The organism is Sphingomonas sp. NIC1 (assembly GCF_001638925.1).
Taxonomy (GTDB): domain Bacteria; phylum Pseudomonadota; class Alphaproteobacteria; order Sphingomonadales; family Sphingomonadaceae; genus Sphingomonas; species Sphingomonas aquatilis.
This window is the reverse complement of record NZ_CP015521.1, coordinates 1,695,001-1,751,731: the sequence shown is the minus strand read 5'-3', so window position 1 is coordinate 1,751,731 and position 56,731 is coordinate 1,695,001. Positions and strand designations below refer to the sequence as shown.

Genomic DNA, 56,731 nt, shown 5'->3' with positions numbered 1-56,731 from the left:
CGCGGTGCGCGGCCCCAACAACTATCGCCTCGATACCAGCGACGCGACGATCGATCTGAAATCCAAGACAATGCAGAGCGACGGCAAGGTCACCGGCACCGTCACGCAGGGGAATTTCAGCGCCGATCGCCTGAACGCGAACCTCGACGATCGCACCGTGCGGCTCACCGGCAATGCCCGCTTGCGGATCGTGCCGGGAAGGACGAAATAGCCGCCCATGCGCGCGCTCCCTTTCCTCATCCCTGCCGTCCTCGCTGTGGCCGCCCCTCTGGCCGCGCAGACCGCGCACAATTCGAACGCGCCGATCGATTTCGGCGCGGACACGATCGAATTGCAGGACAAGGCGAATCGCGCGGTCCTGTCGGGCAACGTCAACGTCCGCCAGGCGGAAATGACGCTTACCGCGGCGCGCATGACGGTCTTCTACACGGGCCAGGTGATCGGCGGGAACCCGCAGGTGTCGCGCCTCGACGCGAGTGGCGGCGTCACGGTCAAGCGCCCGGACCAGACCGCCAAGGCGCAATATGCCATCTACGATCTCAACCGCCGCGTCATCACGATGCTCGGCGCGGTCACGCTGACGCAGGGCGGCAACACCGTGAACGGCGGCCGCCTGACGATCAACCTCGACACCGGCCGCGCCGTGATCGACGGCTCCTCGGTCCGCGGCTCCGCCGGCGCCCCTGGCGCGACGACCAGCGCCGCCCCCAACGGCCGGGTGACGGGCACCTTCTCGGTCCCGAAGCGGAACTGACCCCCCAAAAGTCCTCCCCCGCCAGGGGGAGGGGGCACCGCCGAAGGCGGTGACGGAGGGGGAGGTCAACGGCGAACGTCCCGTATGCGGCAACGCCCCCTCCACCACTCGGCTCGCGCCGAGCGGTCCCCCTCCCCGCTACGCGAGGGAGGACTTGGCACCGACCCGCCCCCACCCATCGCAAGGGGGCTTCCCTCCGCGCGCTCCCCGCGCCATGACGTGCCCCGCATGCACGAACCTTGCCAACGCGCAACGCTCTACTAACCCTTTGATGCGAGGCATCAGCCGATGGACGCCGTGACCGACCTTCAGACTGCCGAAGCGATCCACGAAGCGCCCGCCAACCGCGGCCTGCAAGCGATCTCGATCGCCAAGTCCTACGACAAGCGCGTCGTCCTCACCGACGTCTCCGTCTCGGTCGACCGCGGCGAGGTGGTCGGCCTGCTCGGCCCCAATGGCGCGGGCAAGACGACCTGCTTCTATTCGGTGATGGGGCTGGTGAAGCCCGATTCGGGCCGCATCATGCTCGATGGCGAGGATATCACCCGCCTGCCGATGTACCGCCGCGCGATCCTGGGCCTGGGCTATCTGCCGCAGGAAACCAGCATCTTCCGCGGCCTGTCGATCGAAAAGAACATCGGCGCGGTCCTCGAACTTTCCGAACCCGACAAATCCAAGCGCCCCGCCAAGCTCGACAAACTGCTCGACGAATTCGGCCTCACCCGCCTGCGCACCAGCCCCGCCATGGCGCTGTCGGGTGGCGAGCGCCGCCGCGCCGAAATCGCCCGCGCGCTTGCCGCCGATCCGTCGATCATGCTGCTCGACGAACCCTTCGCCGGCATCGACCCCATTTCGATCGCCGACATCCGCGATCTGGTGAAGGACCTGAAGCGCCGCGACATCGGCGTGCTCATCACCGACCACAACGTCCGCGAAACGCTCGACATCGTCGACCGCGCCTATATCATCTACGACGGCCGCGTGCTGTTCGCCGGCAGCCCGGAAGAACTGGTCGCCGACGCCAACGTCCGCCGCCTGTACCTGGGCGAGGGCTTCTCGCTGTAGGGATATGGGGGGAGCATCTGCTTCAGTCCTCCCCCGCCAGGGGGAGGTGGCGCGCCGAAGGCGTGACGGAGGGGGAGGTACACGACGCCCCCTCCAACGAAGTGCATTGCTCACCTCCCCCTCCGTCAGCCTGACGGCTGCCACCTCCCCCTGGCGGGGGAGGAATATGGGCGTGTCATGAGTCTCGCCCCGCGCCTCGACATCCGCCAGTCGCAATCGCTGGTGATGACGCCGCAGCTGCAGCAGGCGATCAAGCTGCTCGCGCTGTCCAACCTCGAAATCGAAGGCTTCATCGCCGAAGAGATCGAGAAGAACCCGCTGCTCGAAGCCGCACAGACCGAAGAGGTCGTCCGCCCCGAACGCATCGAGCGGGACGAACCCGCCGGCGCCGACGATCTCGTCACCGGTGCCGCCAAGGCCGATCCGCTCGACGTCGATTACGCCACCGAAAGCCACCAGCAGGACAGCGTCGCCGACGGCGGCGGCGGCTTCGACGGGGCATTGGGCCTCAACGGCGGATCGGGCGGCGGCGGCATCGGCGGCGAAGACGGCATCGACTTCGATTCGTTCGCGGAAGGCGACAAGAGCCTCGCCGACCATTTGCTCGCCCAGGCCGGTGCGGTCATCGACGGCCCCGACTGGTTCATCGCCCAGCATCTGATCGATCAGATCGACGAAGCGGGCTACCTCACCGTCCCCCTGCTCGACATCGCCAATCGCCTCGGCACCGCGCTCGCTCGCGTCGAACGCGTCCTTGCGCAAATCCAGACGCTCGACCCCACCGGCGTCGGCGCGCGCGACCTCGCCGAGTGCATCGCGCTCCAGGCGAAGGAGGCGGACCGCTACGATCCCTGCATGGCGCGGCTGATCGACAATCTCGATCTGCTCGCGCGAGGCGAGCTCACCCGCCTCAAGCGCATGTGCGGCGTCGACGACGAGGACATGGCGGACATGATCCGCGAGCTGCGCAGCTACGATCCCAAGCCCGGCTGCCGCTACGGCGGCGAACCCGCGCCCGCCGTCACCCCCGACCTGTTCGTGATGAAGACCAAGGCGGGCTGGGGCATCGAACTCAACGCCGCGACGCTGCCGCGCGTCCTCGTCAACCGCCGCTATTATCACGAACTCAGCCACGGCCCGCAGGACAAGAGCGCCAAGGCCTGGCTGTCCGACGCGCTCGCCTCCGCCAACTGGCTCATCAAGGCGCTGGACCAGCGCCAGCGCACGATCATCAAGGTCGCGACGGAGATCGTGAAGCAACAGGAAGCCTTCTTCCTGCAAGGCGTCGCGCACCTCAAGCCGATGACGCTCGCCAAGGTCGCCGAAGCGATCGAAATGCACGAATCGACCGTCAGCCGCGTGACGAGCAACAAATATCTGAGCTGCGCGCGCGGCGTCTTCGAGCTGAAATACTTCTTCACCAGCGCGATCCAGGCCGCCGACGGCGGTGACGCGGTATCGGCCGAAGCGGTCAAAAGCGCGATCCGCGCGCTCATTGCCGCTGAGGGCGCCAAGATCCTGTCCGACGACACGCTCGTCGAACTGCTCCAGGCCAAAGGCTTCGACATCGCCCGCCGCACCGTCGCCAAATACCGCGAAGCGATGGGCATCGGCAGCTCAGTACAACGCCGCCGCGCGCGGGCGTTGGGGGGATGATCTGCCTCCCGTTGTCCCGCACCTGACCTTCGGCCCCTCGCGCTGCTAGGCTTGGTCAAAAAGAAGCGGGACCCCGGCTCAAGGCCGGGGTGACGGAGGTGGATGCGTACGCCCTGCGCGAAGCGAACCGCTGCCCCTCGTCGTCACCCCGGGCTTGACCCGGGGTCCCGCTTCTTACGCCGCCAAGAGAAAAGCGGGATGCCGGATCACGTCCGGCATGACGACCTGGAGAATGCACCCGCTCGCCGTGCAAGCGGTGACGTAGTATCGGGGGCACTACGCGTCCGATCACTTGCCGGTAGTGGCGAAACTCCGCTTGGAATGAAATCGCACGAAGACGCGACGACGCCGCGCCGGCGCGCGTTGGTCGGCACCCCGCAGTCCGTTTCCCGGCCACGATCCCCGTGATACGATTAGCCCCCTTCCATCAGGAGCCGTTGGCAATGCGCGTCGCATTCGTCCATCTGGCGGCACTCGCCGCCTGCCTGCCCTCACAGGCGACCGCTGCCGACCGGCATTCGATGGGGGCGATCTGGCAGCGTAGCGGGGATGCGATCGTCGTGGTGCCGTGCCCGCCGGGCGGTTACACGGACGAACACTGCCGCGCGCTCGCCGCACGGCATGACGGCCGGCTGACGCCGATCGGAAGCGGTTATATGAGCGAAAAGCTCCTCTGGGCGGGGCGTGACGGCGCGACGGCTCCCGACGCTGTCGTCCTCGGCGATAGCGGTGGGTCGGGAGGATTTGGTGACATATTCGCCGTCACCTTTGGCAATCCGATCGCCGTCAGCCGCCTGCAAGGCGAGCGAATGGACTGGGCTACCGCGCGCAAGGGAGCCAGGGACCTGCACCTCACCCTTCCCTTCAACATCGAATTTTTCCACGGCGCGCCGCATGCCGGCGTTTCCATCTCCCCCCTGCCGGTCATTTGGTCGCACGGCAATTTCGCGGTCGACTTTGCTTGGCTGCGGAAACGCCCAACGGTCAGCACCGCTGATCGTGCAGCGATGCGACGCGACCTGCGTCACTGGGTCCGCGAGGGACACTCGGCCCGACCCTACGGCCTAGACGCGGTGAACGTGCTGACCCCACTCCTCTTGAGTGGCCGGGCGGGGGAAGCCCGGCAACTGCTCCATCACGCCTGGTCGACCAGCCCCCAGGACGAGCAGGCGTTCTGGACGGAATTATGCTCGGCGGTGGTCCGTCATCCATGGTGGACGCGCTTCGATCTCAAGCGCATTCCCGACGCAGCGCGCATCCTGGCCGCCGCCCGGCGGGCGAAGCCTCAGGCCTGACACCCTCAATCGTCCTCATCCTCGAACCCCACCAGCGCCAGCGCGCGCGCCTTCATCTGGCGTTGTTCGCACCAATGGACCAGCGCCTCCTCCCGGCCATGCGTTACCCATACCTCGCGCGGCGCGATCTCGGTCAGCGTCTCCGTCAGTTCGTCCCAATCGGCATGGTCGGACAGGATCAGCGGCAGCTCGACATTCTTCTGCCGCGCGCGCTGGCGCACCCGCATCCAGCCACTCGCCATCGCGGTGATCGGATCGGGCAGCCGCCGCGACCAGCGGTCGTTGAGCGCGCCGGGCGGGCACATCACGACATGCCCCGCCATGTCCGCCTTCTTCGCGTCGGCGACCGGCAACAGTTCGCCCAGCCGCACGCCGTGTTCGGCATACAGGTCGCACAACCGCTGCAGCGCGCCATGGATGTAGATCGGCGCGCCATGCCCGCGCTCGCGCAATTCGGCGATCACCCGCTGCGCCTTGCCCAACGCATAGGCCCCCACCAGCACGCAGCGATCGGGGTTCGCGTGCAGCCGCGCGATCAGCTTGTCGATCTCGTCGCCGGTATCGGGATGGCGGAACACCGGCAGCGCGAAGGTCGCCTCGGTGACGAACACGTCGCACTGCACCGGCTCGAACGCCGCGCAGGTCGGGTCGGGCCGCCGCTTATAGTCGCCCGACACCACCACCCGCTCACCGCGATAATCGAGCACGATCTGCGCCGACCCCAGCACATGGCCGGCGGGGACATAGCCGATCTCGACCTCCCCCATTCGGATACTCTCGCCATAGGCAACCGCATGCCCCGCCTGCGGCCCATAGCGCGCGTCCATGATCGCCAGCGTCTCCGGCGTCGCCCACACCGCCTGATGCCCGCCGCGCGCGTGATCGGCATGGCCATGCGTCACCAGCGCCTTGGCCACGGGCTCCGACGGATCGATCCACGCATCCGCGGGCCTCACGTAGATTCCGTGCGGGTGCGGTTCCAGCCAGTCGCCCAATCGTGCCATCGCGCTACTACGCGCCAGATGGCGTGGAGTGCCCGGCCGCCCCACCCACACCGTCACCCCGGACTGGTTCCGGGGTGACGGAGGGATATGGCGTCACGCCCCCGCCACCCTACATACACCATGATGGACCTCCCCCAGCCGCTGACCGACTGGTTCGCCTCCCGCGGCTGGCACCCCCGCCGCCACCAGCTCGACATGCTGCGCGAGGCCCGCGCCGGCCGCCACGCGCTGCTCGTCGCCACCACCGGCGCCGGCAAGACGCTTGCCGGCTTCCTCCCCACGCTCGCCGAGCTGATCGAGCAGCCGACGGAAGGCCTCCACACCCTCTACGTCTCGCCGCTGAAAGCGCTCGCGGTCGACATCCAGCGCAACCTCGTCACGCCGCTCGACGAAATGGGCGTCGATATCCGCGTCGAAACCCGCACCGGCGACACCCCCAGCGACCGCAAGGCGCGCCAGCGGGTGAAGCCGCCGCAGATCCTGCTCACCACGCCCGAATCGCTGTCGCTGCTGCTCAGCTACCCGGACAGCATGACGATGTTCGCCGGCCTGAAGACGATCGTGGTCGACGAAGTCCACGCCTTCGCGACGGGCAAGCGCGGCGACCTCCTCGCGCTCTGCATGGCGCGCCTCCAACGGATCAGCCCTGCCTTACGCCGCGTCGCCCTCTCTGCCACGATCGCCGACCCCGACGGCTATCGCGCCTGGCTCGCCCCCGACGGCGACATCGGTGAGGTAGCGCTAGTCCAAGGCGAGGCCGGCGCCGATCCCGACATCACCATCCTGCTCCCCGAAGACCGCGTCCCCTGGTCCGGCCACTCGGGCCGCTATGCCGCGCAACAGGTGATGGCGGAGATCGAGACGCACGACACCTCGATCATCTTCTGCAACACGCGCAGCCTCGCCGAACTGATCTTCCAGGATCTGTGGAAGGTGAACACCGACAGCCTGCCGATCGGCGTCCACCACGGCAGCCTCGCACTCGAAGCGCGCCGCAAGGTCGAAGGTGCGATGGCATCGGGCCGCCTCCGCGCATTGGTCGCCACCGCCAGCCTCGACCTCGGCGTCGACTGGGGCAATGTCGATTGCGTCATCCAGATGGGCGCGCCGAAGGGCTCCAGCCGCCTGCTCCAGCGCCTCGGCCGCTCCAACCACCGCCTCGACGAAGCCTCGCAAGGCATCCTCGTCCCCGGCAACCGCTTCGAATATCTCGAAGCCCGCGCCGCGCTCGACGCGGTGGAGGCGGGCGAACTCGACCCCGACATCTTCCGCCCCGGCGCGCTCGACGTCCTCGCCCAGCATGTCATGGCGCTCGCCTGCGCCGCGCCATTCGACCAGGCCGCGCTGCTCGACGAAATCCGCTCCGCCCTCCCCTATTCGGCGCTCGACGACGCAACGTTCGACCGCGTGCTCCACTTCATCAGCGACGGCGGCTACAGCCTGAAAGCCTACGATCGCTTCAAGCGGCTGACGCAGGACCCCGACGGCCTGTGGCGCGTAAGCCACCCCAGGTTCGTGACCCAACACCGCCTCAACGCCGGCATCATCGTCGAGGCGACGATGCTCAACGTCCGCTTCAAGAACGGCCGCCACCTCGGCAAGGTCGAGGAAGGCTTCGCCGCGCAGCTCAGCCCCGGCGACACCTTCTTCTTCGCCGGCCTCAGCTGCGAAGTGCAGAGCATCGACACCGAAGACCTCATCGTCCGCGCCTCCAGCAAGCCAGCGCGTATCCCCACCTACGGCGGCAGCCGCATGCCGCTGTCGACCAACCTCGCCACCCGCGTCCGCCACTTCCTCGCCGAACCGGAGCAATGGCATCGCTTCCCGCCCGACGTACGCGACTGGCTGGAATTCCAGGCGAAACGCTCCGCCCTCCCCCGCCCCGGCCAGCTGCTCGTCGAAACCTTCCCGCGTGAAGGCCGGCATTACATGGTCGCCTACAGCTTCGAAGGGTGGAACGCACACCAGTCCTTGGGCATGCTCGTCACCCGCCGCATGGAGGCGGAGGGGCTGAAACCCTTGGGCTTCGTCGCCAACGACTATGCGCTGGCCTGCTACGGCCTCGAGAAGATCACCGACCCCGCCGCGCTGTTCAGCCCCGACATCCTCGAACACGAATTCGTCGACTGGGTGCAGCAGAGCCACCTGCTCAAACGCGCCTTCCGCGAGGTCGCGGTCATCGGCGGCCTCGTCGAGCGCCAGCACCCCGGCAAGCGCAAGACCGGCCGCCAGGTGACGTTCTCGACGGACCTCATCTACGACGTGCTGCGTAAATACGAACCCACGCACCTGCTCCTGCAAGCCGCCTGGGACGACGCCCGCGCCCGCATGACCGACGTCGGCCGCCTGGCGCACCTGCTCGACCGCGCCGCCGACACGATGCTCCACGTCGACCTCGACCGCATCACCCCGCTCGCCGTGCCGGTCCTCACCCTAATCGGCCGCGAAAAGATCTCGACCGGCGCCGCCGACGACGCGCTGCTGATCGAGGCGGAAGCCCTGGCGGCGGAAGCGATGCGGATCGATTGAGGGGGCGGGGACACGGGAATGTCTTCTTCGCCCCATAGCAGACAGCGTGTCGGCATGGCATCACGCTAAAAAGGGGGGCGAATGGCTCTGACGTGGGGCACTTTGATCGTCGGTGCGGCAGTAATTTTTGGGCTGCCGCTCGCGACTTTTTGGCTGAATGTGCGCAGGCGAAACGCAGGATGGTGGCTGCTTACAGCGGTAATTAGCTTGCTGATCGTCGGAAACGCTGCCGAGAAGGTGATGACGGGCAGTTCGCCGTTTTTCTGATAATGTCCGCTTCCCCCCAATCTCGGACATTCCACTGCCGCTCACGTCTTGCCGAGCAGCCGCAAAACCTTCCGTCATTCCCGCGAAGGCGGGAATCCAGACTGGCAAGCCCATCGGTTCCATCGATACGTCAGAGGTTATGGATTCCCGCCTTCGCGGGAATGACGAGGGTGCATAGCCCCCTCTGTCCTACACGCCACAAATCTGGCAAAGGGCCCGCATGACCCATGCCCGCCGCACCCCGCCCCTCACCCGGCGGGCCCGTCGCGGAGGGCGTTTTCGACACTTACGTACCGTCCACTTCGTCCACTTCCGCGGTGCCGAATCGGCCCGCGCAGCTGCCCGAGACTGCCTGTGACCTCCCCCCGCCGCACCTTCGCGATCATCTCCCACCCCGACGCGGGCAAGACGACGCTCACCGAAAAACTGCTCTATTTCGGCGGCGCCATCCACTTGGCCGGCGAAGTGAAGGCTCGTGGCCAGAACCGCCGCGCGCGGTCGGACTGGATGAAGATCGAGCAGCAGCGTGGCATCTCGGTAACGTCATCCGTGATGACCTTCGAACGCGACGGCATCACCTTCAACCTGCTCGACACGCCGGGCCACGAAGACTTCAGCGAAGACACCTATCGCACGCTGACCGCGGTCGATTCCGCCGTCATGGTCATCGACGCCGCCAAGGGCATCGAGCCGCAGACGCGCAAATTGTTCGAGGTGTGCCGCCTGCGCTCGGTGCCGATCATCACCTTCGTCAACAAGGTCGATCGCGAAGGCCGCCCGGTCTTCGAACTGCTCGACGAGATCGCCGACATGCTGGCATTGGACGTGTGCCCGATGAGCTGGCCGGTCGGCATGGGCGGCGAGTTCGAGGGCGTGCTCGACCTCACCACCAACACGATCAGCCGCCCCGAAGGCGACAGCCGCGCCTTCCTCGGCAAGACCGAAGCCGACCCCACGCTGTCCGACCGCTGGGCGGAAGAGATCGAACTCGCCCAGGCCGGCTATGCCGAATTCGACGGCGAGGCGTATCGCAACGGCGACCTGACGCCGGTTTATTTCGGCTCCGCGCTCAAGGACTTCGGCGTCGCCGAACTGATCGGCGCGCTCGCCGAACACGCGCCCCCGCCGCGCGCACAGCCTGCCGAACCTGCGCCCGTCGCACCGGACAACGACGAAGTCACCGGCTTCGTCTTCAAGGTGCAGGCGAACATGGACCCCAACCACCGCGACCGCATCGCCTTCATGCGGCTGTGTTCGGGCACCTTCAAACGCGGCATGAAGCTGACCCCCACCGGCCACGGCAAGCCGATCGCGGTCCATTCGCCGATCCTGTTCTTCGCACAGAATCGCGAAGTCGCCGACGAGGCCTTCCCCGGCGACATCATCGGCATCCCCAACCACGGCACGCTGCGCGTGGGCGATACCTTGTCCGAACGCGCCGACGTCCGCTTCACCGGCCTGCCCAATTTCGCGCCCGAAATCCTGCGCCGCGTCCAGCTGAAGGACCCGACCAAGACCAAGCAGCTCCGCAAGGCATTGGACGACATGGCCGAAGAGGGCGTGACGCAGGTCTTCTACCCCGAAATCGGCAGCAACTGGATCATCGGCGTCGTCGGCCAGCTCCAGCTGGAAGTGCTGCTCAGCCGCCTGGAGGTGGAATACAAGGTCGCCGCGGGCCTGGAACCCGCCCCCTTCGAAACCGCGCGCTGGGTATCGGCGCAGGACCCCGCCGACCTCAAGGCGTTCACCGACCTCAACCGATCGGCGATGGCCAAGGACCGCGACGGCAACCCCGTCTTCCTCGCCAAAAGCGCCTGGGAAGTCGGCTACATCGCCGACCGCTATTCCAAGGTAAGATTCGCGGCAACGCGCGAACGCTAACCTCCCTCTCCGTCATCCCGGCGAACGCCGGGATGACGAAAGGGGTGTTGGACCGGCGCCGCGCTAAACCACTGGCACAGCAGGACGATTCGGCTGTGCCTGTCCTACAAGGCGCACATGCGCCACACCCCTCCCCGTCATTCCCGCGAAGGCAGGAATCCAGACGCGCTGACGGCGGCGATGGAGCCGCGACGTCAGAGGTTATGGCTTCCCGCCTTCGCGGGAATGACGGACATGGCTCTTTCTCACCCCACCCAGTCACGCCGCAGCGGCTTCACCGCACACAGCATCAACCCCGCCGCGACGACATAAAACCCCAGCGCATAGACCGTCGCATAGCGTAGCGCGTCCGCTCCGTACGCCGCGGTCATCGCGTCCGACACGCGCCCCATGATCGTCGATCCCAGCCCCAGCCCGATCAGATTGTTGATCAGCAGGAAGCTGGCCGAGGCGGTCGCGCGCATCGGCGGCGGCACCAGATGCTGGACCGCGGTCGTCACCGGCCCCAGCCACAGGATGTTGAGCCCGTTGGGGATCAGGAACAGGAACCAGGACAGCGCCGGCGATCCGCTCATCAGCCCTGCGGCATAGAGCGGCACGGTGATCGCCCAAGCCACCGCGGGCAGCTTGGCATAGACGCCGCGATCGCGCCCGCCCATCCGATCGGCCAGCCACCCGCCTGCGAACACTCCGATCGTGCCGCCGATCAGCAGCAGCGACCCGATATATTGCGACGCGGTCAGCAGGCTGAACCCGAATGACCGGATCAGGACGGACGGCACCCAGAAGGCGAGGCCATAGCCGCACAGCGAACTGAACGCCGCGGCAAAGCTCAGCAGCCAGAAACTCGGCTTGGCGGCCAGGATGCCGAACACCGTCCACACCGACGTACGCTCGGTCGCCGCGACGGGATCGAACGCCCCGCGCGCAGGCTCGCGCACCACCAGGCGGAAGATCGGCGCGATGACGACGCCCGCCAGCCCGACGACGATGAACGCCCAGCGCCAATCGACATGCGCCGCCAATATCCCGCCCAGCAGCGCCCCCGCGGCCAGCCCGATCGGGATGCCCAACGAATAGATCGACAGCGCCCGCCCGCGCTGATGCGGCGGGAAATAATCCGAAATCATCGCGTAGGACGGCGCGACGCCCCCCGCCTCCCCCACGCCGACGCCGAGGCGGAACGCGAAGAACTGCCAGAAACCGGTCGCGAACCCGCACAGCGCGGTAAAGCCGCTCCACACCGCCAGGCTGATCGTGATCACCCAGCTGCGGCTCGTCCGGTCGGCGACCAGCGCCAGCGGGATGGCGAGCGTCGAATAGAGCAACGCGAACGCCGCCCCACCCAGCAGCCCCAGCTGCGTGTCGGTCAGCTTCAGGTCCGCCTTGATCGGCGCCGCCAGGATGCCGAGGATCTGCCGGTCGAGGAAGTTGAACGTGTAGACGACCAGCAGCATCGCCAGCACGAGCGCACGGTAGCGGGGGGTGGGTGTCATGGCATACATAGGTATTCCCGCGCGCTAGCCCCGCCCAGCCGTCACCCCGGACTCGTTCCGGGGTCCACTCTGCGGCGAGGGGGGAGGCCGGAGCCTCTTGCCGTCCCCATGCGGCCCGGTGGACCCCGGAACAAGTCCGGGGTGACGGAGGGACAGGGCAAACCTTAGAACTTCGCCCCGACGCTCACGAACACCTGCCGCGGATTGCCGTAGAAGGCCGTCGCGACGCCCTCCTTGCCCAGCGTCGGGAAGGGCTTGCCGGCCGCATCCGGGATCGGCGTCCCCGCAATGTCCGACCGGATATACTGATACCCGCTGGTCTTATAGCGCACGTCGGTCAGGTTCTTGCCGTACACGCCGATCGTGTACCGCCGCCCCTCGCCGAACGCATAGGTCAGCCCCGCATCCAGCAACGTATAGCCCGGCTGGTCGAGGAACGGGCTCGCCGTCTCGAACTGGTGCGTCAGGCTGCGATACGACACGGTCGAATTGGCGGTGAGGAGGCCATCGCCAAGCGGCACATTGCCGGTCAGCGTGCCGCTCGCCGTCCAGTCGGGCGTGTTCTGGAACACGCGGACATTGGCGACATCGACTCCGGTCGGGCCGATGAAGGTGCGGTAGCGGGCGTGGATATACCCCACCGCCCCGTTGAGCGCCACGGACGACCCGATCCCGGCGAAGTCGCGCGCCAGCACCGCAGTGCTTTCCAGCTCGATGCCCTTGATCCGCGCCTTGGCCGCGTTGGTGGTGATGCCGCAGAAGCTCTGCACCCCGTTCTGCAAACAGCCGACCGAACCGGGCACCTGCACATCGGTGTAATCGGCATAGAAGCCCGCCAGCGCCCAGGTCAGCCGTCGGTCGAACGCCGCGCCCTTGTATCCCGCCTCGTAACTCGTGACGCTTTCCGGCTTGAACAACAGGTAGTTGTAGATGTCCTGATACGTCCGCCCCGCCGCCGGATTGCTGATCGGCGCCGACGTGCCCGACCCGCGTGGATCAAAACCGCCGCCCTTGAAGCCTTCCGAATAGGAGGCATAGAGCAGGTGATCGGGCGCCGGCTTGAAGCTCAGCGACACGCGCGGCGTGAAGCGTTTGAAATTGGCGATGCCGCGAAAATTCGTCGCCGGAGCGCCGAATGGGGTTGGCGTGCCGCCGAACTCGCTGGTCAGGCCGATGTAATTGGCCTTGAAGACAAAGGCGTTGCGCTGGTCCCACGTGTAGCGGCCGCCGACCGACAGGCTGAACTGCGGCGTGAAATCATAGGTGAAGTCGCCATAAATCGACGACGTCTCGGTCCGCACGTCGCCCGCGGTATAGGCGTCGAACCCCGGCAGCGTCGTCGACAGCAGCACCCCGAACCCGGTCGCCGCTTTCGCGCCGAGGTAATAATAGCCGACCAGACCGTTCAGCTTTTCGGACGCATAGAGCAGCTGGAATTCCTGGCTGGTCTGCTCGTTGCGATAGACCGCGGGCACGTCGACGTCAGTCGCGGGCAACGAATCGAAGTCGATCGGCGTGAAGCTCGTGTCCTTGCGCCACGCGCTGATGCTCCGCAGCGTCAGGTGATCGGTCAGCTGCGCATTCGCGGTCATCGACAGGCCGCCCGCCTGAATGTCCTGCTTGGGAAAGTTCAGCCCGGCGCGCGTGTCGAACACGTTGGCCAGCACCGGCGCACCCGACAGAAGGCCCGGGATCAACCGGTGGCCGTTGCGCGGATTGCTCAGGTCGTGGGTGTAGTCGCCGGTGATCCGCACGAACAGCCGCGTATCCGGGCTTTCGAACTCGATCGTACCGCGACCCGCCCAGATGTCCTTATTGTAATTGTCGATATTCAGGTTGGTGTTGCGTCCGAAGCCACCCCGGCTCAGCCGTGCACCGGCCACGCCGACCTTGAACATGTCGCCAATCGGCGTCGACAGCGCGACGATGCCATCCGCCTGATCGAACGACCCGTAATTCGCCTTCACGCGCAGCTCAGTCTCGTTCGGCAGCCGCTTGGTGACATATTTCACTGCGCCACCAATTGTGTTGCGGCCATAAAGCGTCCCCTGGGGGCCGCGTAGCACCTCGATCCGGTCGACGTCGTAGATATCGAGCACCGCCGCCTGCGGCCGGTTGAGATAGACGTCGTCCAGATAGATGCCGATGCCCGCCTCGAACCCCGGCACCGGATCCTGCTGGCCGACACCGCGGATGAAGGCCGCAAGCGTCGAGTTGGAGCCGCGTGCCGTCTTCAGCGTGGTGTTGGGGGTGACATTCTGGATGTCGGTCAGGTCGACCGCACCGATCTTGTCGAGCTTGTCCGCGCTGAACGCGGTGACAGCGATCGGTACGCTTTGCAGCGTTTCGGACCGGCGGCGCGCGGTGACGACGATGTCCCCATTGTCTTGCGGAGGCGTCGCACTGGTATCGGGCGAGGTTTCGGCGGCGGCGCTCTGCGGGGCGTCGGCCGGGGCCGTTTGCGCCATCGCGGGCGTCGCCAGCAGCGCCGCGGCACTCGCGCCGAGCTTGAGGATCGTGGATGCACGCCGGTTCATAGCTTTCCCCTCCTGATCGGCGCCTGCCCGGTAGACCCGGCTTGTACGCCCTCTTGCACCCGCTATACTGAAACCTGAACCGGGTTTCAACTTCGGTCTTTGGGGGAGGAACGATTATGACCGAAGCAGCGGCAGCAGCGGCCGACAGCGCCGACTCACCCACCACGGCCAAGACGCCGCGGACGGCGCGTGGACGACGGACGCTGCGCGCGCTGCTCGATGCGGCGGCGGTGGAGTTTGGCGAGCGCGGGTTTCACGATGCGTCGATCAGCGGCATCACGCGTCGCGCCGGCATCGCACTCGGCAGCTTCTACACCTATTTCGATTCGAAGGACGCGGTGTTCCGTGCGCTCGTCACCGACATGTCGGCGCAGGTCCGCGATCATGTCGCTCCTGCGGTTCGCGCCGCGCCGGACGGACTGGCGGCGGAACGAGCAGGGCTTGCCGAATTCATCGGCTTCGTCCGCGACCACAAGGAAATCTATCGCATCATCGACGAAGCCGAATTCGTCGACTCGGATAGTTTCCGCGCCCACTACGCCTCCACGGCGGAACGAATCGAAGCGCGGTTACGCGCCGCGGCGGCGCGGGGGGAGGTGCGGGGGGATGTGGATGATGTTCACGCCTGGGCGATCATGGGAATGAACGTCTTTTTAGGCTTGCGGTACGGCGTGTGGAGCGAGGATCGCGACATTGCCGCGGTGGCGGACCAGGCCGCATCGCTGCTGCGCGATGGCCTGTTCCCCAAACGCCCAGCCATCACCGAGGTTTGAGCACATCGTCCTGCCGCAACGCATCGGCGATGCGGTTGCGGATCGCGAGCAGCATGGCGGTCAGGTCCGCCTGTTCGTCGGCGGGCGCTGGCGGCGGCGCGCGATCCGCATCGGCGAGGAGTTGCTGGACGCCGCGGATCGTATAGCCCTGCCGGTTGAGCAGCGTATCGATGCGGCGGACCAGCGCGACGTCCTCTGGCCGGTAATAGCGCCGGTTGCCCGCGCGCGTGACGGGCCTGAGCTGGGGAAAGCGCGTTTCCCAATAGCGCAGGATATGGTGGGCGAGGCCGGTTTCCGCCGATACCTCGCCGATCGTTCGAAACGCTCCACGCGCCTTGTCGGTGCGGGAGACCATCCGGGTCAGCTGGCCGCGACGATGCGGTCGCGCATCATCTGGCTGGCGCGGAAGGTGAGAACCCGCCGCGGTGCGATCGGCACCTCGACCCCCGTCTTGGGGTTGCGGCCGATCCGTTCGCCCTTGTCACGCAGCACGAAGGTGCCGAACCCCGAAATCTTGACGTTCTCGCCGCGCGACAGCGCCTCGCACATCTCGCCGAGAACCTGTTCCACCAAGCGCGCCGAGTCCGATCGCGCCAGTCCCACCTGACGATGCAGGGCTTCGGCCAGATCCGCTCGCGTCAACGTGCCCACCGGTGTCATCAACACGTTTCCCACTCCACTCTGTCAAAACAGCCCCTTGGAGGGAGCTACACCAGCACAGACATGTCCGAAAGTGACTTTGTTACACGGCGTGGAAACGCTTGCACGAAAAACTACTCAAAATGGCGGATTACATCCGCAGGACCGCGGCCCCCCACGTGAAGCCGCCGCCCATGGCCTCCAATACCACAATCTGGCCCGGTTGGATGCGCCCATCGCGCGTCGCCGTGTCGAGCGCCAGCGGCACCGACGCGGCGGAGGTGTTGGCGTGGCGATCGACGGTCACGACGACCTTCTCCGCCGGGAGGCCGAGCTTGCGGCTGGTCGCCTCCAGAATGCGGGCATTGGCCTGATGCGGCACGACCCAATCGACCGCCGACGGCGTCAGGCCGGCGATGTCCAGCGACTCCTGCAGCACCGACGCCAGATTGACGACGGCATGGCGGAACACCTCGCGGCCCTTCATGCGCAGCTTGCCGACGGTGCCCGTGGTCGACGGACCGCCATCGACATAGAGCAATTCGTTGTGGCGCCCATCGGCGTGCAGACGCGTGGCGAGGATGCCGCGACCGCCCTCGGCCTCGCTCTCCTGCCCCTCGAGCACGATCGCGCCGGCGCCGTCGCCGAACAGCACGGCGGTGGTGCGATCTTCCCAGTCGAGGATGCGGCTGAACGTTTCGGCCCCGATCACCAGCGCGCGGCGATGGACGCCGGTGCGCAGCATCGAATCGGCGACCTGCACCGCATAGAGGAAGCCCGAACACACCGCCGCAACGTCGAAGGCGACGCAATCGTCGATGCCGAGCATCGCCTGCACCTTGGTCGCGGTCGCCGGGAAGGTCTGGTCGGGGGTCGCGGTAGCGAGGACGATCAGGTCGATATCCTGCGCGGTGATCCCCGCCGATTCGAGCGCGGCGCGGCAGGCCGCTGCGGCGAGTGTCGAGGTCGTTTCGTGCGGGCCGGCGATGTGGCGGAAGCGGATGCCGGTCCGCTCGACGATCCATTCGTCGCTGGTGTCGAGTCGCTCCGCCAGATCGGCGTTCGACACACGCTGTTCCGGAAGGGCCGAACCCGTACCGAGAACGACCGAGCGGATCATGCGTGGACTGCCTTTTTCTCGAAATTGCCGAGGTCGTCGGCGATGCGGCGCGTGAGGTCGGCGCGCACCATCTTGGCGGCATTACCGATCGCGGTGGCGACGCCGCGTTCGTTGGCGCTGCCGTGGCTCTTCACGACGATGCCGTTGAGCCCGAGGAAGACCGCGCCATTGTGATTGTTGGGATCGAGGTGGTCGCGCAGCAGCTCGGTCGCCGGACGCGAGATCAGGAAGCCGACCTTCGAGCGGACCGAGCTACGGAACGCGCGCTTGAGCAGATCGGCGACGAAGCGCGCCGTCCCTTCGGCGGTCTTGAGCGCAATATTGCCGGCGAAACCGTCGCAGACGATGACGTCGTGGTTGCCGCGGGCGAGCTGGTTGCCTTCGACGAAGCCGGTGAAGGTCAGCGGCAAATGCGTCTGGCCGCGCAGCACGGCGGCGGCGTCGCGAATCTCGTCGGTGCCCTTCTGGTCTTCGCTGCCGATGTTGAGCAGCGCGACGCGGGGGCTGTCGAGATCGAGGATGGTGCGCGCATAGGCGGCACCCATCACCGCGAACTGGACGAGATTGCGCGCATCCACCTCGGTATTCGCACCGAGATCGAGCATCACGACGTCATTGTCGCCCAGCGTCGGCAGCGGCGCGGCGAGCGCGGGGCGATCGATGCCCGGCAGCGTGCGCAGCGCAAGCTTCGCCATCGCCATCAGCGCGCCGGTGTTGCCCGACGACACGGCGGCGCCGGCGCGACCCTGTTTCACCAGATCGATGGCGATGCCCATCGACGTGGTCTTGGACCGGCGGATCGCCTGGCTCGGCTTGTCGCTCGACCCCACGGTTTCGGGGGCGTGGACGATCTCGCTGGCATGGGCGAGGTTGGGATGGGCCTTCAGCCCCTCCGCCACCTTCGCCTCGTCACCCACCAGGAAGAAGCGCATGCCCTCGAACCGGCGGCGTGCCGCGGCGACGCCAGCCAGCATGACCGCCAGCCCCTCGTCGCCGCCCATCGCATCGACGGCGATCCAGGAAGTGTCGGGCATGGTTGCGCGTGTATCCAGTGGGTAAAGAGGGCGTTAGCCCTCGACCGAGACGATCTCGCGACCGTTATAATGGCCGCAGGCGGTGCACAGGTTGTGCGGACGCTTCAGTTCGCCGCAGTTCGGGCACTCCTGGAACGCCGCGACGCTGAGCGAGTCGTGGCCACGGCGCATGCCGCGCTTCGAGGGAGAGGTCTTTCGCTTGGGGACGGCCATTTCGGCACCTTGTTCTAAAATCGACGTACGAAATCAGATGCCCCGTACGGCACGATCCAGCCATCGGCAAGGCGCCGACCGCCGGACGCCACCGAGAACCGGACGCATCGCGAAGCGCGGGCCTATAGCGAATTTCCGCGCTGTTGCAAGCTTGGCGGGCGCAAGGCATCACGGCGCGGCCCGCCCGAGGAGACTTACGCCGATGCTGCTGCCCGTCACGCTCACCGTCGCCGCCGCCGCCGGAATCGGCAATGTCGTGCTGGCGATGCGAATCGTGCAGCTGCGGCTGAAGGGCAAAGTGCTGATCGGCGATGGCGGCAACGAGCGGCTGCTCGCCCGCACCCGCGCCCAGGCCAATTTCGTCGAATATACGCCGTTCGTGCTGATCCTGATGGCGTTGATCGAGGCGGCAGGCGGATCGCCGCGCTGGCTGGCGATCACCGGCGGCCTGTTCGTCGCGGGCCGCATCGCCCACGCCCTCGGCATGGACCGCCCCGCCCCCAACCCCTGGCGGGCGGGCGGCGCATTGCTGACCTGGGTGATCCTGGTCGGCCTCGCGCTGTGGGGCATGACGATCGCCTACACCTACGAGGCCGCGCCGGTGATGGAGGTCGTGCCGGTCGACGGTGCGCCGACCGTCTGATTCGCAAGGGCGCCGGGGCGATTCGGGGCCGCGGAAGTGGACGAAGTGGACGGTACGTAATCGTCGGAAACGCACCCCCGCGAACCGCCCGGAGGGGCGGGTGGCGAGCGGGCGGGGATTGCGCATGGCGTGGGTATACACGAGCCGGGGCGTGTAGGACAGCGGCGGCATGACGCTTGCGGTGCGGCGCCGTTCGCAAGAGCGTTGGCGGTCAGGAGGGTGCAGTTCGCCTCATGACGGGATGATTGGGCCTGAGCGCGCAAGGCGCGGCGCCTGCTTTCCTGAAAACGATGGTGTTCTGAGAATGCTGGTGCTTGAGGTATCTCAGATTAAAGATTGCCATGGCCCACGCGCTCGGGACATAGGGTGACGATGAGGTTGTTGAAGGAGGCAGCGTCGTTGATCGTTCGTCAGGCTACTATCAATGATCTAGACGCATTGGTTCCGTTGTTCGACGCCTACCGACAGTTCTATAAACAAGCTTCCGATCCTGATGGCGCACGAGCATTTCTGAAAGATCGTTTTGAGCACCAACAATCGGTAGTCTTCGTTGCTTGCGATGTAGATCAAGCAGTCGGCTTCACTCAGCTATTCCCATCATTCTCGTCGACGAGAATGGCGCGGACGTTCATTCTTAATGACCTATTTGTGTCCCCCGCTGCTCGCCGCACCGGGGCAGGTCGAGCGCTGCTGAATGCAGCTTGCGAATATGGCCGAGCGGTCGGGGCGTCGCGGATGTCGCTTTCGACTGCTGTGGCTAATGTTGTTGCACAATCAGTGTATGAAGAAGCAGGCTGGACCCGCGATACGGAATTCCAAGCCTATGCCATCAGCCTGATTTAGAGACTAATCGACACTCTTGCCGCGTTCCCGAAAACGAACCTCCAACGGGAAGCAGACTACGCCCATCGCGCTGACGGAGACCTGCAGGGTCTGCATTCCCGAAATCCGTACCCGATTGCGCTTTCCCGAAACGTCTGATCGGAGACGGAAAAACGGGGACGATCACGCTTCGGGAACGACCGATATGTAGGAAGGCTCCCTCCAGGGCGAAAAGTGGCGAGAAGCCGACGTTCAGTCGCGCCGAGCGATCTCGGCTTCCAGCCAATGGACTCGTTTTTCCCACAGCTTTTTCATTTTAGCGGACGGGGCGATGCTCCCACGGACGCGCGACCGCTCAAGCTCCGCCTGAAGCCCCCCGAGACTGAGGCGCTCCAGTTCGTCGTCGCGGTGAGGAACGGCTGATCGCTTTCCCATTGCCTCCCTCTTTCGTCATTCGCGAATGACCCCAAGTGAGGGACCTCAGCGAAATCAACGTCTTACGCCCTTGTGGCACGGTGGATGCCGGAACACGTCCAGCATGACGAAGGGACTTTCGCAGAGGTCACGCACGTGCGGAAGCGAACGATGCCCTCAGTGCCGACAGCCTCGCCGCTCCCCTACGCCGCCAGTGCCCGATCGCTGACGAACATGTTGTTCGCCCGCTCATGGGCGAACGTACTCGGGTTGCCGTGGCCGGGGATGAAGGTGGTGTCGTCGCCCAGGGGCCAGAGCTTGGTGACGATCGTTTCGATCAATTGCTTGTGGTTGCCGCCGGGCATGTCGCTGCGGCCGACCGAGCCTTGGAACAGCACGTCGCCGACCTGCGCGAATTTCGAGGGCGCGTGGTGGAAGATCACATGGCCCTGGGTGTGGCCGGGGGTTTCGTAGACGTCCAGCTGCAAGTTGCCGACGCTCACCGTGTCGCCTTCGACCAGCCAGCGGTCGGGTTCGAAGGTGACGCCGGCCATGCCGTAATTCTTGCCGTCGTCGTCGAGGCGGGCGAGCCAGAAGCGATCGGCCTCGTGCGGGCCTTCGATCGGCACGTTCAGCTCGTCGGCGAGCGGCTTGGCCTCGCCTGCGTGGTCGATATGGCCGTGGGTGAGCAGGATCTTTTCGACCGTGACGCCCGCCTGCGCGACCGCGGCCTTGATGCGGGGCAGGTCGCCACCCGGATCGACGATCGCCGCCTTCATCGTCTGGGTACACCAGATCAGCGTGCAATTCTGCTGGAAGGGCGTCACCTGAATGATCGCGGCGCGTAGGGGGGGCGTATCGGTCATGCCCAAAGAGATAGGCGCGTGGGGCTGGGGCGGCAATCGTCGCTTGCACCCGGCGGCATCGCCTGTGCATTTGGACCGGGATGATCGCTGCGCCCTTCGTATTGCTGGATGATGCCCGGGACGGGGGGGCAGGTGCGCGGCTCTATACCGATCCGGTCGAGATCGTCGCCGCGGCGACGCAGGCGGAGGTGCTGCCGGCGCTGGCGCGGCTGCGTGGCGCGCGACGGCGGGGGCTGCATGCGGCGGGCTATCTGACCTATGAGGCGGGGGCGGCGCTGGCGTCGCGCGCGGTGCCGGTACGCGAGGGCGACGGGCCGTTGCTGTGGTTCGGGCTGTTCGAGGGGTATCGTGCGCTCGACGCGGATGCGGTCGCGGAACTGTTGCCCGATCCGGCCGGCGCCTGGGCGAGCGCGCCGCAGCCGCGGGGTGACCGCGAGGCCTATGATGCCGCCTTTGCCGCGGTGACGGCGTTGATCCGGGCGGGCGATATCTATCAGGCGAACCTGACGATCCGTACCGACGTGGCGATCGCGGGCGATCCGGCGGCGCTGTATGCGCGGCTGCGGCGCGAGGCGGCGGCGGGTCATGGTGCGCTGGTGGCGACCGGCGAGCGCCACCTGCTGTCGCTGTCGCCCGAATTGTTCTTCACGCTGGAGGGCGATGCGCTCACGTGCCGGCCGATGAAGGGGACGGCGGTGCGGGGGGAGACGCCGGGCGAGGATGCGGCGCTGGCGGATGCGCTTGCCGGCGATCCCAAGCAGCGCGCTGAAAATCTGATGATCGTCGACCTGATGCGCAACGACCTTTCGCGCGTGGCGCAGGCGGGCAGCGTCGCGGTGCCGGAACTGTTCCGGGTGGAGCATTATCCGACGGTGCATCAGATGACGTCGACCGTCACCGCGACGCTGGCGGACGGGGCGGATGCGGTGGACGTGCTGACGGCGCTGTTCCCGTGCGGGTCGATCACCGGCGCGCCCAAGCAGCGCAGTATGGAGGTGATCGCCGCGGTCGAGCCCGAGGCGCGCGGCATCTATACCGGTGCGATCGGGCGGATCGATCCGCACGGCGATGCGGCGTTCAACGTGGCGATCCGCACGTTGGCGGTGCCGGCGGGGGCCGAGATGGCGACGCTGGGTCTGGGATCGGGCGTGGTCGCCGACAGCCGGGTGGACGAGGAATATGCGGAATGCCTCGCCAAGGGCGCGTTCGTGACGCGCGGGCAGGCGCCGCTCGACCTGATCGAGACCATGGCGTTCGATCCCGATGAGGGTTTGCCGCTGCTGGAGGCGCATCTTGCCCGGCTGACCGCGAGCGCCAGGGCGCTGGGCTTCCGCTTCGACCGGCATGGGACGCGCAACGATCTGCAGGCGGCGACCTTTCGGTTGCGGACCCCTGCGCGGGTGCGGCTGCTGCTGGCGCAGAGCGGGGCGACCGCGATCGAGGTGGCGGCGATGCCTGCGCCCTTCGCGGCGCCGCTGCGGGTGGCGGTGGTGCTGCTGCCGGTCAATCCGAGCGATTTCCGCTTGCGGCACAAGACGAGCGATCGCGGCTTCTACGACGCGGCGCGGGCCGCGGCGGGCACGGACGAGGTGGTGTTCGTGCGCCCCGACGGGCTGCTGACCGAAGGCAGCTTCACCTCGCTGTTCATCGGCGACGGCGACGGACCGCTGCGCACGCCGCCCTTGGCGCTCGGCCTGCTGCCGGGCGTGCTGCGGTCAGGATTGATCGATTCGGGGCGGGCGGTGGAGGCGAATGTGTCGCCAGAAGACCTCAGCGGGCAATTTTTCGTCGGAAACGCGCTGCGCGGGCTGATGCCGGCGGTTGTTGCGATTGCGAAAAGCGAGGCCTTGCGTCTATAGGCGCGCGCAGTCCTTCCGCCATCCAAGGCCCGTCCCATGAAGCCCTCCGCCGCACTCGGCCGCATCAGCCCCTCGCCCACGCTCGCCATCACCAGCCGCGTGCTCGAGCTGAAGCGCGCGGGCGTCGACGTGATCGGCCTGGGCGCGGGCGAACCGGATTTCGACACGCCGGAGTTCGTCAAGGACGCGGCGATCCAGGCGATCCGCGACGGCAAGACGAAATACACCAACGTCGACGGCACGATCGAGCTGAAGCAGGCGATCGTCGCCAAGTTCGCACGCGACAATAACCTCACCTACACGCCCGATCAGGTGACGGTGAACGTCGGCGGCAAGCACACGCTGTTCAACGCGATCGTCGCCAGCGTCGATCCGGGCGACGAGGTGGTGATCCCCGCGCCATACTGGGTGAGCTATCCCGACGTCGTCCAGTTCGCTGGCGGTACGCCGGTGTTCGCGGTCGCCGGGCCGGAACAGGATTACAAGCTGTCGCCGGAGGCGCTGGAAGCGGCGATCACGCCCCGGACCAAGTGGGTCATCCTCAATTCGCCGTCCAACCCGACGGGCGCGGCGTACACCGTCGACGAACTGAAGGCGCTGGGCGCGGTGCTGGCCCGGCACCCGCATGTGTGGATCTTCGCCGACGATATGTACGAGCATATCGTCTATGACGGCTTCCGCTTCGCGACGATCGCCGAAGTGTGCCCGGAGCTGTACGAGCGCACGCTGACCGTTAACGGCTGTTCGAAGGCCTATGCGATGACCGGCTGGCGGATCGGCTTTGCGGCGGGCGCGCCGTGGCTGATCAAGGCGATGGCGAAGCTGCAATCGCAATCGACCAGCAACCCCTGTTCGATCGCGCAGGCGGCGGCGGTGGCGGCACTGACCGGCCCGCAGGATTTCCTCAAGGAGCGCGCTGCGGCGTTCCAGACGCGGCGCGACCTGGTGGTCGGCATGCTCAACCAGATCGAGGGCATGACCTGCCCGACGCCGGAAGGCGCATTCTACGTCTATCCGTCGTTCGCGCCGCTGATCGGCAAGACCACGCCGAACGGCCGCAAGATCGAGACGGACGAGGATTTCGTCGGCTATCTGCTCGACGATGCAAAGGTCGCGGCGGTGCAGGGCGCGGCGTTCGGTCTGTCGCCGGCGATGCGGATCAGCTACGCGACGTCGGACGATCTGCTGCGTGAGGCGTGCACCCGCATCCAGCAGGCGTGCGCGGATCTGCGCTGAGGGGCGGCTCGTTCCAACATTCACCGTCACCCCGGCCTTGAGCCGGGGTCCCGCTTCATTGGCTGTGGCAAGTAAGAAGCGGGACCCCGGATCAAGTCCGGGGTGACGGGTGGCTTTTGGCGGATAACTCCATCCGTATCGGCCGCAAATCCTGACGGGTGATGAACGGAGCGGCCACGCCGCGTTAATCCAGCGTTTCTATAAACGCGCTTGAGAGTGGCGGTCCGGACGACCATCTGGGCCGCTGAAACCGGGCAAGACGACGCACGTCGTCGCCCCAACGAACGACAAGACAAAGGTGCGTTATGCGCAACATGTTCAACAGCCGCTTCTTCTGGAAGTTCCTCGGCGGGTTCGCGATCGGCGCGATCGGCGTCGTGACGCTGCAGCCGGCGAGCGCGCAGCATGCGCAGCCGATCCCGGCCGCGTCGCCGATCGTGCAGGCGCAGTAAGCCTCACCGGGCGATACGAATGCGCCGGACCGCTCAAGCCCCTGGCTCTGGACGGACGCGGTTTCCTCACCATATCAGCGTCATGCTGAAAGTTCTGCTGCCCGGCGCCGCTCTGGCGGGCGCCCTGTTCGCCTCCACCGGCTTTGCCGCCGCTGAACGCGCGGTGCCGCTGCCCGCCGCCAAGATCGATGTCCCCGCCACCACGGCCACGCAGACCGCTGTGTTCGCGGGCGGCTGTTTCTGGGGCATGGAGGCGGTGTTCGAGCGGGTGAAGGGCGTCAAGAGCGTCACCGCCGGCTATGCGGGCGGCAGCCGCGCGACCGCCACCTACGATCAGGTCTCGACCGAGCGCACCGGCCATGCCGAGGCGATTCGCGTGACCTATGATCCGCGTGTCGTCAGCTATGCGACTTTGCTGCGCGTCTATTTCTCCATCGCGCATGATCCGACCGAGTTGAACCGGCAGGGTCCGGATACGGGGCCGAGCTATCGCTCTGCCATCTTCCCGCAGGACGCGCGGCAGGCCGCGGTGGCGCGCGCCTATATCGCGCAGCTGGGGGCGGCGAAGAGCTTCCCCAAGCCGATCGTGACACGGATCGAACAGGGCGCGTTCTTCCCGGCGGAGGACTATCACCAGCGCTTCTACGACCGGAACCCGATGCATCCTTATATCGTGCGCTGGGACAAGCCGAAGGTCGCGGCGTTCAAGGCGGGGTTTCCGGCGCTGGCGCGATAGGGGGTAGCGCGACGTTTCCGCCTCCCCCTCCCGTCATTCCCGCGGAGGCCGGGATCCATGGTTTTGGCGTGGCTGGTGATGTGCGCCACGTTGCCCGCATCGTGTCCGTGGATCCCGGCGTTCGCCGGGATGACGGGGCGTGTGCGTCAAGCCGCGATGGGGAAGCGGAGGAGGCGTTGTTCGACGGGCACCAGTGCCTCGGCGCCCTGCCCCACGGCCTTGACCAGCGCGGGGTGATCGACGTCGAGGCCGCCGGTCAGCGCGCCGAAGGCGGGGAGCACGATCTTGCGCGGCGTCGCGACGAAGCAGCGGCGCGCGACCTGCTTGCCGCGGACGTGGAGGCGCAGCTTGGGGTGAAAATGGCCCGACAGTTCCGGGCGAGTGTCGTGCGGATCGGCTTCGTGGCGCAGGACCAGGCCGTCGACCGTCGATTCGTCCAGCACCGTGCCGCCGCAGCGATCCTTCAGCCCGGAATCGTGATTGCCGGTGATCCACGTCCAGCGCAGCCCCTCGGTCAGCGCGCGCAGGCGTAACTGCGCCTCGGCGGGGAGCCGGTCGCAGCCATCGCTGTCGTGGAAGCTGTCACCCAGGCACCAGAGTTCCTTCGCCCCCGTCGCCGTCACGATCCGCGCGAGATCGGCCAGCGTCGCGAGCGAATCATAGGGCGGCAGCATCTGGCCGCGGGCGGCGAACCAGCTCGCCTTTTCGAAATGCAGGTCCGCAACGAGCAGCGCGGAACGTGCCGGCCACCACAAGGCGCCATCCGGCAACGCGCACAGGGTCTGACCGCCGAACGAAAAGGGAACCATGGCCCGCCCATGCCTGCAAACCCCTACCCGATCAAGCCGTTACCCTGCCCTTACCCAAAGCCTCTTGCGCGGCAGACAAATCGGCGTAAAGCGCGCCGTCCTCCCGCGCCGGGGGATTGAACAGGGGTAAAAGCGCGCCATGTCGGCTGCCGTCGAAGCACCCGCTTCCGAATCCACGGGCGCGCATTCCGCGTCGGCCCATCCCGCGCTGATCGGCCTGACCGTCGGTGCGCTGGGCGTCGTGTTCGGCGATATCGGCACCAGTCCGCTCTACGCCTTTCGCGAGGCGCTGCAGCAATCGGCGGGCGACGGGATCGATCCGTCCGAAATCCTCGGCGTGCTCAGCCTGGCGCTGTGGACGCTGACGCTGATCGTCACGGTCAAATACGTCTTGTTCCTGATGCGTGCCGACAATCACGGCGAAGGCGGCGTGCTGGCGCTGGCGGCGCTGGCGCGCAAGTCGATCGGCGTGCGCAGCCGCATCGCGCTGGTGCTGGGCGCGGCGGGCGCGTCGCTGTTCTACGGCGATGCGATCATCACGCCGTCGCTGTCGGTGCTGTCGGCGATGGAGGGGCTGCGCACCATCCCCAGCGCGGCCACATTCTTCGACGAAGGCACGATCCGCGCGCTGACGATCGTGATCCTGATCGCGCTGTTCTTCCTGCAATCGAAGGGCACGGCGCGGGTCGCGTCGCTGTTCGGGCCGGTGTGCATCGTCTGGTTCCTGACGATCGGCGGGCTGGGCGCGTGGCATATCGCCGACGAGCTGTCGATCTTTCGCGTGCTGCTGCCGACCTATGGCATCCAGTTCCTCAGCACCCACGGCACGGTGGGGTTGTTCGTGCTGGGCGCGGTGTTCCTGACGGTGACGGGCGCCGAAGCGCTGACCGCGGACATGGGGCATTTCGGCAAGAAGCCGATCCGCATCGCGTGGCTGCTGCTCGTCTTCCCGGCGCTGACGCTCAACTATCTGGGCCAGGGTGCCTTTGCCCTCTCGCGCCTCGAGGCCGCCGCCGCTGCGGGCAAGCCGTTCACCAATCAGGACTGGTTCTTCCTGATGGCGCCCGAATCGATGCGCGGGCCGCTGATCGTGCTGGCGGGCTTCGCCACGGTGATCGCGAGCCAGGCGGTGATCACCGGCGCCTTTTCGCTGACGCAGCAGGCGGTGCAGCTGGGGCTGTTGCCGCGGATGAAGCTGCGGCAGACGTCGGCGTCGTTCGTCGGGCAGATCTACGTCCCCGCGATCAACTGGCTGCTGATGATCGGCGTGCTGGTGCTGATCATCCAGTTCAAGACATCCTCGGCGATGGCGGCAGCATACGGCATTGCGGTGACGGGGACGATGGTGGTGACGACGCTGCTCGGCTACCTCGTCGCGCGGCACGTGTGGCACTGGAACCGGGTGTGGGCGCTGGCGGCGGTGCTGCCGTTCCTGTGCCTGGACCTCATCTTCTTCGGCGCGAACATCCTGCGCGTGATCGAGGGCGGCTGGGTGCCGCTGGTCATCGCGGCATCGATCGGCCTGCTGATCTACACCTGGGTGCGCGGCAAGGGCATCGTGCGCGCGTTCGAGGCGCGGCAGAGCATCCCGCTCGCCGACCTGGCCGCCGCGCTCGCCAAGCGGCCGCCCGAACGCGTGCCGGGCACGGCGGTGTTCCTCACCGCCAATCCGCGATCGGCGCCGGGCGCGCTGCTTCACAATCTCAAGCACAACAAGGTGCTGCACGAGCGCAACCTGGTGGTCAGCATCCGTACGACGGACCGCCCGGTCGTGGAGCCGGAGATGCGCGCGACCGTCGAGCGGCTGGACGACAATTTCGAGATCGTCGTGCTCAATTACGGCTTCATGGAATCGCCGAACGTGCCCGCCGACCTGGGCGTCGGCGGCAAGACCGAGATGCGCAGCCTGGATGCGATGAAGACCAGCTTCTTCATCGGCCGCAACACGCTAAAGCCCGAAGCGGACGTCGGCATGCCGCTGTGGCAGGATCGCATCTTCATGTTCATGCAGCGCAATGCGAGCGATCCGACCGACTTCCTGAAGATTCCGCCGGGCAAGGTGCTGGAGCTGGGCGAACAGGTGACGGTGTAGGGGCGCGGGACGTTACGACACCATCGTCGTCCGTCAGTGCGAGCGAAGATGACCTGCGACGTCACTCGCCTCAGGCGAGCAGCGTCACCTGCATCGCGATGCGTTTGTCGCCGCCGGCCGGCACGTCGAACACGCCGGGCTTGTCACGGAAGTCGCCGGTGAAGCCTTCGGGATCGGCGATGCCGTGCCAGGGCTCGACGCAGACATAGGCGGCGCCGGGCTTGGTCCAGATGCCGAGCATCGGCGTGTCGGGGAAGGCGATGCGCAATTGCGGGCCTTGCGGAGCGCCATAGGTCACCGCGTCGGAGCGGACATTATCCCACACGAGCGCGTCGTCGGTGAACAGGTCGTCGCGCAACGTCAGCGTACGGCCGTCGAGCGGTGACGGGCGCGTGCCCGCGGCGATCGTGCCGTCGGCGGCGATGACGCGCAGGACGTCGGGCTCGTCGGCGTCGAAGACGATGCGATGGGCGGCGCGGTCCTGCCCATAGGGTAGCGGCCAGGCGAAGGCGGGGTGGAAGCCGAAGCTTGCCGGCATGGGCTCGGTTGCGGGGTTGTGGATGCGTGCCTCGACGTGGAGCGTCGCATCCCGAAGCGTGAAGGTGATTTCGAGCCGGAAGGCGAAGGGATAAGAGGCACGCGTCTCGGCACTGTCGGTCAGCGCGAAGGTGACGCTGGCGTCGGACTGCGCGACCGTGTCGAAGAGGGCGTGGCGGGCGAAGCCATGCTTGGCCATCGGATAGGATGTGCCGTCGAGCCGGATCGCCTTTTCGTACGTCATGCCGATCACCGGGAACAGGATCGGCGCGTGGCCGGTCCAGAAGGCCGGGTCCGCGTTGGTCATCAGCTCGCGGCCCTCGGCGTCGCGCAGGTGCGTCAGCTCGGCGCCGAACGGGTTGATCGCGGCGGTCAATGCGCCGGAGCGGATGGTGACGAGGTCGGTCATGGGCTCCAGCTGTGCGTCAGGTGTGGGGCGGCGGCAAGGGTCGTGGACATTCCTGGTAGTGCGTCATTGCGAGCGCAGCGACGCAATCCAGGGCGCCCTGGTCCGGCTCTGGATTGCTTCGCTGCGCTCGCAATGACGGATTCCAGGTTGGCAGCCTCTGCTCACCGTGACGCGGTTTGCAACCACGCCTCGTTGGCGGTCGCCGTTTCGCTTTGCATCGCGGCGGCGTCGGCGTTGGTGGGCAGCGTCCAGCCCTCTGCGGCCGACGCGTCCGTCACCAGCACTGGCGTGCCGCGGCTGGTGATCGCGAACAGCTTCTTGGCGAAATCGGTCGGCACGCGGATGCAGCCGTGCGAGGCGGGGAAGCCCGGGTTCATACCGGCGTGGATCGCGACGCCGTCCCAGGTCAGGCGCTGCATGAACGGCATCGGCGCGCTGTCGTACAGGTTGCTCTTATGCTTTTCCGACTTCTGCAGGATCGGGAAGACGCCGACCGGCGTCTCCTTGCCATCCTTGCCCGTCGAGACGGTGGATGCGCCGATCAGCATCGTGCCGCGATAGACATAGGCCTTCTGATCCGGAATCGAGACGACGATGCTGACCGGTTCGCTGCTGCCGCTGTCGTTCCACAGGAAGCGATTGGGGGCGAGCGACGTGACTTCCGGGGCCAGGGCATCGCTGGCCGCCGCCGCAAATGCGGGGGTTGGAAGCGCCATTACCAGCGCCGCCGCGGTCATTGCCGAAAACCATCGTGTCGATCGCTGTGCCATATCGATTCGCCCTTGACTTTCGTTTGCCTTTCGCGGGTCTCAACGCGCGATATCGCGGCTGGTGCCATGGCCAAATCGGATCAATCGAGCCCAACCCGCGCCGAAGCGTGCAACCGCAACGCCGACTTGGGGCTGGGACCCGCAGAATATTAAGTCCGAAGCTGCTATATGATGTTTCGCGGGCAAGAACCGGGGCATTACGGAAATTCGATGCAAAATCAGAATGATGGCGCGCGCGATCGTCGTGCGCTGCTGAAGAACGGATTGGTGCTGGCAACGACGCTGGCGATGCCGGGAACGGTCTCCGCCGCGACCCGCCGCCTGAGCCAGGCCGATTTGCGGCCGGTCAGCGAACCGCCGTTGCCGGCCCCGCGCCCGCGCATGTTCGCGCAAGCCATCACCTCGCCGCGCGTCGTGCGCCCCGATCTGATGCGCCAGGCGATGGCCGCGCTGAACCAGCATGGCCGCCGCATCCCGCGCCGCGACCGGATCGCGATCGCCGACATGGCGGCGTCCTCGTCGGAGCCGCGCTTCCACCTCGTCGACCTGGTGTCGGGCAAGAGCCAGTCGTTCCTGGTCGCGCACGGCAGCGGATCGGACCCGGCGCACACCGGCTATCTGAAGCGCTTTTCGAACGAGCCCAATTCCAACGCTACTTCGCAGGGCGCGTTCGTGACCGACGATTATTATGTCGGCAAGCATGGCCGCTCGCAGCGGCTGATCGGGCTCGACGCCACCAACGACAATGCGCTGGCGCGCGCGATCGTGGTGCATTCGGCCTGGTATGCGAACAAGGACATGCTGCGCACGCACGGCATGCTCGGCCGCAGCCAGGGCTGTTTCGCGGTCGGCGAAAGCGACCTGTCGCAGGTGTTCGCGCAATTGGGCCAGGGCCGGATGATCTTTTCGGCGAAGGTATAACGCCGGTCAGCGTTCGCTGAGCAGCGCCAGCGTCTTGGGATCGCGCTGGCCGTCGTAGAAGCGCTCCAGCGCCGCTTCGAACGGGGCCGGATCGTCGGCGATCGCGGCGAACAGCGTCATCGACGAACGCAGCTTCATCGCGTCGATGCTGCCGAATATCTCTTCTGCGCCGCCCGGCGCTGCGATCGCCGCCTGCGTCATCGCGATCAGCCGCCCGCCGAGCAACTGGTGCGCCAGATACGCGCGCGCTTCGTCGGCATCACGGATCGCATAGGTTCGCGCCATCGCGCTGCTGCCTAAACCGGCGATCTGCGGGAAGACGAACCACATCCAATGGCTGGTCTTGCGGCCGGCATGCAACTCGGCAAGCGCTTGATTCCAAACGCCTTCCTGTGCGCGGACGAAGCGATCGAGATCGGTGGCGTCGGGCTCGGTCATGCGACAGGCAACCGCCGGGGCCTGTCTTGCGTTCCATGACGATGCGTCCGATCCTTCTCGCCATGGGCCTCGCCCCGATCCTCTGCCTCGCGGCCTGTGGCGGCGCGCGCAAGGCGGAGGCCCCCGACAATGCCGCCGCCGCAGGCTTCGTCCCGCCGCCGACGCAGATGCCCAAGCCGCTGCCCGGCCAGGCGCATGCCGATGCGCTGACCGCCTATGTCGGCAAATATCCGACCGATGCCGTCGATGGCGTCGGCTTCTATGATCGTACCGAAGTGGCGCGCGCGCTGAACGATGCGGTGGGCGACGAACGCATCCGCCGGCGATTCGTCAACCGCGATGCGGTGACCGTGCCGATCTTCCGCACCGCCGATGGCCGCATCGCCGCGCACGGCTGCATGCCGCACGATTGCGGCGATAACGACTGGACGCTGGTGCTGGGCGCCGACGGATCGCGCGCGGAAGCGTGTTACCACGATGCCGACACGATGGGCGACCGCAGCCGCTGGTTCGCCGCAAACAAAGCGCCGGCGATGCGCGCCGGCGATTGCCCGCAGGAGCAAGGCTGATGCTGGAACATATCCCCGCCTGGCTGGGCAAGGCACTGTCCGACGTGCGCGCGGGCGCGGAAAAGCTGGCGATCGCGCGCGGCACGCTGGGCATTGCGATCCCGCGGATCGAGCTGATGAGCCCGGCCTTCGCCGATGGCACGCGGCTGCCCGAACGCTTCACCGCGGACGGCGATGGCGTGTCGCCGCCGCTGGTCTGGGGGCCGCTGCCCGAGGGCACGGCGCATCTCGCCTTACTGGTCGAGGATGCCGACGCACCGGCACCGCAACCGCTGGTCCATGCGGTCGTCTGGGGCATGCCCGCCGACACGGGTCGGCTGGACGAAGGCGCGATCCGCAGCGATGGCGCGGGAACGCCCGAGCGCGACGTCGGCCGGAATTCCTATCTTCGCGAAGGCTGGCTGCCGCCTGACCCGCCGACCGGTCATGGCAGCCATCGCTATGCCTTCCAGCTGTTCGCGCTTGATGCAGGCGTCGGCGATCCGGGCGAAACGCCCGGCCGTACCGCGATGCTGGAGGCGATGGCGGGGCATGTGCTCGCCGCCGGGGTGTTGATCGGCACCTATAGCCGGGGCGAGGATGCGCCGGTCGGGCCGATCGGGGCGGTCGCAACCGCCGGGTAGGTCGTCAGCCGGTCAGCCGATGGTGCCGGTGCTCTGGCTGGCGAGGACGAGAACGGTGGTGCAGAAGGCCGACAGCGCGAGTGCGAAGCTGCGATACATGATGCGTCTCCCCAGGGCTTGCGGGGATCAGGCGATCGGCAGGACGGGGACGGCGGCGCTGATCGCGAGGCCGGCGAAGGCGAGCGCGGCAATGACCGAGACGGCGGCGCGCTGAGCGATATCGAAGCGGATGGACATGGTCTTTTTCCCTTTTGCTGCGGCGGGCGAACCGTTCGTCGCCGCATGCCAGGGACTTTGCAGCCATCGTGCCAAATGCAAAAAACCGCGGATTTGCGCGGTTTTCTTCGACAGCTCAGATCAATTTGGGAATTTACGCCACGGCGATGGCGCGGTTTACGCCAATATCAGGCGGCGCACACCCGGTCGCGGCCATCGCTCTTTGCGGTGTACAGCAGGCGGTCGGCGCGCTCGAACGCGGCATCGATCGTCTCGCCGGTCTGTACGGCGGTGACGCCGATCGACAGCGTCACCTGGCCCAGCGGCTTGTCGGTTTCGCGCAGGCGGAAGCGTTTGCCGGCGATGACACTGCGCGCCCCGTCGAGGTGCGCGGCGGCATCGGCGAGGGTCAGGCCGTGGATCAGAATCGCGAATTCCTCGCCGCCGTGGCGGACGACGAGATATTTCTGACATTCCTCGCTGAGCGTGCGCGCGACGGCGGACAGGACGCGGTCACCGATCTGGTGGCCGTGCGCATCGTTGATCCGCTTGAACCGGTCGATGTCGCAGACTGCGAGGCAGAATGGCCCTTCGAGTTCGCGGCGATGATCGAACGCCTCGCCGAACGCGCGGCGGTTGGGCAGGCCGGTGAGCGCGTCGCGGCGCGCGGTGTCGTTCGCTTCGGCAAGCTTGGCGCGGAGCGTTTCCGCCTCGCGCGTCGCCTGGTCGAGCCGCACCTCGGCATCGCGCACGCGGGCCAGCATCGTGCCGGCGATGCGCGCGATCGCGTCGAGACCCGCCGGCCCCGCCGTATCGATCGCCGCCGCGCTTTCGGCGAGGTCCGCACCGAAATCGCGCGTCTGGTCCTGCATCGCGCGCATCATCGTCGCGAAATCGTCGACCTGCGCCTGGGTCGCTTCGACCAGGCGAACCGCCTCGTCCTCGACCTCCGACTGGTGGTCGCGATAGCTGGGGCGCGGCGGCTCCGCTTCGGGCTGAACCGCGGCCCCCAGCATCACGCGCCCGCCGAGCTTTTCGATGTCGGATCGGCTGAGGCGAAAGCCACCATCGGTCAGCCGCATCACCGCCTGGGCGATCGCGCCGTCCGGATTGGTGATGACATCATAGGCGAAGGTGTAATGGGCCGGCTCGGGGCTGAGGCCCTGAGACGCGAGAAAGTCGCCGATTCGGGTGAATAGATCACCCTTGCCGTCCTTTCGCGCTGCCAACGGCCCGTTCATCTACGCCCTTTCCGGTGTTCCGCGATGTGTACCCGCGAAATGTTATCAGGAAGTTTCCGTGGCTTCACTTCGCTGCGAGGCGACGAACCGCGGCGAGCGTCAACGCCACATGCTGCGCAGGGTTCATATCGTCGTGGACGAACGCGATTTTGCCGTCGCGGCCGATGACATAGCTGGTCCGCTTGGTCAGCGCGCGGCCGCCGGCGTTGAGCGCGACGTCGTAATTCTTGATCACCGCGGGCCCCGCGCTCGCCACCGCGAACTTGCCCGCGCACTTTTCCGCCGAGAAGCGCTGCAGCGTCGGCACGTCGTCGGCCGACATGCCGATCACGGTCGCGCCGGCCTTCTGAAATTCGGGAATCGCCTCGGCAAAGGCATGCGCTTCGGCGTTGCAGCCACCGGTGAAGGCCGCGGGGAAGAAATAGAGGACGACCGGGCCCTTCTTGAGCTGCTGGGCGAGATCGATGCCGACGACCTGGCCGGCGACCGCGCCGCGCGTGGCGAAGGTCGGCGCCTTCGCACCCACCGGCAGGCCGGCGATGGCGGGGGTGGCAACAAGCGCGATCGTGGCAATAGCGGCGGAAAACAGACGCATGGAAGGGATCCTCTCGCAAAGACGTGACCGGACCCTAGCGCCTGGCCCTGCCCCGCGATAGGGCTGCGATCATGCCGATTACCGCCGCCGATATCCAGCTCGCCCAGCGCCTCGCCGACGCCGCCGGGGCGGCGATCCGCCCCTATTTCCGCGCCGACCACGGCGTCGAGCTGAAGGACGACCGCTCCCCCGTCACCCGCGCCGATCGCGAGGCGGAGGCGGCGATGCGGCGGCTGCTGGATGCCGAGGCGCCGGGCGACGGCGTGGTCGGCGAGGAATATGGCACCAAGGACGGCGTGACCGGGCGGCAATGGGTGCTCGACCCCATCGACGGCACGCGCAGCTTCACGGTGGGGCGCGCGATCTTCGGGACGCTGATCGCGCTGGTCGAGGATGGCTGGCCGCTGCTCGGCATCATCGACCAGCCGGTGCAGCGCGAACGCTGGCTGGGCGTCGCCGGCCGGCCGACGACGTTCAACGGCAAGCCCGCCCGCACGCGATCCTGCGCGCAGCTGGAGGGGGCGATCGTCGCCACCACCAGCCCGCACCTGTTCGCGGATGGCGACGTGCCGCATTACATGGCGCTCGTCGCCGCAGCCTCGGGCGGGCATGCGCGGCAGGGGCCGGTCTATGGCGGCGATTGCTACAATTACGGGCTGCTGGCGAGCGGGCATCTCGACGTGGTCGCGGAATCCGGGCTGCAGCTGTATGACTTTGCCGCGCTGGTGCCGGTGGTCGAGGGCGCGGGCGGGCGGATGTGCGACTGGAACGGCGACCCGCTGACCGCGGCGAGCGCGGGCCACGTGCTGGCGATCGGCGACCCGGCGCGGACGGACGACGTGCTCGAGGCGCTGCGCGCGGCGCATGGGCATGATCACTGAGGTTTGATGGGTCCGTCATTCCGGCGGCGGGGCGGGCCTTAACCTTTGACGTTGCGGCTGGATGCGCGAGGGTAGCGCGTCTGGAGTCCCGCCTTCGCGGGAATGACGGCGTGGTGGAGGGGCGCCCTCTCCACCCGTCATCCCGGCGGGGGCCGGGATCCATGGTGGCGGTGACGGCAGCGTTTGCGCGCCGACGCTTATGGCGCGCTGTCCATGGATCCCGGCGTTCGCCGGGATGACGGGGTGAGGTTACGGCACGTCTTGGCCGTCGGTGTGCGGGACGCCCGCCTCACACGGCCCGTCATTCCCGCGGAGGCGGGAATCCATACCCTCTGACGTTGCGGCTGGATGCGTGACGGTAGCGTGTCTGGATTTCCGCCTACGCGGGAATGACGGATTGTTAGAGGGCCCCCCTCACCCCTCAGAAGATCCCCAGGAACTTCTTGCGCTGGGTCTTGCGTTCGCCGCCGGAGGCCTTGCCGTTTTCCTCCTTGGCGGTCGTGCCGTGGCCGACGTCGTCGCGGAGGGCGCCCTTGGTGGTGCGTTGCGCCGCGGCGGTGTCGCCCGCGAGGACCGGGCCGCAGGCGGCGGCCTTGGCGTCGCCGACATCGACGAAGGCGAGGATGCCCGCCACCGGCGTCGCGACCACCGCCAGCCCCAGGCCGGCGCCGGCGCGACCGAGCAGCTGGTTGCTGATCACGTCGAGCTTGGGATGCGCGAAGGTGCCGCCGATGCCAACGGGCGACTGCCCTGAGAACAGGCTGAACTTCTTGCCGTCCGCGCGGATGGCGAGGTCGACGCCCTCGGTCCGGAAGCTGAAGCCGCCGCGGCCGAGGACCACGTTCTTCGACGTATCGATCAGGATCGGGTCCGCCGCCGCGACGCCGCCGCGTACGGTGAAGCCGACCAGCCCGCAGTTGATGCGCACGGGCTCCTTCAATTTGTCCTCGAACATCTTCTGCACGAAGGTGCCGATATCGAGTTCGGACAATTGCGCATTGCCGGTCGTCAGATCGCCCTGCGGAATGACGAAGGCGATGCGCCCGCGCGCGGTGCTAAGCGAATCGTGGATCGTATCGCCGCGCCCGTCCAGCCGGATGCGGCCGTGGATCGTGCCGGTCGTCCCCGCCTCGGCAACGCCATAGCCCTTGAGCAGCCGGCCGAGCGGCGTCGGCGTCAGCCGGATATCGTAGCGGACCGCCGACGGCCGGGCGCGCGTGTCGAACACCACATCGCTCGCCACATTGCCGCGCGCCATCGCGAAGGTGAGCGGCGACAGCGCCAGCCGACCGTCCTTCAGCGCCAGCGTGAGGTCGACGTTGCTGATCGGCACGTTGCGCGATCGCACGACGCCGACCGTCCACTTCAGGTCGGCATCGAAGCGCTGCATCGTCGCGATCGGCAGCGCCGCGTCGGGCAGCAGCCGGCCGCTCGCCGCCCCGGCCGCCGCCGCCGCGGCCTCCGCGCCCTTGGTCGCGACGATATCGGGATTGTAGCCGATGAAGGGCGCGGCATCGATGATGTCGAGGCGCTTGGTCGCGAGCGTGGAGTCGAGGTGGAGTCGCTCGCCCGTCGTCACGGTGAGCGTGCCGGCAAGGTCGGTCGCCCCCGCCACGCCGGTGAGGCGGGTGAAGCGATAGTCCACGCCGTCCTTCACCATTTGGCCGCGGACGCGGTAGGTGCGCGTATTGGGGATGGCGACGCCGATGATGCCGAGCAGGTCCGCCATGTTGCGCCCCCGCGCGGCGACCGACAGCGGCACGCGCTCGATCTCAGCGAGCGAGGGCAAGGTGCCCGCGACGTCGATGACGTTCCCCGCCGCACGCATCCGTGCGACGAGCTGGTTCTGGCCGCGGTTCACCGTCGCATCGGGCGTGAGCAGCCGCGCGGTCAGCGTGAAGGGCGCGGTGCGGATACGGCCGGTGCCGGTGACGCCGACCGACTTGCCGATACGCGCATCGGTCGACCGGATGTCGGCGATGGCGAGGTCGGCCAGGACCTGCATGCGCGGATCGACGTAGCGCACGGTCGTGCCGCGTACGTTGGCGACGTCGATGCGCGGGAAGTCGAGCGGCTTGCCGCCCTTTTTCTCACTGAACGTCCAGGTGTTGGTGCTGTGGTCGGGCTTCCATTCGAGGTCGACCTTGCCGTCGACGAGATCGAGCCAATAGAGCCGGCGCTTGCCCCACAGGAGCGACAGTGGCGCGATCCGCGTGTCGATCCGCGCCGCGTCGAACAGATAGGGGCGGCTGGCCCAGGCGGGATTGGCGATCGTCATCCGTTCGGCGACGAACTTGATCTTGAACGGCGCGAAATAGAGCTGGAAGTCGCCGTCGATCCGCACCGCGCGATGCGTCTGGCCGCCGACGAATCGTTCGAAGGGCGCGCGCAGGAAGCGGCCCTTGGTGATATAGAGCACCAGCCAGATCGCGACGATCAGCGCGATGACCGCGAGCACGATGTTGCGCGCGATTCGCCACGCCCGGCGGCGGCGCGCGGGCGGGATCGTCTGGGACGGGGCGGATGCGGACGTCTCCATCGAGTGGCCAAGCGCGTGCGCCCTCGTTCCGGTTCCGCATCGGTCGCCCGTCCTTGCGTTTTGCGTGCGGCGGCGGTAAGGGGCCCGCTTCCCGAGCGAGGCGCTACAGGACTGCCCGGCCATCAAGGGCTGCCGCGGCTGTCCATGCCTGCTCATAGCGAAAGGACCAAAATGCCCAAGCTCAAGACCAAGAGCGGCGTCAAGAAGCGCTTCAAGCTGACCGCCAGCGGCCTGCTGAAGCACGGCGTCGCCGGCAAGCGCCACCGCCTGATTTCGCACAACAGCAAGTACATCCGCCAGAACCGCGGCACCAAGGTGCTGTCGAAGGCCGACACCGCGACGGTGAAGGCCTGGGCGCCGTACGGCCTCAAGTAAGGAGATCAGGACATGGCACGCGTCAAGCGGGGCGTAACCACTCGCGCCAAGCACAAGAACATCCTGTCCCAGGCGAAGGGCTATTACGGCCGTCGCAAGAACACGATCCGTATCGCTCGCCAGGCCGTCGAAAAGGCCGGGCAGTATGCGTATCGCGACCGCAAGGTGAAGAAGCGGACCTTCCGTGGTCTGTGGATCCAGCGCATCAACGCCGGCGTCCGCGCGGAAGGCCTGACCTATTCGCAGTTCATGCACGGCCTGAAGCTCGCCAACATCGCCCTGGACCGGAAGGTCCTGGCCGACATCGCGATGCACGAGACGGCGGCCTTTGCCGCGATCGTCGCGCAGGCGAAGGCGGCTCTGCCCCAGGCCGCGTAACGCGCCTGACGGACGGAATGCGAAGGGGCGTCGGTGGCAACACCGGCGCCCTTTTCGGTTCTGGCTCTCCCTTCGTCATCCCGGCGCACGCCGGGATCCATGGATTGGGGCCACTGGCGTTTGCGTGCTACCATCGGCCACACCCCCCTCCATGGATCCCGACTTTCGTCGGGATGACGAAGGTGGGGGCGGGAAGGGGCAACCCATTCATGCGCGACGTCTTCCAGCCTTGCGTCTACATTCTCGCCAGCCGTCGACATGGCACGCTCTATATCGGCGTCACCTCAAACCTGCTCGCACGCCTCGTCCAGCATCGCGAGGGCTTGATCCCCGGCTTCACCAAGGCATACGGCGTCCACGCCCTCGTCTGGTATGAGGTACACGCCACGATGGAAGCCGCCATCGTGCGCGAGAAGCGGCTGAAAGAATGGCGGCGCGCGTGGAAGATCGAGTTGATCGAAGCGCAGAACGAAGACTGGGGCGATCTCGGCGTCGGATTGGGGCTTGCCCCCCTGCCGCCGGTCCCGACGAAAGAGAGCATGACGTGACGCAAGACCTCGACACCCTGCGCGGCCAACTGATCGCCGCGATCGAATCCGCCGCCAGCCTCGATGCGCTCGAGGCGGTGCGGGTCGAGGCGCTCGGCAAGCAGGGCAGCGTCACCACGCTGCTGAAGACCTTGGGCAAGATGAGCCCCGACGAGCGTCAGGTCGAAGGGCCGCGGATCAACGGCCTGCGCGAGGCGGTCGCGACCGGCATCGCCACGCGCAAAGAGGCGCTGGAGCGCGCGGCGCTGGATGCGCGGCTGGCGAGCGAAACGCTCGACATGACGCTGCCCGCCGACGCGCCGCTCGCCGGCACGGTCCACCCGGTCAGCCAGGTGATGGACGAACTGGCCGAGATCTTCGCCGATCTGGGCTTCGCGGTGGCGACGGGGCCGGAGATCGAGACCGACTGGCACAATTTCAGCGCGCTCAACATTCCGGAGACGCATCCGGCGCGCGCGATGCACGACACCTTTTACCTGCAACAGGGGATCGACGCGAAGGCGGACGGCAGCTTCGACGAGCGCGCGACCTTCTCGCTGCTGCGCACGCATACGTCGCCGGTGCAGATCCGCACGATGCTGAACCAGCAGCCGCCGATCCGCATCATCGCGCCGGGCCGTACCTATCGCTCCGATTCGGATGCGACGCACACGCCGATGTTCCATCAGGTCGAGGGCTTGGTGATCGACAAGGGCATCACGCTCGGCCACCTGAAGTGGACGCTGGAGACGTTCCTGAAGGCGTTCTTCGAGCGCGACGACATCGTGCTGCGCCTGCGCCCGAGCTATTTCCCGTTCACCGAACCGAGTGCGGAGGTCGACGTCGGCTATACGATCGAGAAGGGCAAGCGTGTGATCGGCGGGTCCGGTGGCGGCTGGATGGAGGTGCTCGGCAGCGGCATGGTCCACCCCAAAGTGATCGAAGCGTGCGGGCTGGACCCGAACGAGTGGCAGGGTTTCGCCTTCGGCTGCGGGATCGACCGACTCGCCATGCTGAAATACGGCATGGACGACCTTCGGCCCTTCTTCGACGGCGATATCCGCTGGCTGAAGCATTACGGCTTTTCCAGCCTCGACGTGCCGACGCTGTCGGGCGGCGTCGGGGCGGCGTAAAGCTCCGCGCTCGTATCCGTCATCCCGGCGAACGGGTTCCCATCGAAGTAATACTTCGATGGGCCCCAACGCCGGGATCCATGGATACGGCGCAGGACATAAGGATACGGCCTGCCCGCCCCAAGGCCGACCGCGTCCATGGATCCCGGCTTTCGCCGGGATGACGATCAGAACGGAACGACCGATGAAATTCACCCTCTCCTGGCTCAAGGACCACCTGACCACCGACGCGAGCCTCGACGATATCGTCGACGGGCTGACGCGCATCGGGCTGGAGGTGGAGGGCGTCCACAATCCCGGGGAGGCGCTGCGGGCGTTCCGCGTCGCGCGCATCCTCAGCGCCGAGCGTCACCCGCAGGCGGACAAGCTGCAGGTGCTGAGCGTCGATGCCGGTGACGGCCCGATGCAGGTCGTCTGCGGCGCGCCCAACGCACGCGCCGGCCTCGTCGGCGTGTTCGGCGCGCCGGGTGCCTATGTTCCCGGTCTCGACGTGACGCTGAAGGTCGCGGCGATCCGCGGTGTCGAATCGAACGGCATGATGTGTTCGGCGCGCGAGCTGGAGATCGGCGAGGGCCATGACGGCATCATCGAACTGCCCGAGGACGCGCCGGTCGGCACCCCCTATCCCGATTATGCCGGGCTGAACGATCCGGTCATCGACGTGTCGATCACGCCCAACCGGCAGGATTGCATGGGCGTTCACGGCATCGCGCGCGACCTCGCCGCCGCCGGCCTCGGCACGCTGGTGCCGCCGACCGTGCCCGCGATCGACGCGCAGGGCCCCGGCCCTGACGTAAGGATCGAGGACGCCGCCGGCTGCCCGGCCTTCTATGCACAGGCGGTCACTGGCCTGACCAATGGCGAAGCGCCGGAGTGGATGCGCCAGCGGCTGACCGCGATCGGTCAGAAGCCGATTTCGACCCTGGTCGACATCACCAATTACATGACCGTCGACCTGGGGCGGCCGCTGCACGTCTACGACCGCGCGAAGCTGACCGGCGGCCTCGTCGCGCGATCCGCCCGCGACGGGGAAACGATCGAGGCGCTGAACGGCAAGACCTACACGCTGCGTGAGGGCATGACCGTCATCGCCGACGATGCGGGCGTTCACGACATCGGCGGCATCATGGGCGGCGAGCATTCCAGCGTCACGCATGAGACGACCGACGTCGTCATCGAATGCGCCTATTTCGCGCCCGATGCGATCGCGCGGACGGGCCAGGCGCTCACGCTCACCAGCGATGCGCGCCAGCGGTTCGAACGCGGTGTCGACCCGGCATTCCTCGACGACGGCCTCGCCATCGCGACCTTCCTCGTCCAGCACTACTGTGGCGGCACGGCGAGTGCCGTCACCCGCGCGGGCGAACCGCCGCTGGCGCCGCGGACGATTCGCTACGATCCGGCCCGCGCCGAAACACTGGGCGGCCTTGCCGTGGCGCCGGAACGGCAGCGCGCGATCCTCGAACGGCTCGGCTTCACGGTCGACGGCGACTGGACCGTCACCGTGCCGACGTGGCGCCGGGATATCGACGGCCCCGCCGATCTGGTCGAGGAAGTCATCCGCATCGAGGGGATCGATAAGGTCGCGCCCGTCGCGCTGCCGCGCACGCCCGGCGTCGCGCGCCCGACCGCCACGCCCGAACAGAAGCTGGAACGCCGCGTCCGCCGCGCCGCCGCCGCGCGCGGGCTGGACGAGGCGGTGACGTGGAGCTTCCTGTCCGACGCGCAGGCCGCGCCCTTCGGTGGCGGTGCTTGGAGCCTCGCCAATCCGATCAGCGAAGACCTGAAGGTCATGCGGCCGTCGCTGCTGCCCGGACTGCTGTCGGCGAGCGCGCGCAACCTGAAGCGCGGCATCGCGACCGTGCGGCTGTTCGAGATCGGGCGCCGCTATCTGGCCGATGGCGAGCATCCGACCGTCGGTGTCGTGCTGGCCGGCCATGCGCGCGAGCGCGGCTGGCGTGGCGGAAAGGCGGCGGGCTTCGACGCCTATGACGCCAAGGCGGAGGCGCTGGCGCTGCTCGCCGCGGCGGGGGCGCCGGTCGACAATCTGCAGGTGATGGGCGAGGCAGGGGATGCGTGGCACCCCGGCCAGTCGGGCACGCTGCGGCTGGGGCCGAAGACGGTGCTGGCGCGCTTCGGCATGCTGCACCCCAGCCTACTCAAGGCGTTCGACCTCGACGGCGCGGTCGCCGCGGTAGAAGTGTATCTCGATGCGCTGCCCGCCAAGCGCAGCAGCGGCTTCATGCGCCCGGCCTTCGCGCCGCCGGCGCTGCAATCGGTGCGCCGCGACTTCGCCTTCCTGGTGCCGCAGGGCGTCAGCGCCGACGCGCTGGTGCGCGCGGTGCGATCGGCGGACAAGGCGGCGATCACTGGTGCGCGCGTGTTCGACGTGTTCACCGGCGCGGGCGTCGACGAGGGGTTCAAGTCGGTCGCAGTGGAGGCGGTGCTCCAGCCCGCCGACAAGAGCTTCACCGACGAAGCGCTGAAGGCCATCGCCGACAAGATCGTCGCGGCGGCGGCGAAACAGGGTGCGGTGCTGCGGAGCTGATCCGCGGCACCTTTGGCGGCACGGGCGGGCGACGCGGCCTGCCCGTACGCGTCGCCCCAGCGCTGGCTTGGGTCTTGGCGGCGTCTGGCGGACGCCTTCACCGGGAGACCCCGGCCTTCACTGGGTGACGGCTGGTTTTGGGCGGATGCATGAGGGCTTGGCCGAAGCGACGCGGTACGGCGGTGCTGCCTAACGCGGCGACGGGGCGGGCATGCACGCCCCCCAGCAACGAAGCCCTTCGCTGACCTCCCCCTCCGTCATGCCTTCGGCATGCCACCTCCCCCTGGCGGGGGATGATTTGAGGTGGCGCGATGTTAGAAGAGGCGGCCGCCGTTCGGCACCGGCTGATCGGGGGCGATCAGTACCACCTTGCCGTCCGCATCGGGGAAGCCGAGCGTCAGCACCTCAGACATGACCGGCCCAATCTGGCGCGGCGGGAAGTTGACCGCTGCGGCGACCTGACGCCCGACCAGCTCTTCGGGCGTATAGTGCGTCGTGATCTGCGCCGACGATCGTTTGACGCCGATGCCCTCGCCGAAATCGATGCGCAGCTTGATCGCCGGCTTGCGCGCTTCGGGAAAGGGCTCGGCGGCGACGATCGTGCCGACGCGGATGTCAACGCGCTCGAACTCGGCGAACGTGAGCGGGTCGGGGCCGAGCGGATCAGAAGTCGACATTGTCGTAATGCGCCGGAGGGCCGATCAGCTCCATCCGTTCGGACAGCAACGGGCGGAAGCTCGGGCGGCTCTTGAAGCCGCGATACCAGCGCGCGGTCTGGTCATGCCCCTTCCAGTCGATACCGCCCAAATAGTCCGCGACCGAAATCTGCGCGGCGGCGGCGAGATCGGCGAGGCTCATCGTCGCGCCGCCCAGCCAGTTTCGGTGATCGAGCAGGTAATCGGTGTAATCGAGATGGCTGACCGCCGCCTTCATTGCCTCGCGCAGGCCCTTGGCATCGGGCGAGGCGCGGTGGGCGAGGCGCTTGACGACGCGCTCGTGCAGCAGCGGCCCGGTGACGTCGCGATAGAAATGCGTGTCGAACCACGTCACCAGCCGGCGGATTTCGGCACGATTGGCGGCAGTGCCATTGATCGTCGCCGCCTTGTCGACCGTTTCCTCGAAATATTCGCAGATCGCCATCGAATCGATCAGCGGCGCGCCCGGACGGCTGGCGTCGACCATCACCGGCGTTTCGCCCGCGGGGTTCATGTCCATGAACTCGTCGCGCCGCTCCCACGGCGATTCGCGCACCAGCTGATAGCCGATGCCCTTTTCACCGAGCAGCAGCCGCACCTTGCGGCTGAACGGGCACAGGGGGAATTGGTAGAGCTGCCACATGCCTGCGGTGTTAGAAGCATGGGCGGATGGAGGGAAGCAGTGATGGCCTCAGATGACGGTGTTCGCATCATCGATGGCGTAATCCACATCGATCATGCGGAGATCGAAGCCGGGCTAAGCACACTGGCCGCGCGTTGGCAGGTCACCGTTGAGGAGGCGTTGGGGATCGTGCTGCGCAACGCCTTGGCCGAGCAGGGACGCGAGATGCAGGGCCAGCTGACGGTGGTGAGATAAGGACGCTCCCCGCCTATTCGTCATTCCGGCGCACGCCGGAATCCATGGATGCGTGCGGCTGATGATGCGCGCTACCGCGGTCTCACCGCCTTCCATGGATCCCGGCGTGCGCCGGGATGACGAAATGTTGTCGATCCCTATTCCGCCGCTACCGCCTCGACCGTGTCGTCGAGCGGGTGCGTCTGGCGGGAGAGCATTTCCTTCGGGATCACCTGCCAGAAATCGCCGGCGATCCGGTCCCAGTCGGCGAGCAGGCTCTTCGACCATTTGCTGTCTGTGGCGCTTGCGTGGCGTTCGACGAGGTCCTTGAGCACGCCTTCCCAATGCGCCGACGCCAATCGCTGCCAGACGATGCTATCAGGGTTGGCGCGGCGTTCGAAGGTCGCGTGCGGATCGTAGACGAAGGCCATGCCGCCGGTCATGCCGGCGCCGAAATTCTGGCCGACCGTGCCCAGCAGCACCGCGACGCCGCCGGTCATATATTCGCAGCCATTGGCGCCGCAGCCCTCGACCACCACGGTCGCGCCCGAATTGCGCACCGCGAAGCGCTCGCCCGCCTGCCCCGCCGCAAGCAACGTACCGCTGGTCGCGCCGTAGAGGCAGGTATTGCCCGCGATGGTATTGTCCTGGCTGGCGAGCGGGGACGACACCGCCGGCCGCAGGATGATCGTGCCGCCCGACAGGCCCTTGCCGACATAATCGTTGGCGTCGCCGAACACCTCCAGCGTGATGCCCTTACACATGAAGGCGCCGAGCGACTGGCCGGCGGAGCCGCGCAGCCGGATCGTGACGTGGCCGTCGGCGAGCTTGCTCATGCCGAAGCGGCGCGTGATCTCGCTCGACAGGCGCGTACCGACCGCACGGTGCGTGTTGCGCACCGAATAGGTCAGCTGCATCTTCTCGCCGCGGCTGAAGACGGCGGCGGCATCCTTGATGATCTGCGCATCGAGGCTGTCGGGCACGTCGTTGCGGAAGGTCGACAGGCTGAAGCGACGCTCGGCGTCGGTCGCGTCGACCTTGGCGAGGATCGGGTTGAGATCGAGGTCGTCGAGATGCTCGGCGCCGCGGCTGACCTGGCGGAGCAATTCGGTGCGGCCGATCACCTCGTCGAGGCTGCGCACGCCGAGGCGGGCGAGGATGTCGCGCACCTCTTCGGCGATGAAGGTCATCAGGTTGATGACCTTTTCGGGCGTGCCGACGAACTTGCTGCGCAGCGCTTCGTCCTGCGTGCAGACGCCGACCGGGCAGGTGTTCGAATGGCACTGGCGCACCATGATGCAGCCCATCGCGACCAGCGACAGCGTGCCGATGCCGAACTCCTCCGCGCCGAGGATCGCGGCGATGACGATGTCGCGGCCGGTCTTCAGGCCACCATCGGTGCGCAGGCGCACGCGGCCGCGCAGGCCGTTGAGGGTAAGGACCTGGTTGACCTCGCTGAGACCCATTTCCCACGGCGTACCGGCGTATTTGACGCTGGTCTGAGGCGAAGCGCCGGTGCCGCCGACGTGGCCGGCGACGAGGATGACGTCGGCATGCGCCTTGGCGACGCCCGCCGCGACGGTGCCGATGCCCGACGAGCTGACCAGCTTGACGCAGACGCGCGCACGCGGGTTGATCTGCTTCAGGTCGTAGATCAGCTGCGCGAGGTCTTCGATCGAATAGATGTCGTGGTGCGGCGGCGGGCTGATCAGTGTCACGCCCGGCGTCGCATGGCGCAGCTTGGCGATGAATTCGGTCACCTTGAAGCCGGGCAGCTGCCCGCCCTCGCCGGGCTTGGCGCCCTGCGCGACCTTGATCTCGATCTCTTCGCAGGCGTTGAGATATTCGGCGGTCACGCCGAAACGGCCCGACGCGATCTGCTTGATCGTCGAATTGGCGTTGTCGCCGTTTTCGTACGGGCTGAAGCGCTTGACGTCCTCGCCGCCCTCGCCCGACACCGCCTTGGCGCCGATGCGGTTCATGGCGATCGCCAGCGTCTCGTGCGCTTCGGGAGAGAGCGCACCTAGCGACATGCCCGGCGTGACGAAGCGCTTGCGGATTTCGGTGATCGCCTCGACCTGATCGACCGGCACGCCTTCGGCGGGGAAGTTGAACTGAAGCAGGTCGCGTAGATACACCGGCGGCAGATCGGCGACGCCGCGGCTGAACTGCAGATATTGCGTATAGCTGTCGGTCGACACCGCGGTCTGCAACAGGTGCATCAGCTGCGCCGAATAGGCGTGCGTCTCGCCCGTATGGCGCTGGCGGTAAAAGCCGCCGATCGGCAGCTTCGCGACGCCTTCGTCCCACGCCTGTTCGTGGCGGACGATCGCGCTGTAGTGGAGCGAGTTATAGCCCTCGCCCGAAATCTTCGCGGGCATGCCGGGGAACAGGTCGTTGACCAGGCTGCGGCTGAGGCCGACCGCCTCAAAATTATAGCCGCCGCGGTACGAGGAGATCACCGCGATCCCCATCTTGCTCATGATCTTGAGCAGCCCTTCCTCGATCGCGGTGCGATGGCGCTTGAGGCATTCGTCCAAGGACAGGTCGCCGAACAGGCCGCGGGTGTGGCGGTCGACGATCGCGGCTTCGGCGAGATAGGCGTTCACCGTCGTCGCGCCGACGCCGATCAGCACGGCGTAATAATGCGTGTCGAGGCATTCGGCCGAACGCACGTTGATCGAGGCGTAGGAGCGCAGGCCCCGGCGAACGAGGTGCGTGTGCACCGCCGCCGCCGCCAGCACGCCGGCGATCGCGATCCGGTCTTCGGAGACGTGCTCGTCGGTCAGGAACAGCTCGCTCTTGCCCTGGCGTACCGCCTGTTCGGCCTCGTTGCGGATGCGCTGGATCGCGGCGCGGAGCTTTTCGGGGCCGCCCTCGGCGTCGAAGGTGCAGTCGATTTCGGTCGCGGTGCGCGCGAAGTGCGCACGCAGCCGTGCCCAATGCTGGCCGGTGAGCACCGGCGAATCGAGCACGAGCACGCGGTCGCGCTGATCCTCGGTATCGAGGATGTTGGCGAGGTTGCCGAAGCGCGTCTTGAGCGACATGACATAGCGTTCGCGCAAGGAATCGATCGGCGGGTTCGTCACCTGGCTGAAGTTCTGGCGGAAGAACTGGCTGATCAGCCGCGGCTTGTCGCTGATGACGGCGAGCGGCGTGTCGTCGCCCATCGAGCCGACGGCTTCCTTGCCCGTCTCGACCATCGGCGCCAGGATCAGCTCCATATCCTCCAGCGTCTGCCCTGCCGCGACCTGGCGGCGGGTGAGGCCCGCGCGATCGTAGCGGACCAAAGCGTCGGGCACGTCGGGCAGATCGTCGAGCGTGTGGAATTCGCCGATCATCGCGGCATAGTCATGCTCGCCGGCGATCCGGTCCTTCACCTCGCGGTCGTTCATCACCCGGCCTTCGTCCAGGTCGACCGCAATCATCTGGCCCGGCCCCAGCCGGCCCTTGGCGACGATCGTCGATTCGGGGACGACGACCATGCCGGTTTCCGATCCGACGATCAGCAGACCATCCGAGGTGCGCGTATACCGCAGTGGGCGCAGCGCGTTGCGGTCGACGCCCGCCACCGCCCAGCGACCGTCGGTCATCGCGAGCGCAGCGGGGCCGTCCCACGGCTCCATGACGCTGGCGAGATACTGATACATGGCGGCGTGATCGCCGGGGACATCGGTGTCCTTCTGCCACGCTTCGGGCACCAGCATGATCTTCGCGGTCGGGGCATCACGGCCGGAGCGGCAGATCGTTTCGAACACCGCGTCGAGCGCCGCGGTGTCGGACGCGCCCGCCGGGATCACCGGCTTGATGTCTTCCGAATGCTCGCCGAACGCGAGGCTCGCCATGCGGATTTCGTGGCTGAGCATCCAGTTCTTGTTGCCGCGAACCGTGTTGATCTCGCCGTTGTGCGCGAGGCAGCGGAACGGCTGCGCCAGCCACCATTGCGGGAAGGTGTTGGTGGAATAGCGCTGGTGGAAGATCGCGACGCGCGATTCGAAGCGCTGGTCCTGCAAATCGGGATAGAAGACCGACAGCGATTCGGCGAGGAACAGCCCCTTGTAGACGATCGAGCGGCACGACAGCGAACAGATGTAGAAGCCCTGGATCTGCGCGGCGATGACGCGCTTTTCGATCCGGCGACGGACCAGATACAGGTTCTTCTCGAACTCGCCGGCATCGACGTCGTCCGGCATCGGACCGGCGATCATGATCTGTTCGATCTCGGGCCGCGTCGCCTGCGCCTTCATGCCGATGACCGACACGTCGACCGGCACCTGGCGCCAGCCGTAGATCGTATAGCCCGCCTCGATGATCGCGCTCTCCACGATCGTACGGCACGTTTCCTGCGCGCCGAGATCGGTACGCGGCAGGAAGATCATGCCGACCGCCAAGCGGTTGGGCAGCACCTTGTGGCCACTGGCGACGACCGCATCGTCGAAGAAGCGATGCGGCAGGTCGATATGGATGCCCGCGCCGTCGCCGGTCTTGCCGTCGGCGTCCACCGCACCGCGGTGCCACACCGCCTTCAGCGCATCGACCGCCGACTGCACGACGCGCCGCGATGCGCGGCCATCGGTGGCGGCGACGAGGCCGACGCCGCAGGCATCGCCTTCGCTATCGGGGCGGTACATGCCGTGTTCGGCGAGATAGGCGCGCTGGTCGGCCTTCATGGGGTCGGTCTTCATGGGGTCGGTCATCATGACGTCACCTTGGGATCGTGGAGTTTGCTCGGATCGACACCCAGCGCCTTGGCAAGCTTGGCGCGTTCGGCGGGGGTCATGGTGTCGAGTTTACGAACCGGCGGCAGGCCGGCGGTGGCTTTCTGCGCCGCTTCGATGAAATGCGGCATCTGCTGCATCATCTTGGGCATGAGATCCTTCATCGACGCCATCACCGCTGGATCGGTCATGATCGTCGTCGCGCGGGCGGCATATTTGGCGCCGGTCGGGGTCGAGAAGTACCGGTCGAGGTCGGTCAGTTCGGCAACGGTGAAGTGATCGGCGTAGGCGTGTGCCATCGCCTCCCGCAGCGTCGGTTCCATCGTCGTGAAGAAGTCGCCCATTGCGCCGAACATGGCCTGCATCGTCAATTCCTGACGCCGCTGCCAATACGGATCGTAGATCGCCATCACCTCTTCGATGTTGACCTTGTCGAGCGCCTTGGCCTCTGCCGGTGTCAGGCCACCCAGTTCCGCGATCTGGCGGAGCGGCATCGCTTTCAGCGCGTCGCCCATGCTGCCCGTGATCGCCTGCATCGACCCCGACATGACGGTTTTGTAGACGCCCGGTGGCAACAATCGCGCGGCAACCTTGCGCGCCTCGACAAGCGCGTCTTGCGAAGGCGGGGCCGTCTCGGTGGCGACGACCGGCGCCGATGGCGCGGTCTGTGCCGATGCCACGCCCGGCATAAGGGCGCACAGCGCCGCCGCGATCCTCATGGTCTTCACGCCGCGACCCTCCCGGCCTTTGCCTTGGCCTTCAGCCACTTGTGCATCGTCGCGGCGACGTCGCGGCCGTCGCGGATGGCCCAGACGACCAGACTCGCGCCGCGGACGATGTCGCCGGCGGCGAACACGCCGTCGAGGCTCGTCATCAGCGTCTTGCCGTCGACCAGCACCGTGCCCCAGCGGCTGACGCCCAGTTCGGGCGCGCCGAACAGCGTCGGCAGATCCTCGGCATCGAAGCCCAGCGCCTTCACGACCAGATCGGCCTGAAGCGTGAAATCGCCGCTGGGATCGGGTTCGGGGGCGCGGCGGCCGCTGGCGTCGGCGGCGCCCAGCCGCATTTTCCGCGCGCGCACCGTGCCGTCGGCGTCGAACGCGGCAGGGGCGGAGAGCCAGACGAATTCGGCGCCCTCCTCCTCGGCATTGGCGACCTCGCGCTGGCTGCCGGGCATATTGGTGCGATCGCGGCGATAGAGGCACTTCACGCTGGCCGCGCCCTGGCGGATCGCGGTGCGCACGCAGTCCATCGCGGTGTCGCCGCCGCCGATCACGACGACATGCTTGCCCTCGGCATTCAGCGCGCCACCATCGAACGCCGGCACCGCATCGCCGAAGCCCTTGCGGTTCGACGCGATGAGATAGTCGAGCGCCGCGACGACGCGGCTGTCGTCGCCGCCCGCGACGTCGAGCGCGCGCGCCTTGTAGACGCCGGTCGCGATCAGCACCGCGTCATGACGCTGGCGCAATGCGTCCAGGCTCGCATCCTCGCCGACACGGAAGCCTTCGTGGAAGACGATGCCGCCCGCCTTCAACCGCTCGACGCGGCGCATGACGACGGGCTTTTCGAGCTTGAAGCCGGGGATGCCATAGGTCAGCAGCCCGCCAGCGCGGTCGTGCCGGTCGTAGACGTGGACCTCATAGCCATGGCCACGCAGATATTCGGCGGCCGTCAGGCCCGCCGGCCCCGCGCCGATGACCGCGACCGACTGGCCGCGCGCAGGCCCCGGCACCAGCGGCTCGACCCAGCCTTCTTCCCAGGCGGTGTCGGTGATGAACTTCTCGACGGATCCGATCGTCACCGCGCCATGGCCGGTGAATTCGACGACGCAATTGCCCTCGCACAATCGGTCCTGCGGGCAGATGCGACCGCAGATTTCGGGCATGGTCGAGGTGGAATTGCTGAGCTCATAAGCTTCGCGCAGCCGCCCCTCGGCGGTCAGGCGCAGCCAGTCGGGGATATGGTTGTGCAGCGGACAATGGACCGAGCAATAGGGCACGCCGCATTGCGAGCAGCGCCCGGCCTGATCCTCCGCCGCCGGAGGCGCATAGCGCGCGGCGATTTCGGCGAAATCCTCCGCCCGCGCGGCAGCGTCGCGTTTGGCGGGATAGGCCTGCGGCCTGCCTACGAACTTCAGCATGGAATCGTGCGCCATAAGGCCTCCTCACGACCGCAATAGGAAGCGGAGAGGCCCCTGTCATGCGCAAAATGACCGATATGGCTTATTTGCTGACCTAGTTTCGGCGATTATCTTTGCGATCGACTCTCATCAATGTCACCGCGCGCCAAATTAGGTCCGTGTTAAGCCCTAACGCAACTGGAGCGCGACGAGCGCCACCGCGCCGACGATGATGCGATACCAGGCGAAGGGGGCGAAGCCGTGCCGGCTGACGATGCCGACGAACCAGCGGATCACCACAATCGCGACGACGAACGACACGACGAAGCCGATCGCGATGCTCAGCCACTCGCCCTGCCCCAGCGTCGCGCCTGACTTCAGCAGATCGTAGGCGGAGGCGGCGAGCATCGTCGGGATGGCGAGGAAGAAGGAAAATTCCGCCGCCGCGCGTCGATCGACCCCCATGCTCAGCGCGCCCATGATCGTAGCGCCCGAGCGGCTGACGCCCGGGATCATCGCCAGACACTGGACGACACCGACTCCCAGTGCGGTCGACCAGGGCATCGCCTCGACCGATTCGATCCGCGCCTGCTTCACCAACCGCTCGATGACGAGGATCGCGATGCCACCGACGATCAGCGCGACCGCGACGACCGTCGGGCTTTCCAGCAGCGCCTTCACCGCCTTGTACACGACGAGGCCGATGACCATCGCCGGCAGGAAGCCGAGCACGATGTTGCGCACGAAGGCGAAGGCGCCGGGCTTCTTCGCGAACAGGCCGACCGCGACATCCCAGAACCGCCGCCAGTAGAGGACGACGACCGCCAGGATCGCGCCGAGCTGGATGACGATGTCAAAGGTCGCGGTCGCCTTGTCCTGGACGCCGAGCAGCGTGCCGGCGAGGATCAGATGCCCGGTGGAGGAGACGGGCAGGAATTCGGTGACCCCCTCGACGATGCCGAGGAGGATGACGGTGAGGAGGTCCATGCACGGTCCTTAAGGCGGGGGGGCGGTAATGGGATGTCCGGTCGCCCGGGCCGGTCGATGCCACCCGCGCCCGTGGGCGGGGTGGCGACCGGCTCGGGGCGAACGGGAATGCGGTCGGGCCGTCCGCGTTATGCGGCGAGCGTGGCCGCGCGGCGACCGAAGCGACCGGTGCGACGGAAGCGGACGAGCCAGTCGGGCGCGACCGCCTGCAGCGGCGTCGGGTCGACGCTCAGTGCGGCCAGCCCCTCCGCCCCCGCTGCGACGACATTGTCGTGCTGGAGCATGAGCCACTGATCCTTGGTAATCGGCGCCAGCGGCAGCGCGGCGAGCAATGCGCCCGCAGCATCGGGCAGTTCGACGATCGAGGGGCTGCGGCCGAGCGTCGCGGCGATCCAGCGGATGATCTCGCCCATCGTCATCACGTCCGGCCCGCCGAGCTCGAACGTGCGGCCCGCATAGGCCGCGCCGGTCGCGTTCGCCATCGCATCGCCGACGTCGGCGGCGAAGACCGGCTGGAACTTCACCGGCGCGCGCAGCACCGGCACCACCGGGGACTTGGCGACCATGCCGGCGAAGCGGTTGATGAACTGGTCCTCGCGCCCGAAGACGATCGAGGGGCGGATGATCGCCGCCCCCGGGAAGGCCGCGCGCACCGCTGCCTCGCCGCGGCCCTTACTGCTGCCATAGCCCGATGGCGCATCGGGGTCGGCGCCGATCGCGGACATGTGAACCAGCGTCTCGACGCCCGCCGCAGCCGCCGCCTCGGCGACGTTGCGCGCGCCAGCTACGTGCAGCGCTTCGAAATTGCCGGACAGGATGCCGACCATGTTGATCACCGCATCCGCGCCTGCGACGGCGCGGGCGACCGTGTCCGGCTTGGTCACGTCCGCCGCGACGAACTGCGTCTGGCCGAGGCCACCGAGCGGGCGCAGGAACCAGGCATGACGCGGATCCCGCTCGGCGATGCGCACCCGGGCGCCGCCGCGCAGCAGCGCCTGCACCACATAGCGACCGACGAAACCGCCGCCGCCGAAGATCGTAACCAGCTTGTCCTGCATGCGCCTCGGGCCTTTTTTTCGTCGCTGTCCTGACAATCGCCCCCTTGCCCCTCAAAAGGCGTGTTGACAAGGCACATGGCCGCCCCCTAAAGGCCGCCACCTACCCCGTGCCCAGATGGCGGAATTGGTAGACGCACCAGCTTCAGGTGCTGGCGATCGCAAGGTCGTGGAGGTTCGAGTCCTCTTCTGGGCACCACTTTCTCCTGCGATATGCAGTTGAGACCGAGATGGAAACGAGGAGCATGCTGTTGGGCTGCTCTGGTTTTGTTTTCACACGCGGCGCCGACCCGATCTCGAATATTGGCAGGCAGAGCTGCTTTCTTTATAATTCTTTGAGGTCTCAGGCGACGGCCAGCGTATCGGCCTGCCGGAGCTGCAACAGAATTATCACGCCGACTCGGGTGTTACCCGGCGGCGATCCGCAGTCGATCGGCTGCGGACGGTCCGAGGTCGTCTTTCCCAAACCACGGTGCTTGATTGACCACGACGGGCTCAGGTTCGGATGACAGCCCACCAGTCTCGGCGAGACCTGTCTATCGCGATGCGCGCGCCGGCCTAACCTTTCCGCCATCAAACCCACGCAAACACGTACTTCGCCTGGCGAGCGAGCGATGCGCCGATGGCGGAGCCAGATGATGGCAGTGCCGAGGCCGGCTGACCGGGACATGTTTGAAGGCCCTGCGGGGATGTTACTTTAGGCTTCGGGGATCGACCTTCGGACACAAGGACATACCGCCTTTAACGGCTCCTAAGGCGGCCGCCAGCGCGCAGAGAGCGTTGATCTCGATGTGGATATTTCGACGCCATACCGCCTCTCAGCGCATCCTACGGCGTCGATGCTAGTGGCAACGGTCCCATCGCCCGGCTCGATCGGCGGGGCACCGTCGCCTACCACTCGCGCCCTCTGCGGCCTCAAGGCGCTCGGAGGGACCACCGGCACGACACGCTTGAGCTCCATTCTGATCTGGACAGCATGCCCGCGCCATAGCGACCCTACTCTATTGATCTCCTGCGCCCGTCAGCGGCGGCCCCGGTGCGTTCGTCTAGGTCAGCGCACGCAACGATCAGAACGGCGCGGGTGATGGCCTTTTTCGCCCTCGTAGCCCCGGATGGCACGAATGAGGGCCGAGACCTCGTTCGACGCGATTTGCGCCAGTTGGTAGGCGCATGGCTCGGTCGCGGCCAACGGGTTGAGACGCTTGGAGGAGGCCGTCGCAGCCCAGCCATATGCAGTCGAAAAGCAGCAGATCTTTAGTTTTCAACCGGCCGTTGGGTGTCGGCCGGGACGTTAGGTGATGGTGGTGGCTGTCGTCTGGCGGCGTGGCGTTTTCGGGCGACGCGAACCGGCGGTGCGGCGGCCGTGACGTTAGGCGGTGCTCGTGGCCGTCATTCGGTGGCGTGGTGCTTTTGGGCACCTCGAGTGGGTGATCAGTTCCTCTGTGAAGTCAGGCGCGCGCCGCGGACATTGCGGCGCATATCGGAGCGGTTCTGTTGTGAGGTTGCGCTGTGGATTGGATGTGGGCCCAAACGCACGAAAGCCCCGGACTGGGTGGTCTGGGGCTTTTGTGAGGGTTGGTTGCGGGGACAGGATTTGAACCTGTGACCTTCAGGTTATGAGCCTGACGAGCTACCGGGCTGCTCCACCCCGCGCCAAGGACCATCAAAGTGGGCTTTGATGGAGTGTCCGTTGGAGACGCGAGAACCCTCGCTTGTGGCGAGGGTTGCGTGTCCCGTTGGGACGAAATCATGAATGGGTTCTTGTTTCCCGCACAGGCTTCAATGCCTGGCGACGACCTACTCTTCCACTGCTTAGGCAGTAGTACCATTGGCGCAGTCGGGTTTCACGGCCGAGTTCGGGATGGGATCGGGTGGGACACCGACGCTATAGCCACCAGGCAATGAAGCGTGTGCGGGAGCTGAGCCGCTCGGTCGGCACGCTTCATGCGTGCTGGCCGTGCGGCTGAGCTGTGGTTCAAATCGATGCGTGCACTGTTACTGTATGCGTATTCGTTATCTGGCGTTCGACGCTGACATCCACGCCTATCGTCGACAACCCAGGGTTGTCATTGATGGTGTGTCCTCTCAAGCGCGAATAGGACAATTAGTATCGGTTAGCTCCATGCGTTACCGCACTTCCACATCCGATCTATCAAGGTCGTGGTCTCCGACCGTCCTATGAAATCTTATCTCGAGGGAGGCTTCCCGCTTAGATGCTTTCAGCGGTTATCCCGTCCGTACATAGCTACCCTGCTGCGCCGTTGGCACGACGACAGGTACACCAGAGGTACGTTCAACCCGGTCCTCTCGTACTAGGGTCAACTCCTCTCAAATTTCGACGCCCACGGCAGATAGGGACCAAACTGTCTCGCGACGTTCTGAACCCAGCTCACGTACCACTTTAATTGGCGAACAGCCAAACCCTTGGGACCTGCTCCAGCCCCAGGATGTGATGAGCCGACATCGAGGTGCCAAACAACCCCGTCGATATGAGCTCTTGGGGGTTATCAGCCTGTTATCCCCGGCGTACCTTTTATCCGTTGAGCGATGGCCCTTCCACGAGGGACCACCGGATCACTATGACCGACTTTCGTCTCTGCTCGACTTGTCAGTCTCGCAGTCAGGCGGGCTTATGCCATTGCACTCTAACAGCCGGTTTCCAACCGGCCTGAGCCCACCATTGCGCGCCTCCGTTACTCTTTAGGAGGCGACCGCCCCAGTCAAACTACCCGCCACAGAGGGTCCCTGCACCGGCTAACGGTGCGAGGTTAGACATCAGAAAACAACAGGGTGGTATTTCACCTATGGCTCCACACCGGCTGGCGCCAATGCTTCAAAGCCTCCCACCTATGCTACACAGTTCTTTCCTAATGCCACTCTGAAGCTGCAGTAAAGGTGCACGGGGTCTTTCCGTCTAACCGCGGGTACTCCGCATCTTCACGGAGAATTCAATTTCGCTGAGCATGTCCTGGAGACAGTGGGGAAGTCGTTACGCCATTCGTGCAGGTCGGAACTTACCCGACAAGGAATTTCGCTACCTTAGGACCGTTATAGTTACGGCCGCCGTTTACCTGGGCTTCATTTCAGAGCTTGCACCCCTCCACTTAACCTTCAGGCACCGGGCAGGCGTCAGGCCCTATACGTCGTCTTGAAGCCGACTTAGCAGAGCCCTGTGTTTTTGCTAAACAGTCGCTACCCCCTGGCCTGTGCCCCCCACGAGAGCTTGCGCTTACGTGGGGCCTCCTTCTTCCGAAGGTACGGAGGCAATTTGCCGAGTTCCTTCAGGACACTTCTCTCAAGCGCCTTGGTATACTCTACCAGACCACCTGTGTCGGTTTCGGGTACGGTCTATACGGTGGGGCTATTTCCTGGGACAGTTTCGAAGCCTGACCAATCCGATAAGGTC

The 56,731-nt window shown here is 66.7% G+C and carries 49 protein-coding genes, 2 tRNA genes and 2 rRNA genes (2 of these 53 running past the window's edge); 27 read left to right on the top strand and 26 right to left on the bottom strand.

The genetic code is table 11. From position 1 onward, the window contains the following. The 5 genes from lptC to A7E77_RS08420 all read left to right on the top strand — a co-directional run. On the top strand, nt 1-211 hold the final stretch of the coding sequence (gene lptC, locus A7E77_RS08440; RefSeq protein ID WP_078462252.1) for an LPS export ABC transporter periplasmic protein LptC. Its footprint begins 449 nt before the window's first position; only the last 211 of its 660 coding nucleotides appear in the window; its start codon lies off the left edge, out of view; its stop codon occupies nt 209-211. 6 nt (nt 212-217) lie between these two features. Then, nucleotides 218-754: an LptA/OstA family protein gene (locus A7E77_RS08435; protein ID WP_017977296.1), complete on the top strand. Its 537-nt coding sequence runs from the start codon at nt 218-220 to the stop codon at nt 752-754. A gap of 288 nt (nt 755-1,042) precedes the next feature. Further along, nucleotides 1,043-1,819, top strand: a complete 777-nt coding sequence (lptB, locus tag A7E77_RS08430; protein ID WP_043061280.1) for an LPS export ABC transporter ATP-binding protein — start codon at nt 1,043-1,045, stop codon at nt 1,817-1,819. 177 nt (nt 1,820-1,996) lie between these two features. Then, nucleotides 1,997-3,475 (top strand): RNA polymerase factor sigma-54, encoded by a 1,479-nt coding sequence (gene rpoN, locus A7E77_RS08425; protein WP_063687184.1) that lies wholly within the window; start codon nt 1,997-1,999, stop codon nt 3,473-3,475. 443 nt (nt 3,476-3,918) lie between these two features. Continuing rightward, complete coding sequence (locus A7E77_RS08420; RefSeq protein ID WP_063687182.1) at nt 3,919-4,770, top strand: hypothetical protein; 852 nt, start codon at nt 3,919-3,921, stop codon at nt 4,768-4,770. Between the two features lie 5 nt (nt 4,771-4,775). Here the strand turns inward: A7E77_RS08420 and A7E77_RS08415 are convergent, their stop codons facing one another. Further along, complete coding sequence (locus A7E77_RS08415; RefSeq protein ID WP_063687180.1) at nt 4,776-5,774, bottom strand: ligase-associated DNA damage response exonuclease; 999 nt, start codon at nt 5,772-5,774, stop codon at nt 4,776-4,778. Nucleotides 5,775-5,894: 120 nt separating this feature from the next. Between A7E77_RS08415 and A7E77_RS08410 the strand changes: the two genes are divergently transcribed. The 3 genes from A7E77_RS08410 to A7E77_RS08405 all read left to right on the top strand — a co-directional run bounded on the left by A7E77_RS08410 (nt 5,895) and on the right by A7E77_RS08405 (nt 10,451). Continuing rightward, nucleotides 5,895-8,303 carry a ligase-associated DNA damage response DEXH box helicase gene (locus tag A7E77_RS08410; protein WP_192929954.1) on the top strand — a complete coding sequence of 803 codons (2,409 nt, stop codon included), beginning with the start codon at nt 5,895-5,897 and terminating at the stop codon, nt 8,301-8,303. An 81-nt stretch (nt 8,304-8,384) separates the two neighbouring features. Continuing rightward, on the top strand, nt 8,385-8,570 hold the full coding sequence (locus A7E77_RS17705; RefSeq protein ID WP_151895469.1) for a hypothetical protein: 186 nt from the start codon (nt 8,385-8,387) through the stop codon (nt 8,568-8,570). Nucleotides 8,571-8,924: 354 nt separating this feature from the next. Further along, nucleotides 8,925-10,451 (top strand): peptide chain release factor 3, encoded by a 1,527-nt coding sequence (locus tag A7E77_RS08405; RefSeq protein ID WP_063687178.1) that lies wholly within the window; start codon nt 8,925-8,927, stop codon nt 10,449-10,451. A 245-nt stretch (nt 10,452-10,696) separates the two neighbouring features. Here A7E77_RS08405 and A7E77_RS08400 read toward each other — a convergent pair whose 3' ends face one another. Together A7E77_RS08400 and A7E77_RS08395 are read right to left on the bottom strand one after the other, a co-directional pair. Next, a complete protein-coding gene (locus A7E77_RS08400; RefSeq protein ID WP_063687176.1) occupies nt 10,697-11,956 on the bottom strand; it encodes a spinster family MFS transporter in 1,260 nt (419 codons plus the stop codon). Between the two features lie 155 nt (nt 11,957-12,111). Then, complete coding sequence (locus tag A7E77_RS08395; RefSeq protein ID WP_063687174.1) at nt 12,112-14,484, bottom strand: TonB-dependent receptor; 2,373 nt, start codon at nt 14,482-14,484, stop codon at nt 12,112-12,114. A 116-nt stretch (nt 14,485-14,600) separates the two neighbouring features. On the opposite strand from A7E77_RS08395, the gene A7E77_RS08390 reads away from it, so the two are divergent. Further along, on the top strand, nt 14,601-15,257 hold the full coding sequence (locus A7E77_RS08390; RefSeq protein ID WP_063687172.1) for a TetR/AcrR family transcriptional regulator: 657 nt from the start codon (nt 14,601-14,603) through the stop codon (nt 15,255-15,257). On the opposite strand, the gene A7E77_RS08385 is transcribed toward A7E77_RS08390, so the two are convergent. The 5 genes from A7E77_RS08385 to rpmF form a co-directional block, all read right to left on the bottom strand. Further along, entirely contained in the window at nt 15,244-15,612 is a 369-nt protein-coding gene (locus A7E77_RS08385; protein ID WP_063687170.1) for a MerR family transcriptional regulator, read from the bottom strand. The genes A7E77_RS08390 and A7E77_RS08385 overlap by 14 nt on opposite strands. Nucleotides 15,613-15,617: 5 nt before the next feature. Next, nucleotides 15,618-15,917: an integration host factor subunit alpha gene (locus tag A7E77_RS08380; protein WP_017977284.1), complete on the bottom strand. Its 300-nt coding sequence runs from the start codon at nt 15,915-15,917 to the stop codon at nt 15,618-15,620. 130 nt (nt 15,918-16,047) lie between these two features. Then, the gene (locus A7E77_RS08375; RefSeq protein WP_063687168.1) at nt 16,048-17,016 is read right to left on the bottom strand and encodes a beta-ketoacyl-ACP synthase III; all 969 of its coding nucleotides are present in this window, start codon (nt 17,014-17,016) and stop codon (nt 16,048-16,050) included. Further along, a complete protein-coding gene (gene plsX, locus A7E77_RS08370) occupies nt 17,013-18,050 on the bottom strand; it encodes a phosphate acyltransferase PlsX (RefSeq protein WP_017977282.1) in 1,038 nt (345 codons plus the stop codon). Before plsX ends, A7E77_RS08375 begins: the two co-directional genes overlap by 4 nt. 33 nt (nt 18,051-18,083) lie before the next feature. After that, entirely contained in the window at nt 18,084-18,263 is a 180-nt protein-coding gene (gene rpmF, locus A7E77_RS08365; protein WP_017977281.1) for a 50S ribosomal protein L32, read from the bottom strand. A gap of 202 nt (nt 18,264-18,465) precedes the next feature. Here rpmF and A7E77_RS08360 point away from each other — a divergent pair, with 202 nt between their 5' ends. Both A7E77_RS08360 and A7E77_RS17335 read left to right on the top strand, forming a co-directional pair. Then, entirely contained in the window at nt 18,466-18,906 is a 441-nt protein-coding gene (locus A7E77_RS08360; protein WP_063687164.1) for an MAPEG family protein, read from the top strand. 372 nt (nt 18,907-19,278) lie between these two features. After that, nucleotides 19,279-19,749, top strand: coding sequence for a GNAT family N-acetyltransferase (locus A7E77_RS17335; protein ID WP_078462251.1), 471 nt, complete (start codon nt 19,279-19,281; stop codon nt 19,747-19,749). Between the two features lie 596 nt (nt 19,750-20,345). On the opposite strand, the gene A7E77_RS08355 is transcribed toward A7E77_RS17335, so the two are convergent. Then, nucleotides 20,346-21,008 (bottom strand): MBL fold metallo-hydrolase, encoded by a 663-nt coding sequence (locus A7E77_RS08355; RefSeq protein ID WP_017977277.1) that lies wholly within the window; start codon nt 21,006-21,008, stop codon nt 20,346-20,348. An 80-nt stretch (nt 21,009-21,088) separates the two neighbouring features. Here A7E77_RS08355 and pabB point away from each other — a divergent pair, with 80 nt between their 5' ends. The 4 genes from pabB (at nt 21,089) to msrA (ending at nt 25,291) form a co-directional block, all read left to right on the top strand. Continuing rightward, entirely contained in the window at nt 21,089-22,867 is a 1,779-nt protein-coding gene (gene pabB / locus A7E77_RS08350) for an aminodeoxychorismate synthase component I (RefSeq protein WP_063687162.1), read from the top strand. Between the two features lie 36 nt (nt 22,868-22,903). Further along, on the top strand, nt 22,904-24,103 hold the full coding sequence (locus A7E77_RS08345) for a pyridoxal phosphate-dependent aminotransferase (RefSeq protein ID WP_063687160.1): 1,200 nt from the start codon (nt 22,904-22,906) through the stop codon (nt 24,101-24,103). Nucleotides 24,104-24,408: 305 nt separating this feature from the next. Then, on the top strand, nt 24,409-24,555 hold the full coding sequence (locus tag A7E77_RS17925; RefSeq protein ID WP_017977274.1) for a hypothetical protein: 147 nt from the start codon (nt 24,409-24,411) through the stop codon (nt 24,553-24,555). An 82-nt stretch (nt 24,556-24,637) separates the two neighbouring features. Then, nucleotides 24,638-25,291: a peptide-methionine (S)-S-oxide reductase MsrA gene (msrA, locus tag A7E77_RS08340; RefSeq protein WP_063687158.1), complete on the top strand. Its 654-nt coding sequence runs from the start codon at nt 24,638-24,640 to the stop codon at nt 25,289-25,291. A gap of 146 nt (nt 25,292-25,437) precedes the next feature. On the opposite strand, the gene pdeM is transcribed toward msrA, so the two are convergent. After that, nucleotides 25,438-26,046 carry a ligase-associated DNA damage response endonuclease PdeM gene (pdeM, locus tag A7E77_RS08335; protein WP_413243594.1) on the bottom strand — a complete coding sequence of 203 codons (609 nt, stop codon included), beginning with the start codon at nt 26,044-26,046 and terminating at the stop codon, nt 25,438-25,440. 193 nt (nt 26,047-26,239) lie between these two features. Between pdeM and A7E77_RS08330 the strand changes: the two genes are divergently transcribed. Next, nucleotides 26,240-28,192: a potassium transporter Kup gene (locus tag A7E77_RS08330; RefSeq protein WP_043061294.1), complete on the top strand. Its 1,953-nt coding sequence runs from the start codon at nt 26,240-26,242 to the stop codon at nt 28,190-28,192. Nucleotides 28,193-28,262: 70 nt separating this feature from the next. On the opposite strand, the gene A7E77_RS08325 is transcribed toward A7E77_RS08330, so the two are convergent. Together A7E77_RS08325 and A7E77_RS08320 are read right to left on the bottom strand one after the other, a co-directional pair. Beyond that, on the bottom strand, nt 28,263-29,138 hold the full coding sequence (locus A7E77_RS08325) for an aldose 1-epimerase family protein (RefSeq protein WP_063687156.1): 876 nt from the start codon (nt 29,136-29,138) through the stop codon (nt 28,263-28,265). Between the two features lie 161 nt (nt 29,139-29,299). Continuing rightward, nucleotides 29,300-29,908, bottom strand: a complete 609-nt coding sequence (locus A7E77_RS08320) for a L,D-transpeptidase family protein (RefSeq protein WP_063687154.1) — start codon at nt 29,906-29,908, stop codon at nt 29,300-29,302. 210 nt (nt 29,909-30,118) lie between these two features. On the opposite strand from A7E77_RS08320, the gene A7E77_RS08315 reads away from it, so the two are divergent. Next, complete coding sequence (locus A7E77_RS08315; RefSeq protein ID WP_017977268.1) at nt 30,119-30,829, top strand: murein L,D-transpeptidase catalytic domain family protein; 711 nt, start codon at nt 30,119-30,121, stop codon at nt 30,827-30,829. Between the two features lie 6 nt (nt 30,830-30,835). Here the strand turns inward: A7E77_RS08315 and A7E77_RS08310 are convergent, their stop codons facing one another. After that, on the bottom strand, nt 30,836-31,267 hold the full coding sequence (locus tag A7E77_RS08310; protein ID WP_063687151.1) for a DUF1810 domain-containing protein: 432 nt from the start codon (nt 31,265-31,267) through the stop codon (nt 30,836-30,838). Between the two features lie 35 nt (nt 31,268-31,302). On the opposite strand from A7E77_RS08310, the gene A7E77_RS08305 reads away from it, so the two are divergent. Further along, the gene (locus A7E77_RS08305; protein ID WP_043061299.1) at nt 31,303-31,836 is read left to right on the top strand and encodes a hypothetical protein; all 534 of its coding nucleotides are present in this window, start codon (nt 31,303-31,305) and stop codon (nt 31,834-31,836) included. Beyond that, nucleotides 31,836-32,459 (top strand): YbhB/YbcL family Raf kinase inhibitor-like protein, encoded by a 624-nt coding sequence (locus tag A7E77_RS08300; protein WP_063687149.1) that lies wholly within the window; start codon nt 31,836-31,838, stop codon nt 32,457-32,459. Before A7E77_RS08305 ends, A7E77_RS08300 begins: the two co-directional genes overlap by 1 nt. Before the next feature lie 404 nt (nt 32,460-32,863). Here the strand turns inward: A7E77_RS08300 and A7E77_RS08295 are convergent, their stop codons facing one another. Both A7E77_RS08295 and A7E77_RS08290 read right to left on the bottom strand, forming a co-directional pair. Next, complete coding sequence (locus tag A7E77_RS08295) at nt 32,864-33,916, bottom strand: GGDEF domain-containing protein (protein WP_017977263.1); 1,053 nt, start codon at nt 33,914-33,916, stop codon at nt 32,864-32,866. Between the two features lie 64 nt (nt 33,917-33,980). After that, entirely contained in the window at nt 33,981-34,511 is a 531-nt protein-coding gene (locus A7E77_RS08290; protein ID WP_017977262.1) for a peroxiredoxin, read from the bottom strand. 71 nt (nt 34,512-34,582) lie between these two features. Here A7E77_RS08290 and A7E77_RS08285 point away from each other — a divergent pair, with 71 nt between their 5' ends. Next, complete coding sequence (locus A7E77_RS08285; RefSeq protein WP_063687146.1) at nt 34,583-35,392, top strand: inositol monophosphatase family protein; 810 nt, start codon at nt 34,583-34,585, stop codon at nt 35,390-35,392. A 421-nt stretch (nt 35,393-35,813) separates the two neighbouring features. Here the strand turns inward: A7E77_RS08285 and A7E77_RS08280 are convergent, their stop codons facing one another. Continuing rightward, a complete protein-coding gene (locus tag A7E77_RS08280) occupies nt 35,814-37,931 on the bottom strand; it encodes an AsmA family protein (RefSeq protein WP_063687145.1) in 2,118 nt (705 codons plus the stop codon). 171 nt (nt 37,932-38,102) lie between these two features. Between A7E77_RS08280 and rpmI the strand changes: the two genes are divergently transcribed. From rpmI to pheT, 5 genes are all read left to right on the top strand, one after another. Next, nucleotides 38,103-38,306, top strand: coding sequence for a 50S ribosomal protein L35 (gene rpmI / locus A7E77_RS08275; protein ID WP_017977259.1), 204 nt, complete (start codon nt 38,103-38,105; stop codon nt 38,304-38,306). Between the two features lie 12 nt (nt 38,307-38,318). Continuing rightward, nucleotides 38,319-38,684 (top strand): 50S ribosomal protein L20, encoded by a 366-nt coding sequence (rplT, locus tag A7E77_RS08270; RefSeq protein ID WP_063687143.1) that lies wholly within the window; start codon nt 38,319-38,321, stop codon nt 38,682-38,684. Between the two features lie 209 nt (nt 38,685-38,893). Next, nucleotides 38,894-39,232, top strand: coding sequence for a GIY-YIG nuclease family protein (locus tag A7E77_RS08265; protein ID WP_063687140.1), 339 nt, complete (start codon nt 38,894-38,896; stop codon nt 39,230-39,232). After that, a complete protein-coding gene (gene pheS / locus A7E77_RS08260; RefSeq protein WP_063687138.1) occupies nt 39,229-40,344 on the top strand; it encodes a phenylalanine--tRNA ligase subunit alpha in 1,116 nt (371 codons plus the stop codon). The genes A7E77_RS08265 and pheS overlap by 4 nt, the downstream gene beginning before the upstream one ends. Nucleotides 40,345-40,528: 184 nt before the next feature. Beyond that, a complete protein-coding gene (gene pheT, locus A7E77_RS08255; protein ID WP_063687136.1) occupies nt 40,529-42,892 on the top strand; it encodes a phenylalanine--tRNA ligase subunit beta in 2,364 nt (787 codons plus the stop codon). Nucleotides 42,893-43,206: 314 nt separating this feature from the next. Here pheT and A7E77_RS08250 read toward each other — a convergent pair whose 3' ends face one another. Further along, a complete protein-coding gene (locus A7E77_RS08250; RefSeq protein WP_063687134.1) occupies nt 43,207-43,569 on the bottom strand; it encodes a tRNA-binding protein in 363 nt (120 codons plus the stop codon). Further along, complete coding sequence (locus A7E77_RS08245) at nt 43,556-44,230, bottom strand: glutathione S-transferase family protein (RefSeq protein WP_017977253.1); 675 nt, start codon at nt 44,228-44,230, stop codon at nt 43,556-43,558. The genes A7E77_RS08250 and A7E77_RS08245 overlap by 14 nt, the downstream gene beginning before the upstream one ends. Nucleotides 44,231-44,272: 42 nt before the next feature. Here A7E77_RS08245 and A7E77_RS08240 point away from each other — a divergent pair, with 42 nt between their 5' ends. Further along, the gene (locus A7E77_RS08240) at nt 44,273-44,464 is read left to right on the top strand and encodes a hypothetical protein (RefSeq protein WP_063687132.1); all 192 of its coding nucleotides are present in this window, start codon (nt 44,273-44,275) and stop codon (nt 44,462-44,464) included. A 137-nt stretch (nt 44,465-44,601) separates the two neighbouring features. Here the strand turns inward: A7E77_RS08240 and gltB are convergent, their stop codons facing one another. From gltB to A7E77_RS08215, 5 genes are all read right to left on the bottom strand, one after another. Beyond that, nucleotides 44,602-49,143, bottom strand: a complete 4,542-nt coding sequence (gltB, locus tag A7E77_RS08235; RefSeq protein WP_063687130.1) for a glutamate synthase large subunit — start codon at nt 49,141-49,143, stop codon at nt 44,602-44,604. Then, nucleotides 49,140-49,880 carry a DUF2059 domain-containing protein gene (locus A7E77_RS08230; protein ID WP_226341888.1) on the bottom strand — a complete coding sequence of 247 codons (741 nt, stop codon included), beginning with the start codon at nt 49,878-49,880 and terminating at the stop codon, nt 49,140-49,142. The genes gltB and A7E77_RS08230 overlap by 4 nt, the downstream gene beginning before the upstream one ends. A 5-nt stretch (nt 49,881-49,885) precedes the next feature. Next, nucleotides 49,886-51,319, bottom strand: coding sequence for an NAD(P)-dependent oxidoreductase (locus A7E77_RS08225; protein ID WP_063687128.1), 1,434 nt, complete (start codon nt 51,317-51,319; stop codon nt 49,886-49,888). A gap of 153 nt (nt 51,320-51,472) precedes the next feature. After that, nucleotides 51,473-52,270 carry an undecaprenyl-diphosphate phosphatase gene (locus tag A7E77_RS08220; RefSeq protein ID WP_017977248.1) on the bottom strand — a complete coding sequence of 266 codons (798 nt, stop codon included), beginning with the start codon at nt 52,268-52,270 and terminating at the stop codon, nt 51,473-51,475. Between the two features lie 128 nt (nt 52,271-52,398). After that, nucleotides 52,399-53,328, bottom strand: a complete 930-nt coding sequence (locus A7E77_RS08215; protein ID WP_063687126.1) for a complex I NDUFA9 subunit family protein — start codon at nt 53,326-53,328, stop codon at nt 52,399-52,401. A 109-nt stretch (nt 53,329-53,437) separates the two neighbouring features. Here A7E77_RS08215 and A7E77_RS08210 point away from each other — a divergent pair. Next, nucleotides 53,438-53,524: transfer RNA gene (locus A7E77_RS08210), tRNA-Leu, on the top strand. A 1,377-nt stretch (nt 53,525-54,901) separates the two neighbouring features. Here A7E77_RS08210 and A7E77_RS08205 read toward each other — a convergent pair. The 3 genes from A7E77_RS08205 to A7E77_RS08195 form a co-directional block, all read right to left on the bottom strand. Then, nucleotides 54,902-54,978 (bottom strand) — tRNA-Met (locus A7E77_RS08205). Between the two features lie 131 nt (nt 54,979-55,109). Beyond that, nucleotides 55,110-55,224, bottom strand: a 5S ribosomal RNA gene (gene rrf / locus A7E77_RS08200). Nucleotides 55,225-55,409: 185 nt separating this feature from the next. Beyond that, nucleotides 55,410-56,731 (bottom strand): 23S ribosomal RNA (locus A7E77_RS08195); it runs 1,476 nt beyond the window's last position.

Excerpts from the sequence above, each read along its gene's own strand:
- lptB (WP_043061280.1), top strand. The coding sequence starts at position 1,043 with ATGGACGCCGTGACCGACCTTCAGACTGCCGAAGCGATCCACGAAGCG.
- A7E77_RS08310 (WP_063687151.1), bottom strand. The coding sequence starts at position 31,267 with ATGACCGAGCCCGACGCCACCGATCTCGATCGCTTCGTCCGCGCACAG.
- A7E77_RS08225 (WP_063687128.1), bottom strand. The coding sequence starts at position 51,319 with ATGGCGCACGATTCCATGCTGAAGTTCGTAGGCAGGCCGCAGGCCTAT.
- A7E77_RS08300 (WP_063687149.1), top strand. The coding sequence starts at position 31,836 with ATGCTGGAACATATCCCCGCCTGGCTGGGCAAGGCACTGTCCGACGTG.
- A7E77_RS17705 (WP_151895469.1), top strand. The coding sequence starts at position 8,385 with ATGGCTCTGACGTGGGGCACTTTGATCGTCGGTGCGGCAGTAATTTTT.
- A7E77_RS08320 (WP_063687154.1), bottom strand. The coding sequence starts at position 29,908 with ATGGCACAGCGATCGACACGATGGTTTTCGGCAATGACCGCGGCGGCG.
- A7E77_RS08385 (WP_063687170.1), bottom strand. The coding sequence starts at position 15,612 with ATGGTCTCCCGCACCGACAAGGCGCGTGGAGCGTTTCGAACGATCGGC.
- A7E77_RS08285 (WP_063687146.1), top strand. The coding sequence starts at position 34,583 with ATGCCGATTACCGCCGCCGATATCCAGCTCGCCCAGCGCCTCGCCGAC.
- A7E77_RS08360 (WP_063687164.1), top strand. The coding sequence starts at position 18,466 with ATGCTGCTGCCCGTCACGCTCACCGTCGCCGCCGCCGCCGGAATCGGC.
- A7E77_RS08345 (WP_063687160.1), top strand. The coding sequence starts at position 22,904 with ATGAAGCCCTCCGCCGCACTCGGCCGCATCAGCCCCTCGCCCACGCTC.
- pabB (WP_063687162.1), top strand. The coding sequence starts at position 21,089 with ATGATCGCTGCGCCCTTCGTATTGCTGGATGATGCCCGGGACGGGGGG.
- A7E77_RS08410 (WP_192929954.1), top strand. The coding sequence starts at position 5,895 with ATGATGGACCTCCCCCAGCCGCTGACCGACTGGTTCGCCTCCCGCGGC.
- rplT (WP_063687143.1), top strand. The coding sequence starts at position 38,319 with ATGGCACGCGTCAAGCGGGGCGTAACCACTCGCGCCAAGCACAAGAAC.
- A7E77_RS08435 (WP_017977296.1), top strand. The coding sequence starts at position 218 with ATGCGCGCGCTCCCTTTCCTCATCCCTGCCGTCCTCGCTGTGGCCGCC.
- A7E77_RS08420 (WP_063687182.1), top strand. The coding sequence starts at position 3,919 with ATGCGCGTCGCATTCGTCCATCTGGCGGCACTCGCCGCCTGCCTGCCC.
- A7E77_RS08290 (WP_017977262.1), bottom strand. The coding sequence starts at position 34,511 with ATGCGTCTGTTTTCCGCCGCTATTGCCACGATCGCGCTTGTTGCCACC.
- rpmI (WP_017977259.1), top strand. The coding sequence starts at position 38,103 with ATGCCCAAGCTCAAGACCAAGAGCGGCGTCAAGAAGCGCTTCAAGCTG.
- A7E77_RS08245 (WP_017977253.1), bottom strand. The coding sequence starts at position 44,230 with ATGTGGCAGCTCTACCAATTCCCCCTGTGCCCGTTCAGCCGCAAGGTG.
- A7E77_RS08230 (WP_226341888.1), bottom strand. The coding sequence starts at position 49,880 with ATGAGGATCGCGGCGGCGCTGTGCGCCCTTATGCCGGGCGTGGCATCG.
- rpoN (WP_063687184.1), top strand. The coding sequence starts at position 1,997 with ATGAGTCTCGCCCCGCGCCTCGACATCCGCCAGTCGCAATCGCTGGTG.
- A7E77_RS08395 (WP_063687174.1), bottom strand. The coding sequence starts at position 14,484 with ATGAACCGGCGTGCATCCACGATCCTCAAGCTCGGCGCGAGTGCCGCG.
- A7E77_RS08280 (WP_063687145.1), bottom strand. The coding sequence starts at position 37,931 with ATGGAGACGTCCGCATCCGCCCCGTCCCAGACGATCCCGCCCGCGCGC.
- A7E77_RS08415 (WP_063687180.1), bottom strand. The coding sequence starts at position 5,774 with ATGGCACGATTGGGCGACTGGCTGGAACCGCACCCGCACGGAATCTAC.
- A7E77_RS08355 (WP_017977277.1), bottom strand. The coding sequence starts at position 21,008 with ATGACCGATACGCCCCCCCTACGCGCCGCGATCATTCAGGTGACGCCC.
- A7E77_RS17335 (WP_078462251.1), top strand. The coding sequence starts at position 19,279 with ATGAGGTTGTTGAAGGAGGCAGCGTCGTTGATCGTTCGTCAGGCTACT.
- A7E77_RS08325 (WP_063687156.1), bottom strand. The coding sequence starts at position 29,138 with ATGACCGACCTCGTCACCATCCGCTCCGGCGCATTGACCGCCGCGATC.
- pheT (WP_063687136.1), top strand. The coding sequence starts at position 40,529 with ATGAAATTCACCCTCTCCTGGCTCAAGGACCACCTGACCACCGACGCG.
- A7E77_RS08375 (WP_063687168.1), bottom strand. The coding sequence starts at position 17,016 with ATGATCCGCTCGGTCGTTCTCGGTACGGGTTCGGCCCTTCCGGAACAG.
- A7E77_RS08400 (WP_063687176.1), bottom strand. The coding sequence starts at position 11,956 with ATGTATGCCATGACACCCACCCCCCGCTACCGTGCGCTCGTGCTGGCG.
- A7E77_RS08265 (WP_063687140.1), top strand. The coding sequence starts at position 38,894 with ATGCGCGACGTCTTCCAGCCTTGCGTCTACATTCTCGCCAGCCGTCGA.
- A7E77_RS08250 (WP_063687134.1), bottom strand. The coding sequence starts at position 43,569 with ATGTCGACTTCTGATCCGCTCGGCCCCGACCCGCTCACGTTCGCCGAG.
- A7E77_RS08295 (WP_017977263.1), bottom strand. The coding sequence starts at position 33,916 with ATGAACGGGCCGTTGGCAGCGCGAAAGGACGGCAAGGGTGATCTATTC.
- rpmF (WP_017977281.1), bottom strand. The coding sequence starts at position 18,263 with ATGGCCGTCCCCAAGCGAAAGACCTCTCCCTCGAAGCGCGGCATGCGC.
- gltB (WP_063687130.1), bottom strand. The coding sequence starts at position 49,143 with ATGATGACCGACCCCATGAAGACCGACCCCATGAAGGCCGACCAGCGC.
- msrA (WP_063687158.1), top strand. The coding sequence starts at position 24,638 with ATGCTGAAAGTTCTGCTGCCCGGCGCCGCTCTGGCGGGCGCCCTGTTC.
- A7E77_RS08380 (WP_017977284.1), bottom strand. The coding sequence starts at position 15,917 with ATGACACCGGTGGGCACGTTGACGCGAGCGGATCTGGCCGAAGCCCTG.
- A7E77_RS08215 (WP_063687126.1), bottom strand. The coding sequence starts at position 53,328 with ATGCAGGACAAGCTGGTTACGATCTTCGGCGGCGGCGGTTTCGTCGGT.
- A7E77_RS08240 (WP_063687132.1), top strand. The coding sequence starts at position 44,273 with ATGGCCTCAGATGACGGTGTTCGCATCATCGATGGCGTAATCCACATC.
- A7E77_RS08390 (WP_063687172.1), top strand. The coding sequence starts at position 14,601 with ATGACCGAAGCAGCGGCAGCAGCGGCCGACAGCGCCGACTCACCCACC.
- plsX (WP_017977282.1), bottom strand. The coding sequence starts at position 18,050 with ATGCCCGACACTTCCTGGATCGCCGTCGATGCGATGGGCGGCGACGAG.
- A7E77_RS08305 (WP_043061299.1), top strand. The coding sequence starts at position 31,303 with ATGACGATGCGTCCGATCCTTCTCGCCATGGGCCTCGCCCCGATCCTC.
- A7E77_RS17925 (WP_017977274.1), top strand. The coding sequence starts at position 24,409 with ATGCGCAACATGTTCAACAGCCGCTTCTTCTGGAAGTTCCTCGGCGGG.
- A7E77_RS08220 (WP_017977248.1), bottom strand. The coding sequence starts at position 52,270 with ATGGACCTCCTCACCGTCATCCTCCTCGGCATCGTCGAGGGGGTCACC.
- A7E77_RS08315 (WP_017977268.1), top strand. The coding sequence starts at position 30,119 with ATGCAAAATCAGAATGATGGCGCGCGCGATCGTCGTGCGCTGCTGAAG.
- A7E77_RS08330 (WP_043061294.1), top strand. The coding sequence starts at position 26,240 with ATGTCGGCTGCCGTCGAAGCACCCGCTTCCGAATCCACGGGCGCGCAT.